Annotated in this window: 45 protein-coding genes, 3 pseudogenes and 1 riboswitch (1 of these 49 running past the window's edge); of the genes and pseudogenes, 22 read left to right on the forward strand and 26 right to left on the reverse strand. The window is 38.1% G+C overall.

Translation table 11 applies throughout. The features are described 5' to 3' along the window. The first annotated feature begins 46 nt into the window (after positions 1–46). Entirely contained in the window at positions 47–3133 is a 3087-nt protein-coding gene (locus tag EAF07_RS01295; RefSeq protein ID WP_121834487.1) for an EndoS/ChiA family endoglycosidase, read from the forward strand. Between the two features lie 97 nt (positions 3134–3230). Here EAF07_RS01295 and EAF07_RS01300 read toward each other — a convergent pair whose 3' ends face one another. Further along, the gene (locus EAF07_RS01300; protein WP_121834488.1) at positions 3231–3770 is read right to left on the reverse strand and encodes a Gx transporter family protein; all 540 of its coding nucleotides are present in this window, start codon (positions 3768–3770) and stop codon (positions 3231–3233) included. Positions 3771–3899: 129 nt separating this feature from the next. On the opposite strand from EAF07_RS01300, the gene EAF07_RS01305 reads away from it, so the two are divergent. From EAF07_RS01305 to EAF07_RS01325, 5 genes are all read left to right on the forward strand, one after another. Next, positions 3900–5801, forward strand: coding sequence for an NAD(P)/FAD-dependent oxidoreductase (locus tag EAF07_RS01305; protein WP_121834489.1), 1902 nt, complete (start codon positions 3900–3902; stop codon positions 5799–5801). Positions 5802–5895: 94 nt separating this feature from the next. Continuing rightward, on the forward strand, positions 5896–6888 hold the full coding sequence (locus EAF07_RS01310; RefSeq protein ID WP_121834490.1) for a polyprenyl synthetase family protein: 993 nt from the start codon (positions 5896–5898) through the stop codon (positions 6886–6888). Positions 6889–7001: 113 nt separating this feature from the next. After that, positions 7002–7490 (forward strand): FMN-binding protein, encoded by a 489-nt coding sequence (locus EAF07_RS01315; protein ID WP_121834491.1) that lies wholly within the window; start codon positions 7002–7004, stop codon positions 7488–7490. A 68-nt stretch (positions 7491–7558) separates the two neighbouring features. Then, positions 7559–8614 (forward strand): FAD:protein FMN transferase, encoded by a 1056-nt coding sequence (locus tag EAF07_RS01320; protein ID WP_121834492.1) that lies wholly within the window; start codon positions 7559–7561, stop codon positions 8612–8614. Then, on the forward strand, positions 8604–9560 hold the full coding sequence (locus EAF07_RS01325) for a 1,4-dihydroxy-2-naphthoate polyprenyltransferase (protein ID WP_121834493.1): 957 nt from the start codon (positions 8604–8606) through the stop codon (positions 9558–9560). Before EAF07_RS01320 ends, EAF07_RS01325 begins: the two co-directional genes overlap by 11 nt. Positions 9561–9595: 35 nt before the next feature. Here the strand turns inward: EAF07_RS01325 and EAF07_RS01330 are convergent, their stop codons facing one another. Further along, entirely contained in the window at positions 9596–10030 is a 435-nt protein-coding gene (locus tag EAF07_RS01330) for a NusG domain II-containing protein (RefSeq protein ID WP_121834494.1), read from the reverse strand. A 306-nt stretch (positions 10031–10336) separates the two neighbouring features. Between EAF07_RS01330 and EAF07_RS01335 the strand changes: the two genes are divergently transcribed. After that, a complete protein-coding gene (locus tag EAF07_RS01335; RefSeq protein ID WP_142925582.1) occupies positions 10337–15820 on the forward strand; it encodes a ZmpA/ZmpB/ZmpC family metallo-endopeptidase in 5484 nt (1827 codons plus the stop codon). Positions 15821–16388: 568 nt separating this feature from the next. Further along, positions 16389–18155, forward strand: a complete 1767-nt coding sequence (locus tag EAF07_RS01340; protein WP_121834496.1) for a DUF4365 domain-containing protein — start codon at positions 16389–16391, stop codon at positions 18153–18155. 212 nt (positions 18156–18367) lie between these two features. On the opposite strand, the gene EAF07_RS01345 is transcribed toward EAF07_RS01340, so the two are convergent. Together EAF07_RS01345 and EAF07_RS01350 are read right to left on the reverse strand one after the other, a co-directional pair. After that, on the reverse strand, positions 18368–19405 hold the full coding sequence (locus EAF07_RS01345; RefSeq protein WP_121834497.1) for an AlwI family type II restriction endonuclease: 1038 nt from the start codon (positions 19403–19405) through the stop codon (positions 18368–18370). 133 nt (positions 19406–19538) lie between these two features. Then, positions 19539–21683, reverse strand: a complete 2145-nt coding sequence (locus tag EAF07_RS01350) for a Dam family site-specific DNA-(adenine-N6)-methyltransferase (RefSeq protein WP_425452072.1) — start codon at positions 21681–21683, stop codon at positions 19539–19541. Positions 21684–22145: 462 nt separating this feature from the next. On the opposite strand from EAF07_RS01350, the gene EAF07_RS01355 reads away from it, so the two are divergent. The 7 genes from EAF07_RS01355 (at position 22146) to xerS (ending at position 31131) form a co-directional block, all read left to right on the forward strand. Then, on the forward strand, positions 22146–23411 hold the full coding sequence (locus EAF07_RS01355) for a site-specific integrase (RefSeq protein WP_121834499.1): 1266 nt from the start codon (positions 22146–22148) through the stop codon (positions 23409–23411). Then, a complete protein-coding gene (locus EAF07_RS01360) occupies positions 23411–25261 on the forward strand; it encodes a hypothetical protein (RefSeq protein ID WP_121834500.1) in 1851 nt (616 codons plus the stop codon). The genes EAF07_RS01355 and EAF07_RS01360 overlap by 1 nt, the downstream gene beginning before the upstream one ends. Next, a complete protein-coding gene (locus EAF07_RS01365) occupies positions 25258–26511 on the forward strand; it encodes a hypothetical protein (RefSeq protein WP_245962663.1) in 1254 nt (417 codons plus the stop codon). The genes EAF07_RS01360 and EAF07_RS01365 overlap by 4 nt, the downstream gene beginning before the upstream one ends. A gap of 407 nt (positions 26512–26918) precedes the next feature. Further along, positions 26919–27647: a hypothetical protein gene (locus tag EAF07_RS01370; RefSeq protein WP_121834501.1), complete on the forward strand. Its 729-nt coding sequence runs from the start codon at positions 26919–26921 to the stop codon at positions 27645–27647. An 11-nt stretch (positions 27648–27658) separates the two neighbouring features. Then, positions 27659–29236: a zinc-ribbon domain-containing protein gene (locus EAF07_RS01375; protein ID WP_121834502.1), complete on the forward strand. Its 1578-nt coding sequence runs from the start codon at positions 27659–27661 to the stop codon at positions 29234–29236. Positions 29237–29250: 14 nt separating this feature from the next. Beyond that, a complete protein-coding gene (locus EAF07_RS01380; RefSeq protein WP_245962664.1) occupies positions 29251–29700 on the forward strand; it encodes a zinc-ribbon domain-containing protein in 450 nt (149 codons plus the stop codon). Between the two features lie 360 nt (positions 29701–30060). Then, the gene (gene xerS, locus EAF07_RS01385; RefSeq protein ID WP_121834504.1) at positions 30061–31131 is read left to right on the forward strand and encodes a tyrosine recombinase XerS; all 1071 of its coding nucleotides are present in this window, start codon (positions 30061–30063) and stop codon (positions 31129–31131) included. A 65-nt stretch (positions 31132–31196) separates the two neighbouring features. On the opposite strand, the pseudogene EAF07_RS01390 reads toward xerS, so the two are convergent. From EAF07_RS01390 to EAF07_RS01400, 3 genes and pseudogenes are all read right to left on the reverse strand, one after another. Then, a pseudogene (locus tag EAF07_RS01390) lies at positions 31197–32126 on the reverse strand (sodium ion-translocating decarboxylase subunit beta); the annotation flags it as partial. A 42-nt stretch (positions 32127–32168) separates the two neighbouring features. Next, positions 32169–32534 carry an acetyl-CoA carboxylase biotin carboxyl carrier protein subunit gene (locus EAF07_RS01395; RefSeq protein ID WP_121834505.1) on the reverse strand — a complete coding sequence of 122 codons (366 nt, stop codon included), beginning with the start codon at positions 32532–32534 and terminating at the stop codon, positions 32169–32171. Positions 32535–32548: 14 nt separating this feature from the next. Continuing rightward, positions 32549–32872, reverse strand: coding sequence for a hypothetical protein (locus EAF07_RS01400; protein ID WP_121834506.1), 324 nt, complete (start codon positions 32870–32872; stop codon positions 32549–32551). A 438-nt stretch (positions 32873–33310) separates the two neighbouring features. Here EAF07_RS01400 and EAF07_RS01405 point away from each other — a divergent pair, with 438 nt between their 5' ends. From EAF07_RS01405 to EAF07_RS01420, 4 genes are all read left to right on the forward strand, one after another. Next, entirely contained in the window at positions 33311–34453 is a 1143-nt protein-coding gene (locus EAF07_RS01405) for an SLC13 family permease (protein WP_121834507.1), read from the forward strand. A gap of 146 nt (positions 34454–34599) precedes the next feature. After that, positions 34600–35298 (forward strand): GntR family transcriptional regulator, encoded by a 699-nt coding sequence (locus tag EAF07_RS01410; protein WP_121834508.1) that lies wholly within the window; start codon positions 34600–34602, stop codon positions 35296–35298. Next, positions 35291–36175, forward strand: coding sequence for a triphosphoribosyl-dephospho-CoA synthase CitG (gene citG, locus EAF07_RS01415; RefSeq protein WP_121834509.1), 885 nt, complete (start codon positions 35291–35293; stop codon positions 36173–36175). Before EAF07_RS01410 ends, citG begins: the two co-directional genes overlap by 8 nt. Before the next feature lie 757 nt (positions 36176–36932). Next, positions 36933–37139, forward strand: a complete 207-nt coding sequence (locus tag EAF07_RS01420) for a hypothetical protein (RefSeq protein ID WP_245962665.1) — start codon at positions 36933–36935, stop codon at positions 37137–37139. Between the two features lie 80 nt (positions 37140–37219). Here EAF07_RS01420 and EAF07_RS01425 read toward each other — a convergent pair whose 3' ends face one another. Next, a complete protein-coding gene (locus tag EAF07_RS01425) occupies positions 37220–38278 on the reverse strand; it encodes an AbrB family transcriptional regulator (RefSeq protein ID WP_121834511.1) in 1059 nt (352 codons plus the stop codon). A 143-nt stretch (positions 38279–38421) separates the two neighbouring features. Between EAF07_RS01425 and citC the strand changes: the two are divergent. Then, positions 38422–39336, forward strand: a pseudogene (gene citC, locus EAF07_RS01430) ([citrate (pro-3S)-lyase] ligase); the annotation flags it as partial. Here citC and EAF07_RS01435 read toward each other — a convergent pair. From EAF07_RS01435 to gloA, 3 genes are all read right to left on the reverse strand, one after another. Next, entirely contained in the window at positions 39281–39592 is a 312-nt protein-coding gene (locus tag EAF07_RS01435; protein ID WP_121834513.1) for a GNAT family N-acetyltransferase, read from the reverse strand. The pseudogene citC and the gene EAF07_RS01435 sit on opposite strands and share 56 nt — an antisense overlap. A 109-nt stretch (positions 39593–39701) precedes the next feature. Further along, positions 39702–41054 (reverse strand): NADP-specific glutamate dehydrogenase, encoded by a 1353-nt coding sequence (gene gdhA / locus EAF07_RS01440; RefSeq protein ID WP_121834514.1) that lies wholly within the window; start codon positions 41052–41054, stop codon positions 39702–39704. A 201-nt stretch (positions 41055–41255) separates the two neighbouring features. Next, positions 41256–41627: a lactoylglutathione lyase gene (gene gloA / locus EAF07_RS01445; RefSeq protein WP_121834515.1), complete on the reverse strand. Its 372-nt coding sequence runs from the start codon at positions 41625–41627 to the stop codon at positions 41256–41258. 103 nt (positions 41628–41730) lie between these two features. Between gloA and EAF07_RS01450 the strand changes: the two genes are divergently transcribed. Then, complete coding sequence (locus tag EAF07_RS01450; protein WP_183121634.1) at positions 41731–42219, forward strand: DUF308 domain-containing protein; 489 nt, start codon at positions 41731–41733, stop codon at positions 42217–42219. A 62-nt stretch (positions 42220–42281) separates the two neighbouring features. On the opposite strand, the gene EAF07_RS01455 is transcribed toward EAF07_RS01450, so the two are convergent. The 11 genes from EAF07_RS01455 to EAF07_RS01505 all read right to left on the reverse strand — a co-directional run bounded on the left by EAF07_RS01455 (position 42282) and on the right by EAF07_RS01505 (position 53680). Further along, the gene (locus tag EAF07_RS01455) at positions 42282–43514 is read right to left on the reverse strand and encodes a glycosyltransferase (RefSeq protein WP_183121635.1); all 1233 of its coding nucleotides are present in this window, start codon (positions 43512–43514) and stop codon (positions 42282–42284) included. A 13-nt stretch (positions 43515–43527) separates the two neighbouring features. Continuing rightward, positions 43528–44460 carry a 3-oxoacyl-[acyl-carrier-protein] synthase III C-terminal domain-containing protein gene (locus EAF07_RS01460; RefSeq protein ID WP_121834518.1) on the reverse strand — a complete coding sequence of 311 codons (933 nt, stop codon included), beginning with the start codon at positions 44458–44460 and terminating at the stop codon, positions 43528–43530. Then, positions 44441–45751, reverse strand: a complete 1311-nt coding sequence (locus tag EAF07_RS01465; protein ID WP_121834519.1) for a F390 synthetase-related protein — start codon at positions 45749–45751, stop codon at positions 44441–44443. The genes EAF07_RS01460 and EAF07_RS01465 overlap by 20 nt, the downstream gene beginning before the upstream one ends. Then, positions 45748–46548: an MBL fold metallo-hydrolase gene (locus EAF07_RS01470; RefSeq protein WP_121834520.1), complete on the reverse strand. Its 801-nt coding sequence runs from the start codon at positions 46546–46548 to the stop codon at positions 45748–45750. Before EAF07_RS01470 ends, EAF07_RS01465 begins: the two co-directional genes overlap by 4 nt. Further along, on the reverse strand, positions 46523–47497 hold the full coding sequence (locus EAF07_RS01475) for an NAD-dependent epimerase/dehydratase family protein (protein WP_121834521.1): 975 nt from the start codon (positions 47495–47497) through the stop codon (positions 46523–46525). Before EAF07_RS01475 ends, EAF07_RS01470 begins: the two co-directional genes overlap by 26 nt. Before the next feature lie 231 nt (positions 47498–47728). Then, positions 47729–48379: a PAQR family membrane homeostasis protein TrhA gene (gene trhA / locus EAF07_RS01480; protein WP_121834522.1), complete on the reverse strand. Its 651-nt coding sequence runs from the start codon at positions 48377–48379 to the stop codon at positions 47729–47731. Next, positions 48354–48809 carry a DUF1836 domain-containing protein gene (locus EAF07_RS01485; RefSeq protein ID WP_121834523.1) on the reverse strand — a complete coding sequence of 152 codons (456 nt, stop codon included), beginning with the start codon at positions 48807–48809 and terminating at the stop codon, positions 48354–48356. Before EAF07_RS01485 ends, trhA begins: the two co-directional genes overlap by 26 nt. A 131-nt stretch (positions 48810–48940) precedes the next feature. After that, on the reverse strand, positions 48941–50137 hold the full coding sequence (locus EAF07_RS01490) for an MFS transporter (protein WP_121834524.1): 1197 nt from the start codon (positions 50135–50137) through the stop codon (positions 48941–48943). A gap of 58 nt (positions 50138–50195) precedes the next feature. Then, the gene (locus EAF07_RS01495; RefSeq protein ID WP_121834525.1) at positions 50196–51074 is read right to left on the reverse strand and encodes an Rgg/GadR/MutR family transcriptional regulator; all 879 of its coding nucleotides are present in this window, start codon (positions 51072–51074) and stop codon (positions 50196–50198) included. A gap of 27 nt (positions 51075–51101) precedes the next feature. Then, positions 51102–53012: an ABC transporter ATP-binding protein gene (locus EAF07_RS01500; protein ID WP_121834526.1), complete on the reverse strand. Its 1911-nt coding sequence runs from the start codon at positions 53010–53012 to the stop codon at positions 51102–51104. Between the two features lie 101 nt (positions 53013–53113). Beyond that, positions 53114–53680, reverse strand: a complete 567-nt coding sequence (locus tag EAF07_RS01505; RefSeq protein WP_121834527.1) for a GNAT family N-acetyltransferase — start codon at positions 53678–53680, stop codon at positions 53114–53116. 158 nt (positions 53681–53838) lie between these two features. Then, positions 53839–53930, forward strand: a riboswitch (THF riboswitch). A gap of 50 nt (positions 53931–53980) precedes the next feature. On the opposite strand from EAF07_RS01505, the gene EAF07_RS01510 reads away from it, so the two are divergent. Continuing rightward, on the forward strand, positions 53981–54544 hold the full coding sequence (locus EAF07_RS01510) for a folate family ECF transporter S component (protein WP_121834528.1): 564 nt from the start codon (positions 53981–53983) through the stop codon (positions 54542–54544). A 47-nt stretch (positions 54545–54591) separates the two neighbouring features. On the opposite strand, the gene pyrE is transcribed toward EAF07_RS01510, so the two are convergent. From pyrE to smc, 4 genes and pseudogenes are all read right to left on the reverse strand, one after another. Then, positions 54592–55221, reverse strand: coding sequence for an orotate phosphoribosyltransferase (pyrE, locus tag EAF07_RS01515; protein WP_121834547.1), 630 nt, complete (start codon positions 55219–55221; stop codon positions 54592–54594). Continuing rightward, positions 55221–55560: pseudogene (locus EAF07_RS01520) on the reverse strand (inorganic diphosphatase). The gene pyrE and the pseudogene EAF07_RS01520 overlap by 1 nt, the downstream one beginning before the upstream one ends. Beyond that, positions 55553–56245, reverse strand: a complete 693-nt coding sequence (gene pyrF / locus EAF07_RS01525; RefSeq protein ID WP_121834529.1) for an orotidine-5'-phosphate decarboxylase — start codon at positions 56243–56245, stop codon at positions 55553–55555. The pseudogene EAF07_RS01520 and the gene pyrF overlap by 8 nt, the downstream one beginning before the upstream one ends. Positions 56246–56517: 272 nt before the next feature. Beyond that, on the reverse strand, positions 56518–57671 hold the end of the coding sequence (gene smc / locus EAF07_RS01530) for a chromosome segregation protein SMC (protein ID WP_121834530.1). It continues 2386 nt past the right edge of the window; the window shows 1154 of its 3540 coding nt (coding positions 2387–3540); its start codon lies off the right edge, out of view — the gene reads right to left on this strand; its stop codon occupies positions 56518–56520.

The following is a 57671-nucleotide window of genomic DNA, read 5'->3' on the forward strand; positions in this document are numbered from 1 at the left end:
TACAAAAATGGTTTTTAATTTTTTTAATTATCCAAAGGAGGAAAAAATGGATAAACGTCAATTTACAAAATGTGCAGTAGGTTTAGTCTGTGCAGCAGTCTTAGCAAGTGCAACATTACAGGCAAATGAAAGTTTTAGACTTCATGGTTTCCAACCAATGGTGGTTCAGGCACAAGAAAACACCAATCGTGCAACTGATAGTGTTGGAATCGTCAACGAAATTCGTTCAGGTATCAGAGGACCGCTTTATGGTGGATACTTCCGTACATGGCATGATAGCGCTGCGACAAAGAATAAGGATGCAGCCACCGATTCACAAGGGTACCATGAAGAACAGTTAAACACGTCATTTAATCGTCCTAATTCAATTGCAGAAGTCCCAGAAGAGGTTGATATCTTATTTGTTTTTGATAACTATGTTTATGAAAAGAGTCCGTTTTGGGAAACATTAAAAACAGAATATATTCCAAAAATGCATAAACAAGGTACTGCTGTTGTTCAGACAATTGGTGTGAAGGAGTTAAGTGGTAAATACGGTCTTTCAAAAGATAAATATCCAAATGATGACGAGATTAGCAATAAAGCTCTTGCAGCTGAAATTGTTCAAAAATATGTTTATGATCGTGGTGTAGATGGACTTGATATTGACGTTGAGCTTCATGATTATAATGTAAGGACTGATGCTACAGATGTGCAAAAGGCTGAAATTGTTCGTGCCAACAAGGTATTTAAGGAGATTGCGAGATTAATTGGTAAGACTGGTAAAGATACCAATAAAATGTTAATTCTTGATACTACACTTGGAGTGGAACACCATACTATTTTAAAAGAAAATGCTGAATCTTTAGATTTTGTACTTCGTCAGTATTATGGTGCACAGGGACCAACGTCAGATATGCACCGTAAAATCAATGAAGATTGGAAAGGATACAGTAACTATCTGACTCCTCGCCAATTTATGATTGGATTTACGTTTTATGAGGAAAATGCAGATACTAAAAGTAACTTCTGGAATGACATCAAGGACTATGACGCCTCTAATCTAGAAATTGGTAAAGATATTTCTGGAACTCGAGCAGAATCATATACAAAATGGCAACCAACGGGTGGTCTCAAAGGAGGTATGTTTGCTTATGCGATTGATCGGGATGGGGTAGCCCATGCTCCAAAAACGGAAGGGGTAAAAGACCCTTCTGATGAAATCGTCAAAACAGACTATACTGTTTCTAAAAAGCTGAAAAAAGAAATGTTGAAAAATGAGAATTATAAACTCATTGATGCCACTGACTTCCCAGATCCAGCACTTTTACAAGCGGTTAAAGAGCAAGTAAGTCCTTATCGTGGTGATTTAGCACTTTATGAAAAAGGCTTGAAATTGGAAAATCTTCCAATTAAAGATTTGACAGGTTTGAATAAGCTTACTAAATTGTCTTCATTAGAGATGGCTAATTTGACAGAACTAAAAGAGCTTAAAGAAACTGATTTGCCAGAAAGTTTACGTAAAACAGGTGACATCAAATTAACAGGTATGTCTGCTTTGGAAAACTTGCACCTTCCTAATTCTCAATTACAATCTCTAGCTGATTTTGATGTGGTATCTATGACAAGTCTGAAGAACTTTGACTTGTCTAACAACAAGTTTGATTTTGAAGGTGATAAAGAACGTTTAGAACACTTGATAGCTGTAGTTAAAAAGAACAACCCATCAGCAAGCAACAGCGATATCGTTTTTGAAGGGCAAAAACCAAGTGGTTATCTTCCAGAGATTTATGAAACAGCAGAAGTAACAGTTCCAGCTGACGGTACGCCTTATAATATTTTTGAGGACGCAATATTCGGTAGTGTGACAAGAGCTAATTTCTTTATTGGAAACTCTGATGAGTTTGAAGTTTACAAAACTAAAACAGTTGATGATCGCACATTTGTTGATCCTAATTGGACGTATGATAAATTTAAGGCGGATTATAGCAAGCACACTATAACAAGCTTTACTTCTACTTTGAAAGAAGCTAACAATCACGTACTTGAGACAACTGAAAATGAGTCTTATATTGTCCATGTTTATGATAAACATGGTAAAGAAGTTCATGCGATGACCGTTACTGTTGGAGAAGGAAAACAGATTTTAGAAAATCTCTCTTTAAATGCGCAACCAGTCAATACCTATTGGGATATGAAGGAAGTTATTAAGAGAGCCATAGACAACAATAAGTCAACACATTATATTTCTTATCGTCAAGATAGTGAATTTACGTTGGATTTGGGTAGTTTATCGCACATTAATTATCTCAGACTGATAAATGCAGAAGAAGTTGGTGGCTTAAAACGTCCAAACAGTGTGATTACCTCAGCAACTATCTGGATTCCAAAAAATCCTCTAGTGACAAATGTATCTCAATTGAAACCAGAAGACTGGGTACAGATTGCTGAAATAACAGATGGAAAACTGATTGAAGAACAACAGATTCGTGGAGGGGGAGTCGCTCGATTCTGTAAACTTATCATTAAATCTACAAAAGGCGAAGATACTCCATACCTCTCTGAATTCCAAATTCTTGGTTGGAAAGTTAATGGCGAACAATATCTTTCAGCATTGAAAGAAGTGAATGAATCTAAAAAGGCAGCAACTACAGAACTTTCAGAAGCTACCATTAAAGCATTTGATAAAGATGTCGAAGAAGCTAAAAAAGGCTTGGAAGCAGAAGAGTTAGGTCAAGCGGGTATTGATGCTGTCGCAACTAAGTTGTCAGAGCTTGCCAAAGGGTTAAAAGCACAAGTTGAAAATAAAAAAGCTGCTTACGATATTCAAGCAAATTATCGTACATTGATGAATACGGTTAAAACCTTGGAGCGTGACAATGAGCTTTTCAAAACAGTTGAACCTCTTCATCAAGAAATGATGACATTGGATTCACAAATTGATGAAAAATTAGGTGAGTTAGTTTGTGACGACACACTTGCTAGCTTAGTTGCTGAAATGAAAGTTAAAATGACAGCAGTTGCAGAGCTTCTAGGTTTGACGTTAAACGACAAATTTGAAGTGGCAACAATTGCAGAACCTATGACTGACAAGGTTGAAGTGACTGAAACTTTGGAAACAATCCCAGTAGAGACAGTTACTGAAACTGAGTAATTTTTATAACAGTTATCTTATTACCTCTCCTAAAGACACAAAAGGTCCGAGAATTACCTCTCAGACCTTTTGTTTGTTCTGTTTAGAAAGTAATGCTTTAAATGGTCCAGCCGTCAGGCAGGGTGCGTTGAAATTCTTGCAAGGGTTTTAATTTTGTTAGCAGATAATTGCCTGTTAGCCCCACTAAAAATCCAGATAAGATGCCACTGAATGACAGTATAGGGAGGTAATTTAAAACGAGCCATGATTGTCCGATGAGGGCAAAAACAACGAGTTGTCCAACATTATGCATAACTCCGCCCATGACAGAGATTCCGATAACACTGACACGCTTTGGTCCTAATTGTTTTAAAACTAACATAATACCGTAGCTCAGCCATGTTCCCGCAAAACCATAAAGAAAGGTAGAAAAAGAACCTGCTAAAAAGGTAGAAATGCCTAATCTAAGTAGGACGACTTTTAAGCTATCTTTAGGTGGGAGGGTGAAAATAGCAATGATGCTAACAAGATTTCCAAGTCCTAATTTTGCTCCTGGAGCAAATGTAAAAGGAGTTGGTAAAAAACGTTCAAAAAATGAAATAATGACAGCTTGTGCAGCTAACATAGTAATGAAAACGAGTTTACGATGTGAAAACATACCATTATTTTATCACAAATTAGTGAAAAATTTCCAAATGAGATTGAAAAAAAGAGCTTATTTTGTTAGAATATTAACGATTATGAATAATTTAAATCTATTTGTAACTATCTTAAAGGAGAGGTCAAAATGACGAAAAATATCGTTATCGTCGGAGCTGGTTATGCTGGTGTTACAGCGGCTCGTTCATTGGCGAAAACATTTAAGAAAAACGATGAGGTGACCATCACTCTTATCGATAAAAATTCATTCCATACTTACATGACTGAACTGCATGAAGTGGCAGCTGGTCGTGTAGAGCCTGAGGCTATTAAATACGACCTTCAACGTATTTTCAAAAAATATCCTAAGGTTGACTTGGTAACAGACAAGGTTGTTAGCATTGATTATGACAAGAAAGTTGTTGTAGCAGAGCACCAAAACTTGCCATTTGATTACCTCTTGCTCGCTATGGGTGGTGAGGCAAATGACTTTGGTATTCAAGGTGTTAAAGAACATGGCTTTACTCTTTGGTCTATTGAAGCAGCTGAACAACTTCATGATCATATTGTTGATGCTTGCTACCGAGCGATGCGTGAACATGATGAAGCCAAACGCCGTGCTCTTTTGACCTTTACAGTCATTGGTGCTGGATTTACTGGTATTGAAATGGTCGGAGAACTTATTGATTGGGTTCCAATCTTGGCTAAACAATTCAAACTTGATCCAAAAGAATTCTCACTTAAAGTTGTTGAAGCAATGCCTAAAATCCTTAACATGGTGACGGATAAAGAGCAAGTTAAAGCAACTAAATATCTTGAGAAAAATGGTGTTGAACTTGTCCTTAATGATGGCGTGACAAGTGTTACAGAGGATGCTTTGCATTTGTCATCAGGTCGGACCATTCCAACCTATACTTCAATTTGGACAGCTGGTGTACAAGCTACTACGGATGCTGCAAACTTTGATATTGAAAAAGCGCGTGCAGGTCGCTTGGTTGCTAACGAATTCATGGAAGCTAAAGGCAAAGAAAATGTCTACGTAGCTGGTGACTTGGTTTACTTTGAAGAATCAGAAGGTCGTCCAACACCACAAATTGTTCAAGCAGCTGAACAAACCGGTCATACAGCAGCCAAAAACATTGCGGCAGCTATTACCAGTAGTGAAAAACATGCCTACAAAGGTAAGTATGACGGTTTCATGGTTTCAATTGGTGCTAAATACACAGTTGCTTACGTTTATGACAAATACCACGTTTCTGGATTTATCGCAAGTGCTATGAAGCACTTTACAAACTTGCTTTACTTCTTCACAATTAGTTCATTCTATAACATTTTTGCTTATCTTCGTCACGAATTCTTTGACATCAAAGATGGTCGTAACATGTTTGGTAGCCATACCTCAAGCAAGGGAAATCGTATGTGGTTGGTTCCACTTCGTGTTTTCTATGGATCAGTTTGGTTGTTTGAAGGTGTGAAGAAAGCATTTGGTCTTTTTGGAACAAATTCATGGTTTGGTGACAAGGTTGTCTTCCCATTCCCATGGTTGCAAGAAGTCGCAGAGGCAACGTCAGGTGCTTCTGAAGCAGCAACCGAAACAGTTTCTGCAGCATCAGGCGCTGCAGAAGCAACTACAGAAGCTGCTCATCAAATCTTCAGCTTGAGCTACGCTTATGGTGAAGAGCCAATGCAAGTTTTGAAAGAGATGCCAGATTGGTTTGCGGCCATCATGAAATTTATGATTCCTAACCAAGACGTTGCGCTCTTTATGCAAAAATTCATGACAGTTGTTGAAATTGCAATCGGTCTTGCCCTCATTGCAGGTGCCTTTGTTTGGCTTGTTAGCGCGGTCACAGCATCGTTTGTTGTTATGTTTAGTTTGTCTGGAATGTTCTACTGGGTAAACATCTGGTTCATCCCAGTTGCTATCGCTCTTATGGGTGGTGCAGGACGTAGCTTTGGTTTGGACTATTGGATTATGCCATGGTTAGGTCAGTTCTTGGATAAATGGATTTACGGCACTCCAAGACATATCTATCGTAAAAAATCCTAGGAAACTACACAATTAAAAATATTCGTGTTATAATGTATAGAGTTACTTCTCACTATGTAGAGGTAACTCTATTTTCTTGAGATAAGGAGTTCTAGTGGTACATCACATTTGGGATGCTTATCCCCATATTCAAAAAAATCTTTACCGTGTCAAAGAAATTATGATTTCTGAAATGACTGTTATTCATCCCAGTGTGAAAGTCAAAATTCTGGATTATATTAATGCGCCAGGTAAGTATGTCAGAGCCGGACTTTGCTTGCTTTTCTCTGCTGATGAACAAGGGAACATCCCAGAAGGAAAATTGTATCTTGCGGCTTATATTGAATTGCTGCATTTAGCGACACTTATTCATGATGATGTGATTGATGAGGCTGACAATCGCCGTGGAATCACCGCAATTCATAAAACCTATTCTAATCGTATTGCCATTTATGCAGGTGATTATCTTCTTGCGTATGCCAATCGCTTAGCGCTTAAAGGCATTGAGTTGTTAGACATCACAAAGGAAGATGCCACAATAACCAATCTCAATCTTCTTGAACGTCTATTAGCAGGTGAGTTAGCTCAGCTGATGAATCAATTTCGCCCAGAAATGACCATGAAAGATTACCTTAAGCAAATCAAGGGTAAGACAGCCTTTCTGTTTGCCATAGCTTGTCAAATAGGAGCTTGGCGTCCGAAGGCAAGTAAAAAAATGGGGCGCATTGCATTTAATCTTGGTCAGCAGGTTGGGATGGCTTTTCAAATCTCTGATGATTTAATTGATTATCGTCTGTCTCAAGAAAAATCAGGAAAACCACATATGCAAGATATCCAAAATGGCATTTACACCGCGCCTTACCTTTTTGCGAAATCCCTCTCTAATGACTTTAAAGATTATCTGGAAACGATTGATATTAAAGATTTGAATGATGATCAGCTAATGGCTATTTATCATCTGATTGAGGAGTCTGGAGCTTTTAAAAAGACAGAGGAGTTAATTGATAAATTCCTCAATAAAGCATTTATTAACTTAGAAAAATTAAAAATATCTGATACTAATCAGATGAAACTTTTCCTGGCACAATTAATGAATCGACAATTTTAAAGGAATTGTTTGAACAATTAAAATAGTTTGTGGAAGGTCAGGTTTTATATAGACAGTGTTTACGTTTTGTGCTAAAATTAACCTATAAATTAAGGAAGGAATTTTTTCAAGAAATGAAAAAGAAAATCGTTCTAGCATCATTGCTATTTGCATCAGTACTAACATTAACTGCTTGTGGCAGTTCTTCAACTAAAGAAACAGCTAAAGAGACAACTACAGAAGCCGCTAAAGTTGAGAAAAAAGCAGAGCTTAAAGACGGTACTTACAAAGCTGAGACTGGATTTGACGATCGTGGTTGGAAAGCTGTACACACAATCACTGTTTCAGGTGGTAAAGTAACTGAGTCTACTTTTGATTATGAAAACAAAGAAGGTGCTTTGAAATCAGAAGATGCTGAGTACAACAAAAACATGGAAGCTAAATCTGGTGTTTCTTCAAAAGATGCAACAGACAAATTAGATGAAGAATTCCTTAAAGCTCAATCAGCAGACGTTGAAGTTGTAACAGGTGCAACACACACAACTGAAAACTTCAAAGCTACCGCAGCAGCTCTTTTAGAAGCAGCAGCAGAAGGTAACACTGAAACAATCGTATTGAAATAAGTCGATACGGATACATTTTATCAAGTACCTCTTGCCAATGAGGTACTTTTTGCATTAAAGGAAAATACATGAAAAATAAGGTTTTAAAACTCATTGTTGTGGTTTTTCTCAGTCTCTTTTATTTATCGGCTTGTTCTTCTAAGGAAAAAGCGGGGCTAAAAATTACTGATAAGCCTGAAACACGAACGGAGTCTTTGCTTCACACGGTGGTTCAGCTCAGCATTTACCATGAACATCAAGAAAAAGCAATGGAAGATGCTTTGGACTATATCAAAGACATGGAAGCACTTTTGTCTACCAATCTTGAAGGTTCTGATGTTTATAAAATTAACCACGCAGCAGGTAAAGAGGCAGTTAAAGTTCAAAAAGAAACGTTTGATATCATAGAGGCTGCGCTTACCATGTCAGAACGTAGTCAGGGCAAATTTGATGTTTCTATTGGTGCTGTCAGCAACCTCTGGAAGATTGGCGATACCGACGCTAGAATTCCAGAACCTCAGGAGATTACAAGCGCTCTTAACAATATCGATTATCGTCGTATTAAATTAGATGACAAAAATCAGACTGTTTTTATTGAAGATGGGATGACTTTGGAGCTTGGTGCCATTTCAAAAGGTTATATTGCTGATGGGGTAAAAAAAGTATTTGAAAAGCACGGCATTACAACGGCTATCATTAATTTAGGTGGTAATGTTCTAGTGATGGGAACGTCTCCAAAATCTAAGGATGGTTGGACTGTTGGCGTTCAGAATCCTGATGCTGTTCGTGGAGAAACGGTTGGTTCCGTTAAGGTGATTGATAGCTCTGTTGTGACCTCTGGTATTTATGAGCGTTATCTAAAAGGACCTGATGGTGAGATTTATCACCATATCTTGGATCCAAAGACAGGTTATCCAGTTGAAAATAACATTTCTGGCGTTACTGTTTACACCAAAACATCTATTCAAGGTGATGAATTTTCAACGAGTCTCTTTTTACTAGGAATTGATGAAGGGCTTAAATTGGTCAATGAGACTGAAGGAGTAGAAGCTGTTTTCATTGATAAAGATGGTGGCATTCATCTCAGTGAAGGCCTCAAAGATAGATTTGAATTAAGAAACGAGGATTACCACATTGTCGACTAAACACAATGCTTTAACACTACCAATCTTTTTAGAATTTGTTGAATTACGAACAAAGGTTGCCAGTGTTTTTCCGATGTTCATAGGAATTTTTTGGGCAGTCTATCATTATAAGACCTTTAATCTGGTGAATACCCTTCTCTTTATCTTAGCTGCTATCACTTTTGATATGTGTACAACGGCCATTAATAATACGATGGATTATAAAAAAGCTCTTGATACCGATTATAAAGAGCAGGAAAATGTGATTGGCGCCAATAAGCTTAATTTTCAGCAAATGGTACACATTATTTTTGCTCTCTTAGGATTTTCAGTGCTGATATCGCTGATATTAGTATGGCGAACAGACATCATCTTATTGCCAATCGGTATCCTGTGCTTTTTAATCGGTATTTTCTATACCTTTGGTCCTATGCCTTTATCACGTTTACCACTTGGCGAGTTATTTTCAGGTGTTACCATGGGATTTGGCATTTTTTTCCTTGCCATCTTTATTCAAAAGCCGGATTTATTGGTATCAAGCCTACTAACTGCAAGTGCCTATCAGATTAACCTGGCTTGGCTTGAAATCATCCAAATAGCAGTTCTAAGCCTGCCACTGATTTGCTTGATTGCTAATATCATGTTGGCAAATAACCTCTGTGACTATGAACAAGATATCAAAAATGGTCGTTATACTTTGGTTCATTACATTGGAAAAGCCAGAGGCGTCACCTTATATACGGTGTTAAATCTCATGCCATGGATGTTATGGGTAATTTATCCCCTAGCAGGGCTTTTGCCTAAATGGACGTGGTTAGGGCTAGTATTAGTCATCATCAATGTGACGTTTTTGAAAGCTTTTCGAAAAGAACAAGTGAAACGATTGACCTTTATCAATGCCATCAAGAGTTTTGTTCTCTTTTCTGGACTATATCTGATAAGTTTAGTTATCGCAACAATAATATAAAAAAGCTGAGACGTTCTCAGCTTTTTTAAGTGGCTCTATAAGGGTAAAATTAATTCTTCTTCGTCAGACTCAGAATCTTCAGGAGCAACAATTTCAATAATCAACTGGTGGGGAAGGCAGATAGAGAATTGCCCGGCTCTCTGTATCCAACCCGTGTTAACAGCGATCTGGTCAGGACTATTATCTTCTCTGACACGGATACGTGAGCCATCAACCTCTACAATATTATATTGCCCCTCAGCAGGATAGTAGGTCTTTTCAAAATGCTCACCACCCTCAGATAAAGGAAATTCATCAACAATCTCACCCTGAATCTTAACAATCGCTATTAAATGGGGTTGAGACTCCTGATGAGCAGTGCGATACCAAGTCACACCAAGAGGAAGAAAGGATAAGATAATCGCTAAGCTAATAAAAAGGTAGTCAAAAGGTTTAAAGTACTCTAATAAAGTTATTCTTGATTTTTTCACAGTAACTATTGTATAGAAAAATAGGGGTATTGTAAAGGAAGAAAATGTTTACGTAAATAAAATTATGTAAAACATATATTTATGAACACTAAACAAAATTTTAATTACTTACTGCAAAGTTTCTATAGATAGAGTGGGACGGACGATTTAATTATAGGGCAATGCAATGGATAAAAAATCATTTAATGTAGCAACATAGAAATCTACGAATTAAATGTAAGTTTCGGTTTAGTTTTGTTTACAGATATACGATATTATGATACAGTGAATGTATAATTTATATAATAATTATAAGAGGAATTTAATGTGAAGAAAGTACTGTTGGGAGCTGGATTGTTAGCGTCGATAATGGGGGCACAATCGGTTCATGCACAAATGAATACAAAGTCGATTACTTATAAGTATGTGACTGAATCAGAATTGACCTTGGAAGAGCGTTCACGAATTAAGACGCATTTATCAAGCGATGAGGTTAACCACAATGATGAATACATTATGGTGTTTAAGCCTAATGAATTGCCTAAGACAGGGGATGCAACCTCGCTCTTAGCACCAGCTTTAGGGATTGGCCTAGGATTAATTCTTATTCGTTTACGTAAAAAACGTATCGCATCAATTGTGATTCTAACTGCTATGGGACCTATGTTTGTTAGCTCCGTTAGTGCAACTAATTCTTTAGGATCTGAACGTCATATTGTTCAAATTGGAGACAAACTTCCAGACATGAGGACTTCTATTCCTAATTATACCTTTGTTGGTTATATCGAAAATGATATTGAGGATGATTTATTTGAAACGAATGCTTCTGATGATTCCTTTGTAGATGGTAGTGTTGCACCTGATGCATCCCTACCGACAGTAGAAACTCCTAAAGCTGAAGTTTCTGAGATTACCGAAATTCCAAGTGATTACCCAACGGTAGAATTGCCAGAGGCAGAGCTTCCAGAAATCACTGAAGTTCCAACGGAATATCCGACAGTAGAATTACCAGAAGCAGAAATTACGGAAGTTCCAAGTGATTATCCGACTGTAGAGCTACCACAAGCCGAAGTTCCAGAAATTACTGAGGTCCCAATTGACTATCCAACAGTAGAACTACCAGAAGCAGAGCTTCAAGAAATTACCGAAGACACTGAAATTAGTGAAATCCCATCTGATTACCCAACGGTCGATCTTCCAGAAGCTAAAATTACAGAGACGACTCACCCTATTGAAAGCAAACGCGTTGAAGACAGTACCGTTTTTGTTGGCGATGATGCCACGCTACCTGGGACGCCATCGGTAACTTTCCACATTGAAATTGATGGCGAAGCGACAGACGTCACAAGGCCTGGTACCCCTGAGACGACTATTGTCGGAACTAGACCTGTAACTGTTATTAGAAAAGAAACTAAGGTTTTACCTTTTGAGACCGAGGAAACCATAAATCCAGAGGCTTACACTGATGAAGTTGTAGAAACGCCAGGTGTTAACGGCGAGCGAGTAGAAGTGATTACGACTAATGAAAAAACAGGTGAAGTGACAACGACTGTTGAATCAGAAACACCTGCTAAACCTCACACGATTGTTAGAGGTAGCAAAGAAATTAAAAGTCGTATTGCAGAAATCAATGTAACTTCTATTCCATTTACGGAAACCATTGTTGAGGATTCAGCTCTACCTGTGGGTCAAAGTGTTATTGATACACCAGGTGTGGATGGTGAACTTGAAACCACTGTTGTCTATGAAACGATTAAAGGTGTTAAAACTGATACTGTTATTTCTACAGAGAGCAAGCGATTAAAAGAGCCTGTTACACAAGTCAAACGTGTTGGTAAGAAAGTGGCAAAAGATGAGCCGACTGTAACATTTAAAACACTGTCAGAAGACGATCTCAATAAAGACATTTCAGTAACGCACACGATTAACGATCCTGATAAGGCGTTAACTGCAACAACTTTTACCATTTATAATAAGCAAACCGGTCAAGCTGTTAAGACTGTGACGATTACTGATCAAGCTGTCAATGTGACGGATGGTTTAGACTATGACACGCCGTATGAAATTGAAACGTCATACACATACGATATCGGTGCAGGTTCGGTGACTAAAACACTCCCTGATCGCGTTCCGTTTGAACTTGAAATCAAGAAAATTGAAATGCGTAATATCGTTTCAACCAAGTTGTTTGAAATGGTTGACAACACACCAGCTGAACGTAGTTCGCTTACCAGTCAACCAACAGATATGTCTAAGTTCTACATTCAGATTGATACGACAGACAAGCGAGATGCTTACATTCCAGTTCATGCGATTGAAGAAGCAGTCGTAGATGGTGAAGCGGCTTACAAAGTAACCGTCAAAATGGATGAATTGGTTCAAGACCGACAAGGCTATAAAGAAGACTACACTTTCTATGTGCGTAAGTCTAAGGTGAGCGCTAATAATACTTACTACAATTTTGGTGATTTGGTGACAGCTATTAAGGCTAATCCGCTCGGCCATTTTACATTAGGAAGTGACTTGTTCGCTCCTGAGGCTAAAGACGCTTACGTCAAAGAATTCTCTGGTATATTAACGGGTGGCAACTTCGCTATCTATAACCTGACAGCGCCACTGATTGCGAAGGCGAGTGGAAAAATTTCTGACCTTGACCTTAAAAACGTTAAGATTAATTCAGACCAGTCCTTTGTCGGTGCCCTTGCAGGGGAACTTACCACAGGTGCTCGGCTTGAAAATGTTGCCGTTACAGGCAATATCACTGGTAAAACCATGGTAGGTGGTATTGTAGGTAAAGCGACAGAGTCACATATGGAAAATGTTCTCTTTAAGGGAACAGTAATCTCAACAAATACTGATCAAAATAATGCTAACTTTGTTGGTGGTTTAGTTGGTCGTATTGAACATGGCGGTATCAATCGTGGCTATGTCGATGCAACAATCGAATCATCGTCTTGGAATAATAATCAACGCGTTGGTGCTGTTGCTGGATCGCTTTATACCACTAAGGGAACCGGAATTGAAAATGTTTTTGCGACTGGTTCAGTTATCAACCACAACGCAGGCGTTCCCAAAGGTGCTTCAGGTATTGTCGCTTCGATTTGGCAAAATGGTTTCTTGCGCAACGCTGTAACAGATGTTAAGGTGACAAATGGTGTCCATGTTAATAGTGATGTAAATCATGGCTGGGCCAATGTTAATCGCCAGACTGTTCTTGTGACACCAAATGCTTCTGCAACCGATAAGGATTTGTGGAGCAAGGTTGATGAGAAGGCGATGGAAAAAGTAGCAGGATTTGGCATTAATGTGGCTATTAATCCTGATGGTAATTTGAAACTTTATGACACAAGTTACACGGTGGATTATACAGACCTTCCAAACTATTCTGCGACAAAAGCCATTGCTTATAAGAATGTTGAGAAGTTGTTACCTTTCTTCAATAAAGAAACCATCGTTAAATACGGTAACCGATTGACTGGTGATTTAGCGACTAAAACAATACGTTCAGTAACGCCAATGAAAACTGGCAAGGTGGTAACCCATGTCGATGATAATACTGACATTGACAGTATTCTAATCCACTTTGAAGATGATACGGTTCTTACGCAAAATGTAACTTTCAAAGAAACCTTTAAAAATTCTGGCGTCCTAGAATATGATCTAGCAGGTTCGCTTTACACACCAGAAATGCTAGTTGGTAACTATGATAGTATCATTGCTCGTGTGTCGCCAGCAATTCAGCAAATTGACTATCATTCACAAGCAACAGCTGAAATGCTTGGAAAAACAGCCACTGAAAAACAAATTCAAGACCATGCCAAGAGTGAGAAGCTTAACATCGAAGACGGTCGTACCCATTGGTACCGTACGCGCATGGATGAGTTGTATCTAAAACCAACGATTGATCATATCAAGGCAAACTTGACCGATTATTTGCGTAACCTTCTAACAGCAGATGCGTCAGTTAATACGCTAGGGAAGGCTGTTGAAGATGCGATGGTTCACAAAATCACAAGCAATAAGGAAAAACTGATTTTCGGTTTAGCTTATATGCAGCGTTGGTATGATATCGACTTTGCTAAGATGAATGTCCGTGACTTGATGACCTATCATCAAGATTTTAATGGGTCACCAATTAGTGCTATTGATTTCTTGATTGCGCTAGGTAGCAACTATGAGAACGTTAAGTTATCTAACAACTTGGCAACGTATCGAAATAATATTAAAACTGGTGATGAGAATACTATTTTAGACTTTTACACGGATTTCCGCGAGAAGTTTACGGATTATGCTGATGATCAAGAATGGTTCAAAAACACTTCTGAAATTATTGTCAGTGAAAATCCGTCTCTCTTAAGACCTGATTTTGATGTGAGCATCTGGCAACGACTTACTGCTAGTGATTATGAGCGTAAGCATATTTTACCGCTTTTAACAGCTGATCGTGGTGTTTATGCCATTACAAGTACCCACGGTATTATGTTTGGTGGTATTGATACCTACAAAAAACGTGCCGAGTTAACTGAGGAAGAATTTGTTAAATTTGAAGAGACTGTTAAGAAAATTGGTGAATGGCACCGTGCCTACTTTGATTTCTGGTATCGTGTAGCTAATGCTGATGTTAAGGACCGCCTTCTCCGTATTGAGCCATTGCATACTTGGGATGCTAAAGGAAATTCTCCATGGACTGGAGACACCATTACAGAGTATGTCAATGACTTTGTAGGACCAATCGGCGTTCGCTGGGCAATGAATGGCTCTGCAGCTTACGCAACTGGTTATGCAACCTACTTTGTTGCTTATCAAGCGCTAAACCAAGCAGGCCATACGACCTATACCCATGAAGCAACTCACAATTTAGATGGTCAGGTTTATCTTGGTAAATATGGCCGTCGTACGCCATCGGGTGCTGAGATGTATGCCCGCGGTCTCTTAGAAACCGCAGGTTCATCAAGTCATGGTATTATTGGACTTAATATGACCTATGATTGGACAGCCGACCGAAACAACGCTGTCAAATCACAAACTATGGTACATAATGCCTCTCCAGACCGTTTCCAAAATGAACAAGATACTAATGATTACTTACGCCGTGCCTTTGATGTTATCTACTCACTGGATATTTTAGAAGCGGAATACGCACTTAAAAACAACAAGGTAGGAGTGCTCTTCAATAAAATGGATAGTTCTCACCCAGGTTGGTTAGCTCAGATGACTCGTGCAGAAATCACTGATCCATCAAGGATTAAGACACTCGGTGACTTTGTCGATAATGAGCTTATTTCATACCGTTATGGTCGTGGTAGTGCAGATGGTTACGGATTGCGTGAAAATGGTTATTGGTTTGTCTCTTTAAGTGCTCCGATTTTCGGTACAGGTACTGGCCCTAAAGGTATCGCAAGCGATCTTCCGTATAGACGTATGGCTTGGGAAACTTGGGGGAATGCTGGCTATACCGATGGCTTCCTAAACTATGCTTCCAATAAACTTAAGGTCAAAGATGGCCCGAATGTTACAGATAGCATGATTGCTAAGGAAATTTCAAATGGTCAAACCGATGATCTCAAACAGCTCAAGAAGCAGTGGTTAACGGAACGTCAAAACAAGCTAAATAAACTCAAATCCATTACCTTCACAATGAATAACAAGGTTTATACGCTTAATGGCGTAGAGGATATCCGCAAACTTATTGATGACACATTAGCAAGCGATTTGGCAAACAACAAACGTGATATCGAAAAAGTTAAAAACCACATCTTTGCAGCTTATCTACGTGATACAAATGAATTCCGTACAGACATCTATAATTAAACCTTGAAACGTCGTTTTATCGACTAAAAATAGTATCAGAAAATAAATCTGGTAAGATAACTAAAAACCCTTCTTGGAAACATGGCTATTTCTAAGAAGGGTTTTATTTTTGCAGGTATCCGTAAAAGAGATAGTGTTTAGAGGAGCGCCATAACCTCAAGACGTTCGTTAGTCTAGTAATGAAGATATTAGTCCCAATTTTGTTGTTGAATGAGTCTTTATCAAAACTAAAAATTTATGAACAATTGAGACAATGAGGTCTGAACCCTTGTTAATACTGAATTAGAATCATAAAGTACATTCTCTAAAAAATGTACTTTATTTTTGTTTTGTACATTATTTTAGACACTAATAAAGTACAGTATTGGGTATAGATTTTGTAGTTATGGTGGAAATTCAATTGTACAAAATGAAGTAGAAAATAGCGGTGAGATAATAGGCCCAATTGTACATTTTTTGAAGATAATATAGTGCATATTAAGTGCAATAGTATTGGCTACATACCGTATTATTTATATTGTTAGTGGTATAATAAATGGTAAATAGTGTTATGTAGTGAGGTGAGTGTTTGGCAAACAATAGACAGATTGAAACATTGGGTGTTGAATACCTAACAACATTTATCAATAAGCATAAGTTGCTTCAGACATATTTTGATAATAATGATAAAACTCCATCGTGGGACGGAGAAGTCCATGTGCTTAGAACTTCTAGCGAGAAGAAGAGCGAAATATTTGGTAAAGTACCTGTTCAAATTAAAGCTACAAAACAAAAGAAAAATATGCTTAAATATTTTTCATTAGCCATGAATGATTTAGAACTATATTCAAAAAATGGTGGAGTAGTCTTATTCGTTGTTTGGTTGAATGAGAACGGTGATTTAAGAGATATATATTATAAGTCACTGCCTCCTCTTTCTATAAAGAAGCTGATTAAAAAAAGTAAATTAAAAACTAAGTCTGCAACCCCAAAAACGGTTTCGATACAGATTCATAAATTAAATGAAGAAAAACTGTATCCGATGTTAGTTGATTTTATTTCCAATAGTCGCAAGCAATATAGTTTTATAGACGCTGATGGAATCTCAATCGAAAATATTGCAGATGATAAAGATATAACGTTCTATTTTTATGGTCAAGATAAAGGAGATATTTTTAATTATCAAGAGGAACATGATCTCTTTGTATATGTTAAAGATCCAAAAACTGGTGTTGAAATTCCTCTTGATAATACAATAAGAGTTGTTGAAACTTACGAAGAAACAGATTTAATTATTGGAGTTGGTAGTCATATATTTAAAGATGTAAAGAGGCATCATTTCCCTGATGGGAGTGTACAACTTCATTTTGGCGGAGCCTTTAAAATGTTTGTTGATGTTAATAAAAAGCTATTCAAATTAAATTTTGTAAGATCTAATATGCTATCAAAAGCAATAGAGTGTACTCAAGCTCTTCAAGAATTAGGAAAAACAGGATATTTCACTCTCAATGATAATGAAATAGAGCTAGATGAACAGTCCTTATTAGATATTACTTCTCGTGATTTAGACGATCAGATAAAAGAATTATTACAGATTTCAAACTTCATGATCAATATGGGTATAAAAAAAGAGGTTGATCTATCTTTATTTGATAATCAATCTCAAAGAAACCTAAATGTTCTTAATTCAGGTCTATTTTTAAAAGAGAAAGTTACCCCAGAGTATGATGAGTCGAAATTACTTCATCTTAAGATTGCAAATATCCACATTATCACATTATATGAATTTGAAGATGATAAGAACGGAACCATGATAGACATCTTTAATGAAACTCCTTGGTGTCGAAGAGGAGAAGATGAAGATTATTCAGATATTTCTATTTTTGAAGTTTTTGAACCGAATGAATGGTTAAAGATAGATAATTGTAACTTTGATTCAGTAATAGCCTCCTATCAACGACTAGTTGATAATAACTTGAAATATGACGGAGCTGACAACACAATAATCAAAATAGTTGCTGCTGCCGACATGGCAGAAGACATTTCAAGAAGAGAATTGTTACTAGATTGGGCTCAGAGACTTTCTGACTGGAACTTAAATTATTTTAAAAATAGTGAGATATCTATCATAAATGACTTTCAGATTAAGTCAAGAAATCGTGAATTGAGTAATATTGAGCTGGAAATTCTTAGTGAGATATTAATCAATAATTATGGTAAAAATGAAATTTGTTTTGGTGCGTCCGTGTTATTAAAATCAAAACCTCAAGCTTCCTTATTTTGGAATAAGCTAGATAAAGAGACACAAGAGCATTATTTGGATTACCCTATTTTTAACTTATACAAGAGATTGTAACTATAGGCAGTAGTAAGTGATTAATTTATATTAGTTTAAGGGTGTTTGTAATACCATTAAATGAGTCTTTAAAAGAAGTCTATCTTCTCATAAATACATTCAGGAGAAAATGAATAGCCCAATTCATCGGCATTGAGAATTTGGGCTATATTTATGTGATTATTTACTTATTGACAATCTGATGTAGAGCCTATAGTGAATTTACGAAAGTTTTACATTTCCGTCATTGATAAGACCCTCTTATTCAAATCAAGATAATCATCTAAAGTACTTTTAGTTTTTATGAAATGCCAATTGTACAAAAACCATTGCCTAAACTCTTGACCTGTCATTGAAGATATTTTCTTCAGAAGTTCTTCGAGGAATATGGCTTTCTTGTTTTTTTGATTGCTCTCACCTAACATAAGCTTTTTCCAGAAAGACTTTTTGCCTGAAGAAATCCTGCTTAAAATATCAGTAATATTATCTAGAGACGGGCTTACTTTACCTTCATTACAATCTCGTAGTAAGAGATAAAGTTTTTCTTGAGAAATTTCGTACTGAGAACCGTTCATATTGATGCCTAAGTTACGAATTTCGCAATCTTTGACAGAGTTGTTTACAACAAAATCTTTATACAGCTCTTTGTAATTGTCCATAGAAAACAATAATTTGATTATATAGTCAAATAGGAATTTTTGTTTATTATCGGATTCTCTATAATCTTTGATAGCTTGTGAAGCCTCAAAAATCTTATTATTATCAGTAGTGGTCATAACGAAGAATTGGAATTCTTCATCCGTTAGATATTCATTTTCGATTATTGTTACCACTGTAGCTATAAAAGGATTGATTGAGGTAGTGCTAGTAAATGAATATGATTTTTTTAAAAGTTGTAAAAAATATAAGTTCCCATAGTCTGAAAGAAGGAACTCGTTTTTTTGAATTTCTTTCTTTGAAGATAACTCAATAACTTTTTCACCCACATTTGTTAGGTATCTTTCAGAATTGCAAAGACCAAGCTGCTCTAAAAAAGAGGTGATTGCTCGTGCATCTTTATCTGGCAAAGAACCTGCATAATTGATAATGTCAAAAGAATTCAATTCCTTTAAGAACTCTGAATATAAAGTATTCCATTTCTCTGTTGGATATTTCTGCCTTACGTTTTGTAGTGCGCGACAACCAATCTCTAACTTTAGTGGTAAAGTGCTTTGTCTAAAAGTTGTAGTACCAAGTGACCAAATAAAACTGCGGTAATTATAATTGCTCATTTTGTAACTCCGTTTCTATAGTTATATTATACCAAAAAGTAATGTTGACGGATACATGACATTTGAATTACCGATTTATATTTTGATAATATTATAAAAGGCTAAGATATTTTTTATCTTAGCCTTTTATTAATTAGTAATTTGTTATCAATATCTCGATCGTTTCCTTCGCTTTTGCATTTGACTGATAATTTGAGTTGTTATAGTTGTAATTCAAAGTGTGTACATTGTATTTTCTAGACCAATCTATCAGAATGTCGTTTCGTTTTCCTTTATGAATAGTAACGTTGGAAAGTGCAAATTTGATATTTTGGTTATCTAGTTCATCAAGTAAGGCTAGTAAATCCAGTTCATCTTTCTCTGTCCATCCACCATTCTCATTATAAGCAGCAGTTGAAATAAGGTAGGGTGGATCCAAATAAATAAAATCATCTCTCTCAAAGTTATTGTTTTGAAGCACTGAGCGAAAATCAGTGGAACTATAGATAATATCTCTATTCTGTATCTGAGTTAAGAAGTTTTTTAATTTCAAAACCATCTTTTGGTTAAAATCTCGTTTACCAGGAGGCATATTAAATTGATTCTTACGATTGAAACGGATTTGATTATTAAAACCATAAACAATTAGTAGATAGAAAACAAGAGGTTCGATTGTGCTATCAAAAATACCGTGGTTAAAGTCATTTCTTAACCTTATATAGCTTTCTTTGTTAACATCTTTTAGCCCCTGTGAAGAATTGACGTTGTAGTATTCATACCCCAATTTTTTGGTATTTGATAGACCATACTCTTTAATTAGATTTTCTATCACATTAATAATCTCGGCATAGTCATTTTTGGAAAAATAATCATAGAGCTTAACGACCTCTTTGTTAATATCGTTTAAAAAATACTGCTCAGCCTCAACATTGATAGTGACATTTGCCCCTCCTGCAAATACATCGAAAAATCTATTGATGTTTTTAGGGAAGAGTGGAAGTAGTTGGGGCAGGAGTTTAAATTTTCCACCTGTGTAATTTATTGCTGATTGACTAATTTCAGTCGCTTTGTTTTTTTTACTTTGAAGTTTTGAATTAAACACTTCACATAAATAGAGTAATTCTTTATGGTCTTCTATATTTGTTTTACCGGTTGTAAACACCTTGAATGGGGTTTCGAAAACCTTAACACTTCCTTTCTTACTTAAAATTTCAATGATTTCTTCATTGGAAATCTTAGCATTGGAACGACCATTGCCTTTTTTAGCCATATTATTGTAGGAGACAAGAATGTATTTTGCATTGATGTTTTCAATTAAATCTTGAAAGGCTTCAGGTGCTTTTGAAGTTGAATAGTTGGACTTAATATGTGCACGATCCACCATCTTACAGGCTACACCAGTTACCTCTGGTTTTTTCCAATCAATAACATTCTCCAATAGATGATAAGCGTCCCCATATTGCCGAGAATTATAAGGGGTGTCAATATAGACCAAATCAGCTTTTATTTTTTTAACCAGTTCATTCGCGTCTTCACAGTAGATCTGGTTATTATTATTTTCGTTGTATTGTGGTACTTTTAAATGAATCGGTGTGAATGAATCAAGCTTTTTACGATAGGCGTCATAGTGCCCTACCGTATTTGCTACTTTATCCATAGCATAAATAAGAGAGGTCAAAAGAAAAGATTTTTCCCTTTTGTTTATGTCGTAAGATTCAATTTTTTCACGAATAGCTCCGATTTTTCTGGCATTTTCAAGTGAAAAATATTTGTCACCAAAGTTTTTAGAGAAATAGTTATCAGTAAAAGAGTTAATATTGTTGAGTTCAGCAATCAAATCACAAACCTTAGAGTAATCTATTTTATCATTTCCAAACCAGGTATTATAGCTAATTGTGTTGGAGTGCAGGATGTCATTTATAATAACCTTCGCTCCTTTACGTCTGAACATATCTGAAACAATCCCAGTTCCACCGAAGATGTCCGCAACTGATTTTACTCCTTCAGTGTTCTCAGTAACAACTCTATCGAGAAAATCAAGCATTTTTTGTTTTGACCCTAAGTATCTTCGATTGCCAATATTTAAAGGAGTTTCGTCAATTTTTTTAAGATTGTTATACTTCGTCTTCATGTCAATGATTTCTTTTATGCCTTGCTCATCAGTTTCTGTCCAAATATACCAGTTTCTAAAGTCTTTTTTAGGAGCTGGTAGAAGACCTTCAGAAATCCAGTTATGTAAAGTCTGACGTGTCACATTGTATTCTTTTTCAATTTGTTTAGTTGATTTCAATAATCTCACCTTTTATAGCAACTATGCATCTATATATTTTTACAAATAAGTATAACATAATTCTGCTGAAATTGAAAATAGTAATTCTCAGAATTTCAAATCAAGTTAATGTTAGTAACGTTCTAAGATGACAATTCAATCAAAATATGATATAATGCAAAAAAAGTAAAAATAACAAAAGTAACTTACAAAAGTAAAAGAAAAAGCGTAAATAGATAGCCACGGTAGGTATTCTCTACATCGTTAGAGGGAACCTACTGTGGTTGTCAATGTTGCTGAGCTAGTGAAAAGCTCTCATTACTAAGATGAAGTTACTTTTGTTATTGAATCAATTTAAATAATAAAACGATCAATGAAAGTACTCATCGATTTTCCCTTTTAAGGGAGATGATACTGATTTGGTCGTTTTTTTCGTTTCTTAGAGGTAAAAATCCACGTCAGTACATTCAATCAAAGTAAAAAGGAGGTGCTATGAAGTTCGTGGTTTACAAGCATTCGTTAATAATTGGCGATAATAATATTGTGACCAAGCAATTCATAGTTCTAAAGCAAGATGACGGTACGTTACAATTTACCAATTTTCATCGATACGTCAAATCTGCTAACAAAGTAAAGTCAGTATCTGATGATGGCAACAAGAGGTTTTCCTATGTTGTTAAGTTTCTGAACTATGTCTTTGAGGAAATGAGAATTACTTCTCTTGACCGTCTTACGATTGATATGGTTAAGGATTTTCTCATGAATTATGGTTTAGGGACACTACCCGGGGACACTAGAAAGCGCAAGAAGACAACTATTTGGACCTGTCTTAATACTGTCCTTGATTTTCTGACCGAATACCTAAAAGATAGAAAAAAGAAGGCTATTCTACACCCTAGTGATCTATATGAAACAACGACCTACACTAACAAGAAAGGTAGGCTGATCAAGAAGAAGGAGACTACTTTTGAAGTCTTTGTAGATGATAGCCTGACTGACCAGATGATATTCAGGGACATGCCTAATGTCGCATTTGAAATGCTGTTTGCTCATATTGCGCATCATCACCGAGATTTGCTTATGGTAGTAGCACTAGGAGCATTTGTTGGCCTACGCCCATCGGAGGCTTGTAATGTCAGGCGAGAAGATAGTCCGCTTGGTCCTGGCATCCTCTTTCATCAATCCTATGATGAAGTCTTTAAAATTGAGATTGATCTTAGAAAAGAAATACCACTTAGAAGTGATCTCAAACCCACAGGAAAAATCAAAAAGGAGAGGTTGCAATCTGTTCCTTATATCTTTCTGGAAATATTTCTAGATACCTACAACGACTACATGACATACTTGGAAGGGAAGAAGTATGAAAAGGACTACGGGCCGCTTAGTCTCAACAAGCAAGGAAAAGCATTGACCTATGATGTCTACTATCAACGGTTCCGTAAGATAATCAGGGAGGAGATGATACCTCTTTACCTAAAGTCTGATGACGCAGAAGTAGTATTCTTTGGCCATCTGTTGCAGGAGCATAATATATCCCCTCATATCTTTAGACACTGGTATACAACGCAGCTTGTACTATCTGGCGTGAATGAGATTAGCGAGCTTATGTCAGCTAGGGGAGATAAGTCTCCAGAGAGCGCTTGGGTTTATCTACAAAACAAGGGAGAAATTGCTAAGCAATATGGTCAGGTCAATGATGGCGTATTTGATTACATGAAATGGCGGGCCAATAATTTATACAGTCAGGAGGAAGAATAATGGCGGTATTATTAAAAGGCTTTTTGGAGAATATTCTCTTAGAGTTAGATCAAAATAATCCAAACATTAGATACAAAGTGAGTCAGTTTTTACTGGACAACAACTGGTTTAATATTAAAATTAACCATGATAATTTTAGCATAAGTGAGATTGACGCTCTCACCTTAAAAGAGCGTATTGTTGATTTCCTTACGGAAGAAAGTGGATTAGAGCGACTAAAGGAAATTTTCTACTACAGATTCCCCGAAACATTCAATACGTTTCAGAAATTCATAATTGAAAGTAAGATTGACGAAGCAAGTCAGTTTTACCTTCAGGATTTCTTAGCCTATCATCTAACAAAAGATCTCTTTCTCTATAGTGATTTTGAAGTTGAAAATTTGATGGAGAATGCTACTGAGGTGTTAACCAAAACGCATGGTATGAAGTTAACACAATTCATCAAGTGGCTATTAGAGAAAGGTATAACGAAATATCGTAAATCCTATGAGATGACACAACGCTACACTCTTGAAGATAAGAATGGAGCTTACAAATTAGATGAGTACTTGGAGCTGATGTACTATCTGTTCAATGACGACTACATCGAGAAAAACGATATGTATTATCAGGCAGCAGTCTCTAAAGATTACGCGGATACCTGGTTGTACTTGGCATTGCATTTTATTTGTGCCCTTAGAACAACGGATTTAGAACAACTCGGACACCCTAAGCTACCCGACACCCCAGAAGTTGTTTTAGAGACTATTAAAAATGGTAAATGGAGATCAGTAGATGCTAGAAAAACCCTTTTAAGTATTACAACCAGGTTAACCTATCTCAATATCACACCCAACAAAACAAAGAGGTCAGCAAATGTAGGACAGTTAAAATTTCACGTTCCTGAGAGTTGTCAAGTTCTCATTGGAACACTCTTAGCTATCGCTGAGTCACATTATCAGCTAGATAAATCTACTACAGAAGCACCTTTAATCCGAAAAATAGCTGATTATGAGCGCATTTCTAAGTATATGGGTGAAGAAATTGGTGAGCTGTTCTTAGAACGGGATTTTAGCAGTAGGTCTGCAAACAAATCCTATCTGCAAACCATTGCTATGTTGGCCAATGATGTGCTGGAGGAAAAGTCGGAGTTAAATATCAAGGGATACTTCTTGGCGTCGTTGGCTAGGAGCCACAAAGGATCCTACGATGAGTTTGCCCAAACAACTACAGTCTATCTGAAAGACGCTCAACTAGGGCAGTTGCGGCCAGAAATGGTGGCTAAAGAACTCTTCGAGCGAGGTGTATTGTCAATGGTACCATCAATGCTGCTGACAATTGTGACGAGAGGACAATACAAAGAACTGAGTCCCAGTCAACAAACTCAAATGATAAAAGAGCTAGATTTAACACCTGCAGAGATTGAGAAAACTTTAGAATTGAGTGTAAGAGCAGATAGTCGCTCAAAAAAAGCATTACAGACAGTAGTAGAAGAAGGACTTCAGCCTAATCAGATTCTGACCGTCTGTCATCGTATTGGTAACGGAGAGGCATTCTCAAAACAAGCTGAGAGTATGTGTTTGCTCTCTGCACTCGGACAGCTATGTCCCTATGATGACCGACAACACTGCGTAGGCTGTAACTATGAGTTGCAAACAAAATCAACCTTGTTATTGCTCATAGGAGAGTTTAACAGGCTTAATCGAAAATATACGAAGGTGAAAAGTGACTTAGAGAAAGGAAAAATCAGAGCTATTTTGGAACATCAAATCAAGCCCTGTCTTGAAGATATGCTACAAGCGCTTTCTGACCAATATGGAGAAGAAGTGCTAAATGACTACGAAGAAATCATAAGGGAGTTAGTAAGTTGAGTAATCAAGCTAAATTATTTCGTTCCATAACGGATGTTACGATATTCGATGACGGTTTCATCAAGCAAGCTAGGGAACAGTTCGAAGATTATGTATCAAAAGGCATAATTTTAACTACCAATTTCGATGAATACAAGTGGCAAACCACAAACGAATATCAAAATATTGGGTTTCTATTCAATGTGAATAGCTTTCAGTACAAACGCTATTTCGAACCCTTATTAGGGTTAACTCACGCTGAGTTTATTGACTATTTAAAGAGTTTCATCGTTCTCTCAATGGATAAGCATGTCTTACAATCCTTACAACACTTCTTACGTGACATCAAACGGGTTATTAAGGAAGTAAAGCAAGATGTGGTTGAAGATGTTGAGAGTATTAGGATAACTTCACCAACACTTTGCATAAACTTCTTATCAAGTTTACCTTCACCGGATGATAGTGAATTAGGACTAGTACTGGAACAACTGGACAACGTGCTTAATGTCAGCTATCAAACCAAGCCTAAGCAACAGAGGCAACTTGCCCAGTTTCAATCCTACTTCGTTTTTAACGATATTTTGACGGACTATTGGTCGAGGCAACTAACCATTGAAGAACGCTTATTCTACTATCCTCTTTATCTCTGGTGGCAGATTACAGCAGTAGTGCCACTTAGACCAAGGGAATTTCTCCTTACTCAAAGAAATTGCTTAACAGAGAAAGATGGGAAGTACTTTTTAACATTGAGGAGGAATAATTTGAAAGGCTCTGATAAGGGTGTATCCCATAAAATCTCTGAGGATTATTACCTGACTACCTATGAAATCCCTTCAACGTTGGCAAATGAGATTTCTTATTACCTAGATAAGACAAAAACACATACTTCCACTCAACTAGACACTTTATTCCTAACGGATAGCCATTACAAACGGTGGGCAAGAAAGGCAGGCATCAAAAATAGGTTCCTAACTTACACCAACCTCAACACGATACTGAGGTATTTCTTCAACGAGGTGATCAGAAAAGATTATGGCTACCAGGTTTATCACATCAATCCACCTGCACGCCTAGAAGATAATGAAATCAATTTTATCCATATCGGTGATACCAGACACATCGCTATGATAAACCTTATTGCGGAAGGGGCTAACCCAGTTACAGCCATGCTTTTAGCCGGTCATGACAACGTGACGACCTCATCGCATTACTTTTCAAATCTCAGCAACTTCATTGAGTGCCGAAGCTATCACAAGTGTATCGTAAGTTAACGAGTTCTCAAGTCACTTATGAAATAAGCAAAAGCAAAGCAAAATATACTATCGGAAAAGCTTACACTATGTTGGAAAATAATGCCCGGTGTTACTCACCACGGTTTGCAGCAGGTGATTATTCCGACTGTCTCAAAGTCATTAGTAAACACGCTGAGTTAGGAGCTTGTACAAGCTGCCCATTTTACAGAAAAGCAGGAAGAGATTATTTTTCGATGGACCAGTCTTATAAAAAAAGCGTGGATGAAGAAGCAATGATTGTAGATTAGGCAGTAAAACGTGTGAGGGAAGGAAAAGGTAACATTGAAGATATAGGTGAAGCTTTACTAAAACTGAAAACCGTAAGTCACTCCTATCAAGAGTACCTGGCTTCAAAGCAACTTTCTCAACCTAAGATGGAGGGCTAAATGGCAAGGAAAAAACTCATCGAAGATGAAGTCTTAATTACTATACTAGAGGATTACCTTATTGAAGAGTGTCAAGCAAACTATAAACTTTTTAAGTTACCAAGATTTGGTGATTATCTAAGAAATAATGGTTATCCAGCGGTTGCTGACACAACTCTACGTAGGAACACAGTATTTAGAGAATATATTGAAACTCTTAAGCACAAATATGAGGACGAAGGCGTGCTAGCTGTCTTAACTTATAAGACACTTGACGTGGATAATTTCCTTAGAATCCACTCTTCTTTACCAGCACTTAAACAAGGATTGGTTAAATTGAACGACCATCACAAACGCATCACAGAAGCAGCGATAGAGTTTAAAAAAGAAGTAGAAGTACTAAAAAAAGAAAAGAGCAGTCTTCAGGATCAGCTTGAAATAATGAAGCAGGAGCTAAGTGATAATAAAGAGAAACTGATAGCTGATAAAAGGCTTGAAAAAGAAAACCAGAAACTTAGAAATTTAATTAAGTCGAGTGTGTATCCAGAGGAGATAGCTAATGAACTCCTAAAGGCTGATGGTTTGCTGAAATTGGATTCCGATGTTATTCAGGTAAGTTATCTTCAAAATGAAATACTAACCGCTGATTCCGAGATAAATTTTCATCAAAAAGATACATCTCAGACTTCAAGCAAGCAAAGCAAAGTCGTTAACATCAAAAACTTACTAGATAGCAAAACCAAATATTAAGGAGGTATCGTATGAGGTTACTAAAAGATTTTCCAGAGGTTTTGAAGTGTTGGGATTATGAAAAGAATAATCAAAAAGGAATGACGCCTGAAAGATATAGTGCATGTTCAAATAAGAAGTTTTTCTGGAAATGTCTCACCTGTAATTTTGAGTGGATGGGAACCATAAAGAAAACTGTTGAACACTATAAAAAACACAATAGCCCCTGTATGGAATGTATAAAGACTGAACAGAGTATCTATACCAAGTTCCCTCAAATTGTAAATTATCTTAACTTTAATTACGAAGACATATATACTATAATTGAGACGTTACAAAACACTTTAGTCATAAGCAAAAATATATTTCTTTTTAAGTGCCCAACGTGTAGAAAAAATTGGAGAGATTATGCAGACAATCTACGATTAGTGCAACTTGAAGATGGTACCTTATGTCATAAAAACTGTAATGAAACGACACATAACTATAATTATAGTGACATTTACCCAAACCTGGAAGCCATATATGTCGGTGACTTCAGCAAACTGAATTTAACGACTAATATCTCTACGGTGCAAAATTGGTGTTGTAACAAGTGTGGTGTAAACTTTAAGTTGACTATTGATAAAATACTGAATCGAATATCAAGGACGGGCGGATACTGTAGTAATTGCGACGCTTCCTTTGACACTTCTTTACCCATTAGTTCTAAAGCCTGTCCACTTACATTTCTAACAAATGAGCATTTTCTTGATTGGTCTCCATTGAACACTCTCCAAAGTAATCAGGTAGATGCTTTGAGTAACATAGAGCTACTTTGGAACTGTGTAAAATGTAGTGGCACTTATAGTTGTACTCCTATAGATAAAATAACTTTCACATGTCCCTATTGCGATAATAAAGAAATGCTAAAAGGATTTAATACCTTAGAAGTGAAGTATCCACAATTAAAAGTGTTTTGGAACAGCTCTAATCCAAAAACTTTTGCTGATTACTGGGAATTTTCTAAAGAACAACTAAGATGGAATTGCCCATGTTGTTCAATTCAATTTTCATGTAGTCCAGCCGAGTTAGTAGCAAAAATTAGCAAAATTAGTTTTGATTCCATGACTTGTCCCAATTTTTGTGATTGGAGCACGAAGGTGTTAGTATATAGAACATTTGCCGACAAACCAATACTGTTACATGAATGGAGTAAAAAGAATAATGTGCTGCCTCAAAATGCCCTACATCACATTGATACCAAAAAGTATTGGTGGGACTGTTCAATATGTCATGGGGAATATCTTTGCTCTATTCCAATCCGTAGAGAGGTAGATAATACTTGTCCTTACTGTAACATGGAAGTGTTAAAGCCTGATTTTAACAGCATAGGATGCAACTACCCAGATCTCAATCAGTACTGGAGTTACAAAAATCAAAAAACAACAGACGAGATGATGCCTTGTAGAGCTAGAAATGTTAATTGTTACCTATTTTGCCCCGAGTGTGACCAAGAATTTCGCACGACAATGATGAATTTATTCGAGAAATATGACAAAAAGGGTATACATAGCGCCTCTGTGAGCTCTGTCCGTATTGTACAAAACAACTTCCTATACCAGGTGTGAACTCACTGGACTTTGTGAAACCTTATTTAGTAAAAGAGTGGAGCGTATACAATAATAAGAAAGTGACAGAAGTATTTCCAAACAGTAATAAAAAGGCCTATTGGGACTGCAGAAAATGTAAAAGATATTTTAAAGCATCACCAAATGAAAGATTTAAGGGTGACAGCTGCTGCCCTTACTGTTCAGGAAGAAAATGCCTTGCGGGATTTAATACAATAGATACGACTCATCCAGAACTTATTAAAGAATGGGATTACTTAAACAACATGCTTCTTGCTGACCCGACGCAACTCATGGAGACTTCGAGAATTAAGGTTTGGTGGATTTGTCAAAACAATCCCGAACATAGATATAAATTACCAATAAACAAGAGGATATTGTTCGAGAAAAGAGGAAGAGTGCCATGTTCAATCTGTAAAGGATTAAGGCGGAAAAGAGAGCACTATGCTCAATATAAAAAATAAAGTAAGCTAGTAATTCAGCTTACTTTTTGTATGCAAGAATTTTGTAAGGGGCAACAAGTGAAAATCACTATAAAATTCAAATGTACATTTTTCAAAAATCAACTTTAAAAAAACTTTTAGTTTTCCGTTTGATTATGTACATTTTACTCGAAATGGGGAATATTGAGAAATCCGGTTTCCCGTCATTATAAGTCCTAGTTTTGTACATTTTTAGTCAAAGTTGTAAAAAAAATTTTTTTGGTTATCTAAAATATGAAGTAAAAACTCCATTAACATCTTTCTGAAAAACTATAATTTTCTTGAAACAAATATATAGGCGTGGTATAATACTACTATAGAATATTTGAAGGAAAAATGATTATGAAACGTGAGTTGTTATTAGAAAAAATTGAGGAATACAAAGCTTTGATGCCCTGGTATGTATTAGACTACTATCAATCTAAATTGGCGGTTCCTTATAGTTTTACAACCTTGTATGAGTATTTAAAGGAATACAAACGTTTTTTTGATTGGCTAATTGAATCTGGAATTGCTGAGGCATCTCAGATTTCACTGATTGAGTTATCGACATTGGAACATCTCACCAAAAAAGATATGGAGGCTTTTGTCCTGTATTTGAGGGAACGTCCTTTGCTGAACGCCAATACAACGCAACAAGGTCTCTCTCAGACGACCATCAATCGTACGTTGTCGGCCTTGTCCAGTCTCTATAAATACTTGACTGAGGAGGTTGAAAATGAGCATGGTGAGCCATATTTTTACCGTAATGTGATGAAAAAGGTATCAACTAAGAAGAAAAAAGAAACTTTAGCAGCTCGTGCGGAAAATATTAAACAAAAACTCTTCTTGGGTGACGAAACCATGGCATTCTTAGAGTATGTAGATTGTGAATATGAGAACAAACTGTCTAATCGTGCGAAATCATCTTTCCGGAAAAATAAAGAACGGGATCTCGCTATTTTAGCTTTGCTATTGGCTTCAGGTGTACGGTTGTCTGAGGCTGTGAATCTGGATTTAAAAGATGTTAACCTCAACATGATGATCATTGAGGTTACGCGTAAAGGTGGTAAGCGTGACTCTGTGAATGTGGCTGGGTTTGCTAAACCATATTTAGAAGCCTACTTGGCTATTCGACAAACACGTTATAAGGCTGAAAAAACAGATGTTGCTTTCTTTTTGACAGAATATCGAGGGGTGCCAAATCGCATTGACGCTTCTTCTATCGAAAAAATGGTTGGAAAATACTCAGCAGACTTCAAAATTCGTGTCACACCCCATAAACTACGTCACACCTTGGCAACTCGTCTGTATGATGCGACAAAATCACAGGTTCTTGTGAGTCATCAACTTGGCCATGCCAATACTCAGGTAACAGACCTCTATACCCATATTGTCAATGATGAACAAAAAAATGCTTTGGATCAATTGTAGTTTAACGTAAAATAAATTATGTAAAGTATGTAAGAGCCTAATCATTTGACCAATAATAGAACAATGCGGAAAAGGTTAAGAATTTTAGCGAACATAACCCCACCAATTGAGTCCATGATGAAAGCTAAAAGACCAAAGAGGATAATCAATAGTGTTTGAACATTCAAGAATTGATCAGCCTGCATTTTCACAGAAATGGTCAAACCAAGCAAGATGGAAACGATATTAACCAATTCATTTTGTGCCGTTTGAGATAAGCGGTCAAGTACCCCACACTCACGAAGAAGGTTACCAAACATCAAGAAACCAACAAGTGGCAATGAGATTGGTGAGATAAATCCTGCTACCAATGTAATCACAATTGGGAAGAGAATCTTAGTCAACTGAGACACATTTTCAGACTTGTAAGTCATGCGGATGCGACGTTCTTTTTTAGTTGTAACCAATTTAATCGCAAAAGGTTGGATAATTGGAACTAAGGCCATGTATGAGTAAGCAGCTACCGTAATAGGACCAAGTAAGTTCGGCGCTAATTGGTTGGCAACGAAGATTGAGGTTGGTCCATCTGCGGCACCAATGATACCAATAGAGGCTGCTTCTTTAATATCAAATCCTGCAAGGACTGCAACAACGACTACAAAGAAGATACCGAATTGTGCTGCTGCACCAAAGAGCATCATAAATGGGTTTTGTAGGAGCGGTCCAAAGTCAATCATTGCTCCGATACCAATGAAAATAAGCAATGGGAACAATTCTGTCCCGATACCAAATTCAAACAATTCTTCAAATACCCCAGCTTGCTGAATACCGTTAACGGTCTGGTCTAAAACGCCTGAATTTGGGAAGTTTACTAAGATCGTTCCAAGTCCCATCGGAACAAGTAGGGTTGGTTCATACTCTTTTTTTATCCCTAGATACATCAAGAGAGCTCCAATAAGCATCATGATGACTTGAGGGAGGGTAATGGATGTTATTCCTTGAATTAAAATGTCCACAAAGTCACTTCCTTCTATAATATGATAGTAATAGTATTGGTCTTAGCCAATTGTAATCAAGCCGTCACCAGGGTTTACGACTTGGCCTGGTGTGACATGGATACCAGTAACAGTACCTGCAGAAGCTGCAACAATCTCATTTTCCATTTTCATGGCTTCAAGAATCATCAATGGTTGGTTTTCAGTAACAGTATCGCCAACATTAACGAGAATACGCAAGATCGTACCAGGCATTGGTGCAGAAAGCGCATCTGCTCCTGCTGCTGAAGATGGTGCTGCTGGGGCAGGGGCTGGTGTTTCTTCAACTACTGGAGTTGGTGCTGGGGCAGGGGCTGGAACACCACCGATTTCTTCCATTTCAACGAGGTATTCTTTACCATCAATAGAGATTTTAAATTTACGTAACATGTGTTAAGTCTCCTTTAGACATTAGTTTTAGTATAAATTGATTTGACAGTCAGTTGGCTGTCAGGATAATCGCCTGCAGCGATACTTGATGCAATCAGAGACACTGTTAATGCTTCTGGATTGCGTTGCATGATTCTCGTTACCTTAAATTGACTATCTGGATAGTCACCAGCCGCGATGGCTGTTGCAATGACACTGACCAATTCATAATCTTCTTTATCAGCTGGTATGAAGCCTGGAACAGGTTCCCAGCCATCAAGCTCATTAGGTACTGGTTCAGCAGTCTGTCTTACTTCTGGCTCACGAGATTTTCCAAATAAACGTTGAAAGAATCCCATAATTTCCTCCTCTCTGTTGTATAAATATAGAAAGTAAGTAACCGTTTTTTTATTGTGTTACCGTCTCAACGTTTCTAAGACTATTATATAATAAGCTGACTGTTAGTAGTTGATTTTTTTGTGTTTTTTTGCAACGCTTTCATCACGGTTATTAAAGTCCTTTAGTCCCTATTTTTAATTTTGAAAATGGTTTCTACAAATAAGACTATTACATAATAGAACAAGAGGTTATATAGTAGAAAATGAAAATATTTCTTCTGCTTGTCAAACATAATGCTCATAGCTGTGTTTTTTTTGTGTCTTTTATGAAAAAACATCTTTATATTTCAAACGCTTTCAATTATACTTATGTCATAAGGTCTAGCACACCTTCATATTTTATTCAAGTTCAATAGACCATATTGAATTTACAAAATTAACTAAAGGGGAGAATAACATATGTTATTGACTGTTTTGGCTTATGCTATGATTATCGTCTTCATGTATGTCGTGATGACGAAGAAAATGTCGCCATTTACGTCACTTGTATTAGTACCGCTTGTATTTGCAGCTGTGCTTATTATTACAGGTTCCGCAGACTTGGCTTCTGATGCTAAATTTGTTAGCTTCGTTGGTGAAGAAGGAAGTGTCAATGGTTTAACTGCCATTGGTGACATGGTACTCTATGGGGTAAATACAACTGCAAAAACTGGTATCATGTTGCTTTTTGCCATCCTTTACTTCTCAATAGCGCGCGCTATGTCAGTTCTTGGTGTAGGTGCTGAAATTCTTGGTTACCTTGCTCCTGGTATGATCCTATCACTCCTCTATGTAACCCTTTGGGTAGCTCCTAGCATGGGACGTAAAGAACGTGCTCGTCTCGGTGTTGTGGAATTTACAGAAGCAGAATTGAAAGAATTAACTGATATTACTGATCCTGACACTCTTGCCATTCGTCGTCCTAAGAATTTCGTCTTCAATGCTATTTTGACCATCGTCCTTATCGGTTGGTTAGTTGCTGGTTCATTTATCGAAACCATTGAACTTGCACCACTTCTTCTCTTTGCGGTTGGTACAGTTATCGCTCTTATGGTTAACTACCCTGTTCTTAAAGACCAATCTAAACGTATCGGTGATAATGCTGGTGATGCTGTTCAAGTTGTTATCTTGGTATTTGCGGCTGGTATCTTTATGGGTCTTTTCCAAGGATCAGGTATGGCGACTGCTCTTGCTAACAGCTTTGCAACAATCATTCCTAAACAATTGGCTGGTTTCTGGGGACTTATTATTGCTCTTGTTTCTGCACCAGGTACCTTCTTCATCTCAAATGATGGTTTCTACTATGGTATCCTTCCTGTTATGGCAGAAGCTGGTGCTTCTTACGGTTTCACACCTGAAGCTATGGCTCTTGCATCACTTATGGGACAAGCGTTCCACTTGCTCAGCCCACTTGTAGCCTTCATTTACCTTCTCCTTCGCTTGACAGGACTTGATATGGGTGAATGGCAAAAAGAATCAGCTAAGTATGCTGCTGTAATCTTTATCATCTTTGTTATAACAATCATTGCAACTGGACACATGCCATTGTATATACCACAGTAAGACTAATAAACTTGAATAATAAAAAATATGAAGTGACCTCTCAGAAAAAATGCTGAGAGGTTTGTTGTGGTTTCGTTAAAAAATGCTAACAACTTCTATCAAAATTAGGTATAATATTAGTGATACTTGAAAGGAAAATGTGAATTATGAATCCAATCATTGAAGCGGTTAAGGCTAACCTTGATCTTTCAAAAAATATTCCCCTTAAACAGGCCTTCTATGAGGCGCTTAGAAAGACCATTATTTTAAGTCAAATTCCAGCAGGAAGCCGTATAAATGAAAAAGAATTTTCAACAGAACTCAATATTAGTCGTACTCCGATTCGTCATGCCATCAGCTTGTTAATTGAGGAAAAATTAGTCGAACACACTCCTAAAAAAGGGATTGTTGCTAAAGGGATCAGCGCCAAAGATGCCGTTGAAATTTTTGACATTCGAAAAGCACTGGATACTCTTGCGACAACAAAAGCCATGTATAAAATGACTGAAGCTGACTTTGAAGAAATGAGAGCTGTTTTGACGGAGTGTGAAGGCATGATTTCCGATGACAAAAATATTGACAAAATCTTAGCTAACTTTAATCAATTCAATAATCTTATTTATGAGAAAAGCCAGATGCTACGCCTACGTGAAATCGTGACAGAATTGCAGACTTACTTGGTTTATTTCCGTGAAATTTCGATTTCTTCCCTAGAACGTCGCACCAAGGCTTTAGAAGAACACTGGATTATCTATCGTGGCATGAAAAATCAAGACATTGAGCAAGTAACATTGATTACCCATGAGCATCTCAATCGTTCATTAGATTTTATTCTCAAGGAAATGGAAGCTATTTCTCATGCCTGATACACCATTTCAGTATTTTAGCAACTTAGCCACCAAGGCCCTCTTATACGAGGTTTCTCTAAGTCCTAAACCTGGTCTCGTTGACCGATTTGATGATGGGGCTCATAGGGATATGACCTTTTCAACCTTTATTGATAGCACGATGGCTTTGGCGCCGTTCTTTGAAAAATATATCAGCTTAGGCTATCAAATGGCTGATGAGCCACCACTTGCCCTCTTTAATGCTTTACGGGATTTAGGGATAAAGGCAGAGCAGGCGATGTTTGAAGCAACAGGTGGGATTAACACCCACAAAGGAGTCAATTTTTCTCTAGCAGTTCTCCTCGGAGCAACAGGTGCTTATTTGAAAAAACATCTTAAACTCTTAAAAAATCCAAAACGTTTTTCCGAAGATGACACTAAAGTGATTTGTCAAATCAGTTCGTCTCTTTGTTGCCATCTCATTGAAACGGATTTAAGCCATTTGAGCGAGAAAAAAGAATTAACCTACGGTGAAAAACTGTATCTCGATTACGGTATCAAGGGACCACGCGGCGAAGCAAGTGAGGGCTTTCCAACGCTAACTGAAAAAGCTCTGCCATTTTTCCGAAAAAAACTAGAACGAAGTGATAAGGAATTAGCGCAACTCCAACTGCTTCTTTATCTCATGACCTTTGTGGAAGATGGCAACATCATCCATCGTGGGGGGATTGAAGCTTGGCGGCAAGTCAAAGTAGAGTGTCAAAAAATGTACGGAGCCTATCTGACAAAATCTGAATTAGTACACCAACTAAGTATATACAATGATATTTTGATTTCGCGTAATTTAAGTCCCGGTGGAACAGCTGATTTATTAGCTTTAACTTTTTATTTTGCTATGTTAGAAGGCATTCTTTGAATAAAAAAATCCCTCCAGAGTAGCATTCTGGAGGGATTTTTAAGATTAAATATTCAGACTCCTAAGATCTTTAATAATCGTTCATTTTACTTTGTTTAACTATAGTTGTTTGATACAACATAAGTCAGAAAATATTATGATATTACATGTTCCTGATTCGTTGGCGTCCTAATTTTATTTCATTCTACTATAAATCAAAAATGATAAATAGTAGAATTGAGGTTATCATTTTATTTTTTAGCTCTTCATTATCATAAATAGTAATAAATAAAGTTGAGATATCATTATAACAATCAAAATAGCATCTAAGGAATCAAAGTTTTTTCTCAAAAGAAGCATAGAAACACAAAACATGATTATTATAAAACATTGGGCTATACTTATTATTTTTAACATATTATCCCTTACCTGTAACTAAAGCATAGTATCTATTTTCAAATCCGAGCATAACTGTCGCACCTAGTGCACCAAATGCTACTATCATTGCTCCTCATGAATACTAAACGATTTCATTCATAGAATTCCAATCAATTAATCGGCTTTCCCAATATCAAGACCAGAATTGTTATTGGTTGCTCTCTCAAAATAACCTCTTTTCTTTCTGTTCTTTTTATATGGAAATAATATCATATAAAAATGAAAGCATCAACAATTTTATGTATTTCATTATATATTTTTTTATATTATAGTTTTTAGAGAATGTCAATTTTGTTATTTACTTGCCAAAGACAAGGCATTAGAAGCTATACAAATTGCAATGGAAACCATTGAAGTCTGTAAAGAGTATCAGACGAGTTACCAATTAGCTCCTCTGTTAATTATAGTTGGCAATGGTAGTAAAGAATTTTTAGATAGCGATAAAGTAATGGAGTATTACTCAGAAGCGCGTGATTTATCTAAAATCTATGGTAATAAATTGATGTCTCTTCAAATTGAAAAATATATGAATGATTTATTAAAGTAAAACTTTAAAATACTTTTTATCTAAAAATTATTCTTAAAAGACTGAAAACTCCAGATTGAACCTCTGGAGTTTTGGCTATCTTAAAAGAATGTCAGCAGAGCTTTTACTAAAAGTGGCATGATAACGACTGTGTAGAGAATGCGACTAATTTGAATGCCTGCGATCTTAGGCATGTCACCACCTAGGTCTCCTGCCATCAAGGTTAAATCTGTTGCTCCTGCTGGTGATGAGGCAAATAGGGCTGACTGTAAATCGAGGATACCAGTACGCGCCATCCAGAATCCGAATGCGACATTGATGAGTAAATAGCTGGCTAACAAAAGGATGACAGGTACAATCAGGTGCAACATTTGTCTCAAACTGTCTTGAGTAAAGCTGGTTCCGATAATAGAGCCTGCAAAAATTTGTGCGGTGTAACGTATGCCACTTGTTAACTGAACGGTATTGAACTTTATTTTCAGAGTGGAAGAAAAAATGAGTGCAAAAATCAAGGCACCAACAGGGATGTCTAGCCATAAGCCAATAAAACCACCGATGGTCGCTACTGCTAAAATGAACAGATTGTTCATCCATTGCTGCTTAGCAGGTAATTTAAGGCTGGCTTTTTTGAGGCTACTTTTAGGTGTTTCAGAGGTTTTGGGAATGCCTGCGAAGCGTTTGACCCAAAAAGAAATCCAAAGGGGTAAAATAAGTAAAATTCCCATCAGTCGAGCGGTTTGTATCGTTGCAACAATATCAGACTGGGCTCCCATATCGACTGCCATTAGAGATACATCCATGATACCACCAGGTAAGCAACTTAAAAAGGCAGTGACTGGGGTCATGTCGAAGAAAGTCATAAAAATAATCCCCATGATGACCATGTTAATAGTGAAAATCCCCATCAAAATAGCAATGACTTTACCCAATTTAGGGAGGTTAGACAAATCTTCTTTTTTGATATTTTGACCAATATAGGCACCGCTCACAATCTGAGCAAAAATTTTCATAGCCTTGGTCGTTTCCATACTACCTGTGGCGATTGAAACGATGGCTACAGCAATCATGCTCCCAATCATAAATGGAGCAGGGAACTTCAATTTTTTAGCCACAAAGCCGCCCAAAGTTCCTACTAAAACAGTTATCAGAAGCGCCTGCATGTTTCTCTCCTTGGTTAAAAGTCAATGTTATTATAGCACACTTTCAAGATAAATAGCGGAGCTTTTTAGCCTAAAAACCAGCGAAAAGACATGAGAAACGCTCGAAAATTGATATAATAGTTTAAAAAGGAGAAAGGTGAGTTATGTCTGAGTACACCGTTTCAAAAATTTTCCCATTTGATAAAAAAGCGCACCTAAAAATTGACACTCTACTTCATGAAGAAGGGATCCGTCGCGATGCGCATCTTGACTATACGTGTGCTATTTATGACGGCGACCGAGTGATTGCTACGGGTTCTACTTTTGGCAATACGCTACGTTGCCTTGCGGTTTCAAAAGATTATCAGGGTGAGGGCTTGATGAATCTCCTTATCAGCCATTTGGTTGATTATCAATTTGAGCAAGGAAATACGCATCTTTTTCTCTACACTAAGACCTGCACAGCTAGATTTTTTGCTGATTTAGGTTTTAATGAAATTGCACGTATTGATAGGCTTATCAGCTTTATGGAAAATAAAAAAACTGGATTTCAAGACTATCTCAAGCGGTTGGAACGCTCGCAAAAAAATCCAGCTAAGGTTGCTGCTATCGTCATGAATGCCAATCCGTTTACCCTAGGTCATCAGTATCTCGTTGAAAAAGCATGCGCAGAAAATGACTTAGTTCATCTATTTATGGTAAGTGAGGATGCCAGTTTAGTCCCTTTTAAAATTAGGAAAGATTTGATTAAAAAAGGGACAGCTCATCTGGATAATATCGTTTATCATGACAGTGATGCCTATATCATTAGTCAGTCGACCTTTCCTGCTTATTTCCAAAAGGATGAGACGGCAGTGATTGAAAGTCAAGCAAGACTGGATTTAGCAATTTTTACAAAGATTGCTAAAGAATTAGGCATTACGAGACGTTATGTTGGTGAAGAACCGACAAGCTTGGTCACTAATCTTTATAATCAAGTCATGATTAAAAAACTCCCAGAGCAAGGAATTGACTGCGTCGTGGTCAAGCGTAAAGAATTTTCAGAGAACCAGCCAATCTCTGCTTCGACAACACGAAGGTAGTTCCAATCCCTTGACGTTGATAAGCAGTAGCAACAATAAGATCTTGTACCAATAAGATATGTTCTCCATCTCCGACACAACGAACAAATCCGATTAATTGACCATTATCAAAGGCCCCTAACATCCATAGAGAATGTTCAAAAGCACGCGCTAACTTCTCATCATCAGAAAGGTAACTCGTCCAGTTTGCCTCTTTGTAAAGCCCTTTGACAGTTTCTAATTTATCTACACCGAAAGTCTTAAAGGTAATCATAACTCTCCCCTTCAATGGTTGTTTCTTACTGTCATTCTACCACAAAAAGGAGGAACTGCAAGTATAAACAAAAAAGAAGCCATTACGACTTCTTTATTATTAATCTTAATTAGATAACACCTTGTGCTGACATTGCTTCTGCGACTTTTAGGAATCCTGCGATGTTGGCACCTACAACCAAGTTGCCTGGAGCGTCGAATTCTTCTGCTGCTGCTGCTGCATTTTCATAAATGTCTTTCATGATGTTATAAAGTTTGGCATCCACTTCTTCGAATGACCAAGCAGTACGTCCACTGTTTTGAGCCATTTCAAGAGCTGATACGGCAACACCACCAGCGTTTGCAGCTTTCGCTGGACCAAATGATACGCCTGCCGCGTGGAAGACATCAATCGCTTCAAGGGTTGATGGCATGTTAGCACCTTCTGCAACTGCGATAACACCATTGCGTACCAAAGCGCGTGCGTCAGCGTCATTTAGTTCGTTTTGAGTTGCACATGGGAATGCAAGGTCAGCTTTAACTGTCCAAATATTATTATCAGATGACGATGGTGTGAAATGAGCGTTTGGATAGTGTTCAATGTATTGAACGATACGAGCACGCTCTACTTCTTTAAGTTGTTTCAATGTTTCAACGTTAATACCATTTTCATCGTAAATGTAACCAGATGAGTCAGAACAAGCTACTACTTTAGCGCCGAGCTCATGCAATTTTTGGATTGCGTAGATAGCCACGTTACCAGAACCTGAGACGATGGCTGTTTTACCAGCAAAGTCTTCGCCACGCGCTTTAAGCATTTGTTCAGCAAAGTAAACCACTCCGTAACCAGTTGCTTCTGTACGAGCCAATGACCCACCGTAAGTTAACCCTTTACCAGTCAAGACCCCATTTTCGTAACCGTTGAGGCGTTTGTATTGACCAAACATGTAACCAATTTCACGTCCACCAACACCGATATCTCCAGCAGGAACGTCCACATCTGGACCAATGTATTTTTGAAGTTCAGTCATGAAGCTTTGTGTAAAGCGCATCACTTCAAGGTCTGATTTTCCTTTAGGATCAAAGTTTGAACCACCTTTACCACCGCCGATTGGTTGACCAGTCAATGAGTTCTTAAAAATTTGCTCGAAACCAAGGAATTTAATGATGGATTGGTTTACAGATGGGTGGAAACGAAGTCCGCCTTTGTAAGGTCCGATTGCTGATGAGAACTGCACACGGAAACCGCGGTTAACTTGAACTTGACCTTTGTCATCAACCCATGGCACACGGAAAGAAACGATGCGCTCTGGTTCAACTAATCGTTCCAAGATGTTTTCGTCGATATATTTAGGGTATTTATCAAAAACTGGCACCAATGAATCAAAGACTTCTTCAACAGCTTGTAGGAATTCAGCTTCATGTCCATTTTGTGCTTTTACTTTTTCAAAAACGCTAGCAACGTATTCTTGACCTCTTGTCATAATTTGCCTCCATTATCTAAATAATACGAAATCTCACGCTTTTCAAAGCCTATTGCCTCACGTTTTATAGCAATAAACGAGGTGAGAAAAAATAACTACAGTAAATAGTATAAATTTTCAGAATATTTTTGTCAAGTATTTTTGAAAATTTAGCGGAAAAAATCAAAAAGTATGTCAGATTTTCTGATATACCTATGCAAATTATAGACGGATTACTTCGACTTTGTAACCATCTGGATCGGTAATGAAGTAATACTGAACATCTTTACCTGGTAATCCTTTAAGCTCTGTGACGTCGTAGCCAGCAGCTTTGTGGGCTGCATGTGACGCTTCAAGGTCTTCGACACCAACAGCCAAGTGACCATAACCGTTGCCAAGATCATAACCTGGGTGGTCATAGTTGTAAGTCAATTCAAGCTCAAATTCTTCACCTTCTGTTTGCATGTAAACGATGGTAAACTTGTGTTCTGGGAAATCCATGCGACGTGCTTCAAAGAATGGGAAAGCTGTCGAATAGAATTTTAGGGACTCTTCAAGATTTTTAACACGGATACAAGTGTGTAATAATTTCATATTGTTCTCCTTTTTTATGATACCATTATTGTAAATGATTGCCATTTTTTTGACAAGTTTTTAGCATTCACTTATAATGGAGAAAACTTATCAAGGAGTTCGTATGAAAACACTTCCCTTATTACTTGGTGGTATTAGTCTTATGTTAGGACTTTACCTGTTTAACCATCCATTTGCGGCTGTTGGCACAATCGCTTCGGTGATTGCCTTTGTTATTTTTGTAACTGGGCTTAATCAGTTGCGGCTTTATTTTTATTTACCAGAAATGCATCGTTCGCTTCGTTTACTCGTAAAAGCTAGCCTTTCTACACTTGTTGGATTTTTATTGATGACCAGCTCTGCCTTTTTCCGAAGCAGCTTGGTACTTTCTATTGTCGCCTTTTGGCTTTTGGTGATTGGTATCTCACGATTGCTTGTGCAACCTGCCTTTCCTCAGTCTCCTGTTAAGAAACAGCACACTTGGGGTATTCTTGCTGTCGGCTTGCTACTCTTTATAGCGCCAGTGTTTTCAGCGGTTTTTATCGGTAAATTCTTTTCTTTGATTTTTATCATGATTGGTGTTTCGACCATGTTATTGGGTAAACGATTCTAAGTGATAAGAATTATATCATCATGTTCTCGCCAAAGTATCTTTTGTGGCGAGAATTTTTGTTGTTATTGGATTAAACGGTCGATTTCCTTTGCCAAGAGTAGGCTACTAGGAGTACTGTTAACCTCTTTAGCATATTCTGGTAAATTAGGCCAATTAGCTGTAATCAGATTTTGGAAAGCATCTAAGACTGTTTTTAGCTTCCTATTTTTAACGTATATTCCTACTTGGAAATAATCAGCTCGCTTGGCAAAGTCATATTGGTCGAAATCCATTGGGATAATGAGTGAGGGGATGGCGTTAGCAATAGCTTTATAAAAAATACCTGCTGCCCCATGGTGAACCACATAGTCTATATTGGGCAGATAAGTGTCGTAAGGGATAAAAGAGCACGTATAGAGGTTTCCGTCAAGGATGGGCTTTTTCCCGACGGTTCCTTCTGTAAAAATAACTAAGAAATTTGGGTACTGTGTTGCAATAGCCTTTGCCATATTTCGAAAATAGTCTTTGGACCATTTAACAAGAGTCCCTGAGGTCACTAAAATGACTTTCTTATAATCTGAAAAAGTTACTATATTTCCAATGGAATGGTAAGTATGCTCAGGTATTATTAAGGGGTAGCCAATAAATTTGAGATGTTTTGGTAAATCAGTTCGAAATTCTAGTGACTTTATCCCATAGGCTACAATGGATTCTTTGGAATAAAAATATTCTAAGAGGGGCTGTTTTTGATTCACATGCCAAAGGTGAAAATCTTTAGGCAAATACGGTTTGCATCCCAAAAATATGAGGTCTTTGCCCCATTTTAGACCTTGATTTGCCAGTTTATTAATGACTTTATTTTCAAAATAAGGCATTCTGAGAAAGGTTGGCGTGTCATCGTAACCTTGACTGACAAATGGGATAGGAAAGGCTGAAATGAGAGGGATACCCGTTTTATCTGAAAGGTACTGAGCTGTAAATAGCATCATATCTGCAATAATGAGGTCTGCCTCTATTCGCTCAATCAATTCAAAGGTAATATTTGTCACCATTTTAGCCACTTGCTGAAAGGTTTTAAACGCCGATAATAAGGTTAATTGGCTGCTGGAATAGGCTAATGTGTTGATGTCTTCATCATCATAGTGCATTGATAACGGTTGAAATTGGAATCCCTTGGAAATCACTTCTTGGCGACGACTAGAAGTGGTGTAAATGGTAAAGGTGTAATCCTGTTCTAATGGCGTCAATAAATCCATTAAGGGTAAAAAATGACCTGCCATGGGGATTACAATTACCGCTACTGCTTTCTTGTTCATTGGCATTCCCCAATCATAGTTGCATCAGCAAGATATTTGTTGTCAAACCAGCAGCCGTTCCAACTAAAATGATTTTATCCCCTGTTGCTACTAATCCTTTATCTAGTGCATAGGCAAAGGCAAAGGGAACAGAGGCTGAAACCATGTTACCGTAGTCTGAGACGATATTGATGTATTGATGTTTTTTTACCCCTAACTTCTCCATGACTAAAGGCAGAGCTTTACTAGCTTGGTGCGGAATAAAGAACTGAACATCGCTGGTGTAAAGTTGATTACTAGCTAAGAATTCCTGAACCATTTGAGGAACCTTCTTAACGCTAAGACCTAAAATCCGACGACCTTTCATATCGAACATAAAGTCTTCTTTGGTTTCCTCCGAATAAGTACTTGGGTGTACGGCAGATAGTCCCGCACGAATTTCAGTATCGTGCGCTCCTTCAGACCAGGTGCATTGCTTGGCGTCAATGATGCCGATTTCTTTTTCTGTCTGGTGACCAAAAATAAAAGCTGCTGCGCCATCGCTGAACAATTCAAAACTTTCTTTTTGTTTGGGATTAAGTGCCAATGACCCTACCTCGCTAGACACAATAAGCACATTTTGATAGCGCCCCGCTGAGATGAGGTAAGACATGGTATCTAGAGCGGTGATAAAACTGGTACAGGTGGTATTGATATCCATAGCTGGAATGGCTGTACCTTTGGCAATTTTCTCATGAATCAAAGCTGCTGTGCAAGGAATCGGCTGAACATCAACGGCACTAGCTGAGACGATACAGTCAATATCAGAGATTGTTAGATTAGCCCTTGTGAGGGCTTTTTCAATCGCTTCAACGGCTAAACTTAATTGATTTTCGGCACCAGAAATACGATAACGGGTCTGGTCACCAAAGTGAATTGTCTTTTGGGGTAAAGCTGTTCCGTAACCTTTAATCATTAATTTTCTCATAGTAATCTCCTAAATGTTGTTCCGAGATTGGCATTTTTTGACAAATACGCTTTAATTTTTGATCCTTTTGCAATTGGTAAGGCGTAAAGGTAAGGGTGACTGGCTTGATGTGGTAGGTTTTGAAAAGGTTTTGAAATTCAGAGATAATCTCTGCTTGCTGCTTTTCGGTAAGCTCATTAGTCGCAATTTCAAGGACTTGTTTTGACAGTTGAGAAACCTGATATTCTCTGACGCCATCAATAAATAGTAGGCAACGTCTGATAAAGTCTGGATAAATGCTGATTGTCTCATCTTGCTCGGTTTCAAAGTAAAAAATATCATCCGAACGCCCCTCGATTTTTTCAATAACTTGTAACACAGAACCACAAGGACATTCTTCCTGACTATCCACTAGAATATCATTGAGACGGTAGCGTAAAAAAGGCTGAGATTTGCGTTTGAAATCCGTAATAATGGGATAAAACCGCTTGTCGTCAATGTATTCTTTCTCAAAACGGATGCCATCTTCATTCAGGTGAATTCTCCCCTGATCACAAGTATAGCCCAAAAATCCTTCTGTCGCTTGGTAAATCTGATGAATGATATCCTGCTTAAAAACAGAAGCAATATAATCGCGGTCTTTAACTTCTAATACTTCAGCAACTGAAATGATTTTTTGAGGAGCAATGGTCAAGTCACCAGTTTCTTGAAAGCTCGCTAGTTGGCATAAAACAGAGGCTGGAGCCACCAAAATACTGGGTTGTAACTGATTTAAGCTATCTAGGTGTGATGTTATTGCTTGGCTCATGTCATAATAATGAAGAGTTAAAAAGGGAGAATTGACTTGCTCGTACAGGTTATTGTTAGCCCTTAAAAAGAAGGCGAGCTGATGACCTAGAAGAGGTTTTCGAGGGAGAAGTTTGGCTAAAATTGTTCCCGCCCAAGTCGCCTGTTCTTCTGGACTAGTCAGAAAAATCCCTCGATGACCAGATGTGCCAGAGGAAAGTCCGACAGAAATGGAATTAATAGTTGGTGAAAAGTGACGACTTCGTTCACTGTCAATTGCCAGATTAAACGCGTCAGCCTTTTTAATCCCAACAGTATTTAAAGCATCAAAATGAGCCATCATAAAGGATTTATCCATTGAGACTTGAGTGAGATCAATCCCCTGTTTAAAAAATGGCGAAAAGCGTTCAACATAGGTAAGGTGTTTTTTAATGTATCGCTCTTGGTAAGCTAAAAGAGCTTCTCTCGTCTGAAAGCGCCTGTATCTAGTCGTCATAAAGGCTGATAGATAGGCTAACCATTTCATCTTAATACCCTCTCAATTCTCTCTTTTTGGTCATGACTGACGATAATCTTAATACCATCTTGTTGTAGGTGTTCTAAAACTTGGATACTCCTTTGGTATTGTTTGATGTTATTTTGGAGCAATCGTGGGATTAGTCGCATTCTCTTTGTCAGCGGAATTAAAGGAACGCCCCAGGCAACATCTGCTGCTAAAAAGAGGCGTTTTTCTGGAAAGAAAAGACAACATTGCCCATCTGAATGACCGGATAATTCTGTCATTAGGATACTTTGGTCTCCGAAGAAATCATAGCTTGGAAGATGGGGGAAATCCCTGTTATCCTGATAAGTTTCAATCGTTATCACACGCTTTTCAAAATCAAGTGGCAAAAACTCCTTAAAAATCAGAGAACTAAAGCGATTAGCACGGTATTCTTGCAAACAGGTCTTTGTTAAAATAATGTTAGCTTTTGGAAATGCTTTAACTTGACCGATATGGTCTGGGTGTAAATGAGATAAGATGAGGTAGCGGATAGCGTCAGGACTAATTCCTCTCTTTTTGAGTTGTTCACTAATGCTATCAGCTGGGGTCATCACGATAGGATTTGGGAGACGATACAGAGCATATTTCCATGTTTTAGCCATGATTTCTGGCGCGTAGCCTGTGTCATATAGGATGTAGCCATGTTCACGGTGTTTAATGAGAAAGACACCAGCTGGAAAATGTAAGCTTCCCTTTGGAACTCCCTTAAATAGGTTTTTCTTATTATTAATACAATAACCACAGGCAAAGTACTCAATGCTTTCGATGGTAGTCGACATATTTTTGCACTCCTTCTTCAATGGTTAATTTTGGGTGATATCCCAGTTCACGTTTGATTTTAGCGATAGATAAGGTCTGACTATAAGCCAGTAAATAGAAGGTATATCGTGTTAGCGGCGGCTCTTTTTTAAAACGGCATTTAAGAAAAATACTTTCGATAAGTGAGACGAGAACTTCTAATGGTTTTGCTGGAAGTTTGCGATAATGAGGACGATTTCCAGAGGCTTTAAAGAATAAATCTAGCAAGTCTTTAAATGGCATGGGTTCGTCGTTGGTCAGATTATAAATTTGCCCGAGCGCCTTATCGTGTTCAAGACATAGTCGGATAGCGTAAGCAACGTTCTCAACACAGGTCATATCAACTAATTGCTGCCCGCCATTGAGAAGTGGGATACCTATGGTATCATTGGTCCGTAACAGTCTTGGTACAATGCTGACGTCTCCGACGCCAAATAACCCACGAGGGCGTAAGATGACATATGGCACAGTAGATTGGGTTACGAGATGTTCGGCCATTAGCTTACTTTTGATGTAGTAGTTGAGATTGTTTTCAAGAGGCGCTCCGTCTTCTGTCACGTTAAACTGATGGCTAGCTTTGGCATAGATACTGGGAGATGAGATGTGAACAAGGCGTTTAATCTCAAACTCATCGCAAACTGTTAGAATGTTTTGCGTTCCAAGAACATTGCTCTCATAAAACTGTTGCCATGGTCCCCAAACATCAGATAGGGCACCCGCATGCACAATCATCTCAACACCTTGCGCTGCTTTTCGGACATTTTCAAGATTTGCTAAGTCCCCTTTCACAAAGGTCACCTGAGGGCTTACCAGAGAACGACCGATAGTCTCGTTGCGACCAAATGCAACAAGCTGATATCCTGCACTCACTAATTCTTCAATGATATATTTTCCTAAAAAACCTGTCGCTCCAGTAACCAAGACTTTCATTCAATCACCACCTTATACAATGTTGTTAACGTTTAAATTGAGCATGTTTTTATAAAATTCTCCCACAACTCACTACTTGTTCAGAGTGCTATTAATCAAGGGAAATTTGCATGTGCATAATGAAATCGCTCCCTTTATTTGTAACATTATAACACGATATTTTCTTTTTTGGAAAATTAAACATGATACTCAGGCAAGAAAAAACCAAGCAAGAAAATGCTTGGCTTTAATTTATAGCATATAAAAAACGATGGCAATGTATTGTAATGCAGAAGCTAGTAAGATAAAAAGGTGCCAAATCATGTGAAAATATGGCTTTTTCTTGGCATAAAAGAAAGCTCCTACGGTATAAGATAAACCACCAGATAACATGAGGCTCCAAAAAACAGGGCCTGTTTGTCTGAGGATTGCTGGTAGGATAAAGACAGCAAGCCATCCCATGATGAGATATAAGGTCAGACTGAATTTTTCGTTGATTGATTTCGCAAAAATCTTATACAAAATCCCGAAAAGTGTTGTTCCCCATTGAAGGATAATAATAAGATATCCCAACCAGCCATTTAATAGTGAAAGAGCGATGGGGGTATAAGAACCAGCAATGGCAATGTAAATCATGCTGTGGTCAATGATACGCAGGACATATTTGTGCGTTGAACCATATGACATAGAATGGTAAATGGCAGACGATAAGAACATGAGAAATAAACTAATCACAAAAATAGACATTCCTACCGCTGCTCTCATATGGTAAGCATTATAGGCATGCGTTGCGGTGACAGGTAGAAGAAAGAGCATGGCCAAGGCACCAACAGCGTGGGTGACACTATTAGCCACTTCTTCTCCAAATGACAGTTGTTTACTGAGTTTTAGCGTTTTTGCCATAGGTTTCTTCCTCCAGTTTTAGGGTTAATAGCCGAGCGTTATAGTAGAGTTTGAGTGCCTCGCAGGCTGTTGCAATGAGCTCCGGAACCTCTTTTTCACTACCGTTCATATAAGAAGCAAAGTCATCATATAACTCTTGAGATGAATAGCTTTGCTGAAGAAGGTTCAATGCTTGCGCAATCTCTTGAATAGAAAAAACATGCTTTAAAAAGGTGATGGCAATCAAACGCGCAAATTGTTTTTTCTCATATTTCTTTTTGGTGGGTTTGTCCACGTATCCGTGTTTGACATAGTTATTGACCATAGAAGCAGTCAATCCTTTATCGTCAGGATTGGTTTTTATCTGTGCCAAATCGTTAACCATTAATAATACTTGGTCTAAGTAGAGCGCAATGTCTGGAAGCTCACTCCAATATGGAATTTGTTTCATTGATTATCCTATCTAGTTTTTATAACCAGATTATAGCGTTTCTTTAAAATTATAGCAAGAAAAAAGATTAAAAGGCATAAACTTATAAGAAGTTCATACCTTTTAATCCAGTACATTTGAGTGTTATTGACTTACTGTTTGCCATTTTTATTAGAAGCATAATAGCTAGTGGCTAGACCGATGACAATGAAACCTAGTCCTATCCAAATAAAGCTCCATAGGGAAATACTAGACGTCCAAAGGGTCATGCTCAAGGTTCCCAAAGGCATGAGCAAAATGGCTACAGTATAAATGGTTGAAATCACACGCCCCATGTATCTTTTATCGACACGGCTTTGCACTTGACTGAAAAAATGGATGTTAAAGATGGCCATGCTGGCTTCTGATAGCAAATTCCCTGCATAAGAAACGTAAACAGGTAAGCCGATGATCGCTGCAAGCCCGATAATGACAATCCCTAGTCCACTTAAGATTAGAAAGAGGAGCATGGCACTCATATGGTTAGCTACCTGACGTGCTAAAAAGGCTCCAATCAATGCTCCTACAGCTGCCATTGTCAGTAAGGTGGCGTAGGCAGTATCTTGGTGCAATAATCGACCACTGAAAGGCAAGAGATAGGCTAACATAGCAGCAAAAATATTGACCAGAGAGGCGATAATAAGAAGAAAGAAAATATCACGCTTGTTGCGGATATAGGTAAACCCTTCCCAAATATCGCTCAAAATCCCTTTGAAATCAATGTCAGTAGCTCTGCTATTTTCCTCCAAAGCCTCAGGCTGACGAATGAGATAAAGGGCTAGAAAGGACAGCAAGAAGGTTAGGCTATCAATGACAAGAGTCATACGGATCCCGACGAGCTGCAAAATCCAGTAAGCTAGCAAAGGGGCAGAGACCTTAATGATCTGAACGACGGTTTCTAAGTCAGAGTTATAACGCACCAGATCATCTTTGCCAACAACCTCAGGAACATAGGCTTTATAAGAGGGACTAGAAAAGGCTGATGAAATGGCTAGAGCCATGTTTACGCCAATCAGGCCATAAATCATCATGGTCTGACTAGGGAAAAAAGCCACAAGCAAACAGACAAGCGCTCCTATTCCATCCGTCCAGAGAAGAATTTTTCGTCTGGTAAAGCGGTCGGAAATGGCGCCACCAAAAGGATTGAGTAGTATGGAAATGACTAATTCGGCGATTTGGTAGATCCCTAGAAATTGCTGACCAACGGCTCCCATTGTCGCGATAAAAGTTGTGTTGCCGTAGTCATAAAGGACATCACCTAGCTTATTGATGGCACGGCTGAGTAAGAGTTTCACAGCATTTTGATTCATAAAAAGACCTCCTAAAAATGATAGTCCTAGTCTATCGTATTTTCAGGAAGAACTTTTATTATTTGTAAATATGGGAATACTTTGCAATCTGATGATTGAAATTTTCTTGATAGGTTTGATGATGGTAATGAGAACCTATCCAGTGAAAGATCTGCACAGCTTGTGCCATTTGTTTCTCCCCATCTTTATCACCCGAAGCGTATGCCAACAAACCTTTGAAATAGAGGTGAAGAATCCGATGATAAGCATTCCTCTCATTATCCAACATGGGAATGAGCTTTTGATGGTAACGTTTGGCAGCGGTCAATTCACCTCTATCAATACAAATTTCGATAACATTAAGCAGCATCGCTTCAACCAGATTGCGGTGAGTCGCAATATCTTGATAGAGTTCTTTGCGGTTTAAAACCTCATCAATAATCCGATACATGTAGCTGGTCTCATAATAGCGAAAGAGATTGCCAATCAAAATGAGTTCAAAAATGGTCCAATTCTCTGTGCAAAAGAGATGATCACTGACTTGGTCAAGGTCATCTTGTGCCATCTGACGACTGGGTTCCAAATCACAAATCATGCCACGAAACAAAATCGCATTGAGACATGCCACTTCATTCTCCTGATTGGCTAAGACTTTTTCTTCCTCAGTCGCAACCATCTGTTCCAACCGCTCAATATCTTTACGGTAATGAGCGCGTGCCATTTGTGACATGAGTTTAATCTGCTCAGTCCGTTCATAATGATTTACTCGCCCCATAAATTCATCAGGGGTCACGTTGATTTTTTCTAAGGCATAGAAAAATCTGGTCACAGATAAATCTGACTCCCCACGCTCAAAGCGGGATAATTGTGAAACCGATAAATCGTCTCCAGCAACTTGCGAGAGTTTCATGTGCCTGTCTAGACGAAATTCTCTGAAAATGTCTCCGTAATATTTCATCTTACTCTCCCTTTTACGATACTGCCCCTACTCCACCTGCTCGCTCAGGTTTTCCCATTCTTCCATGAGGGTGAATTGTTCTTCTTGGATGGCGTCTAATTCTTTTTGGAGGTCGGCGAGTTGTCCGATATCATTGGTCGCAAGCATGGCTTCATTGATTTCAGATTCTCGTTGTTCAATGGTTTCGAGGCGTTCTTCAATTTCAGCGATGCGTCTTGTGAGTTTGCGGAGTTCTTTTTGGTTGGCTTTTTGGGATTGATAATCGCTAGCGCCAGCTGATGGGGTGTCTGTTTTGACAATGGTTTCTTCTGACGCCAGTCTCGCTAGTTCTTCCTGCTCTGCTTTTTTCTCCAAATAATAATCGTAATCGCCTAGGTAGAGAGTTGAACCTTCTTCTGAAATTTCAAGGACCTTGCTGGCGATACGGTTGATGAAATAGCGGTCGTGGCTGACAAAGAGGAGGGTTCCGTCAAAGTCAATGAGGGCATTTTCCAGAACTTCCTTGCTGTCGATGTCGAGGTGGTTAGTCGGCTCATCAAGAATGAGGAAGTTATTGTTCTGCATGGAGAGTTTTGCCAACAGCAAGCGAGCTTTTTCACCACCTGAAAGCATGCTGACGGCTTTTTTGACATCATCGCCAGAGAAAAGGAAGGCACCTAGACGGTTTCTAATATCCAGTTCTGGTGTAGTTGGAAAATCATTCCAGAGTTCGTCAAGAACGGTATTTGTTGGCGTTAAGGCAGACTGGGTCTGGTCATAATAACCTGTCTCAACATTAGCTCCGTAGACAGCCTCTCCCTTGATAAATGGGAGTTTGCCGATAACTGACTTGATAAAGGTTGTTTTTCCGATACCGTTTGGACCAACGACAGCGATAGCATCCATTTTTTTGACGTCAAGTGAAATCGGCTCAGCTAAAATCTCTCCGTCATAGCCGATGGCTGTATCAGTCACAGTCAAGACGACATTTCCTGAAACCTTGTCCGAATGGAAGGTCATGTTAGCTGATTTTTGACTGGTAGACGGCTTGTCTAAGCGTGTCATTTTTTCAAGCTGTTTGCGTCGGGCTTGGGCACGTTTAGTGGTTGAGGCACGGACGATATTACGCTGAACAAAATCCTCAAGTTTTGCGATTTCTTTGGCTTGTTTTTCGTAATTTTTTTCTTCGGTCGCCAGTTTTTCCGCCTTCAAGTCCATAAAAGTCGAATAGTTACCAACGTACCTGTCCAAACTATGTGGGTTGAGGTCATAGGTGATCGTGGCAACTTTGTCCAAGAAATAACGGTCGTGACTGACGATGATGAGGGCTCCCTGATAATTGACCAGATAATTTTCCAACCATGCAATAGTGTCGATGTCTAAGTGGTTGGTCGGTTCGTCCAGAACGAGTAATTCTGGCTTTTCAAGTAGCATTTTAGCGAGGGCAAGGCGCGTGTTTTGACCACCAGATAGCTCTGAAATGGTCATGTGCCACATGCTCTCATCAAACTTAAAGCCGTTTAAAATCGCTCGGATGTCACTTTCATAGGTAAAACCACCACGCTGACGAAAATCCTCAGATAACTTATCGTAATCTATCATCAGTTTATCAAGGTCTGAACCGACAACCTCTGCCATTTGTTCTTCCATACGACGAAGACGTTTTTCATCTTGCCTAAGGTCGTCAAAAACGTGTAGCATTTCATCATAGATGGTATTTTCTGATACAAAGCGACTGTCTTGGGCAAGGTAAGATAAACTCAAGTCACGTTTGGTATTGATGTCACCAGACGTTGGCGTTTCTTCACCGACTAAGATTTTCAGTAGTGTCGATTTCCCAGCTCCATTTCGTCCAACAAGGGCAATGCGATCACGCTCGTCAACTTGAATGTTAATATTATTAAAGAGAACGTCTCCCGAGAAGGAACGTTCTAACTTGTTTCCACTTAAAATAATCATGCTTTTAGTTTACCAAAAAAGCGAGGAAAAATCATGTGTTATCAAGGAAAAAAGGCATTAAAAAACAAGTCCAGACTAGAGAGTCAGACTTGTTTACAGTGTTACTGTTTATGAGCGAGCCAGTCACTTTTCAAAAGACCGTAGCAAGTATAATCAAAAATCCTACCTTTTACTTTCATAGCTTGCCTAAAGGTGCCTTCGTAGCGCATGCCTGCTTTCTCAATCACATGACCAGATGCAAGATTTTCAGCTAGAAAACCTGCAACAATACGATTAAAACCAACTTCTCCAAAGAGAAAATCAATCACCTCACGTAAAACCTCTGTCATCAGTCCCTGATTCCAGTACTGTTTGCTCAGAATATAACCAATTTCTGCCTCGTCGACGTTTGGTCTAATGGCTACAACACTGATATCACCAATCACTTCATCAGGAGATCCCTTGAGCGTAATCGCCCACCGAAAGACTTGATTGTCTTGATAATCCTTGACACGTTCTGCCAAAAATTCCTCTGTTATTGCCACAGATTTGTGAGCTTCCCAAGGGACGTATTGCGTGTTTTCGACATCAGAGGCCCAGTTTTGAAACATGGCTGTCGCATCTTCTAGTCGCCACTGTCTCAATATGAGACGGTCGGTTTCAATTGTCTTAGTACCAATGGGGTTCATAAGGATTCCTCCAAGAAATTTTAGTCTATTTTACCATATAAATACTGTTTTTTTAATAAACACATATTAACAAAATGTGGTTTTAAATTATCATTTTCAAGCTTTTTGTATTGTTTACTCCCTCTTCCTATGTTACAATAATCTAGTAAGTTTACTTACACAGAGTAGATGATTCGCGTTAAGTGTGTGTGAATGGGATGTTGTCACACAACGAAGCCTTATGGCGCGGTGAATCATTGCATCCGCTGTTGATCAAGAACACTTGATGTAACAGCTCCAACAGAAAAGGAGCCTTTTTTAATGAAAACTTTTTTCAAAACCCCTAAACTGACTACTCAGCGCCTCGTCACGTTGGCGATGTTGGTAGCACTTGCCTTTATTATCGGAAAATTTTCTGTGACGATCATTCCTAAACAATTAGTAGTCAGTGTTGCTTTTGTTGTGAACACTGTCATTGGTATGATTGGTGGTCCTGTTTGGTCGTTTATTACCTTTGCGGTCTTTGATGTTGTTGATAATCTTTCTAGCGGTGCTGGAAATTTCATCATCTGGTGGACACTTATGGAAGCTGTTCAAGGATTTTTCTACGGATACTTCTTCTATGGAAAAGCTCTTCAATGGCAATCTAAAAAAGACTGGCTACACGTTACTCTAGCAACAGTTGTTATTATGCTTATTGGAACGTTCATCTTTACACCACTGCTTATTCAGATTTACTTTGGTACACCAATTGTTGCCCAATATATTGCTGGTCGTTGGTTGAAAATTTTTGAAATTCCAATTCGTATCATTGTAACGATGGCACTTCTCCCACAACTGCAACGTATTCCTGAATTACGTAAATTGATGGGACTTTCAAAATAATCTAAAAAACAAAAGAGCGTTCATCCCCGCTCTTTTTTAGTATTCTATTAATCTTGCCACGTTTCTTGGTTTTCTTTGAATTTTTTCAATAGGTTTAGCCCGTCCTCGTTGATATAGCCTTGGGCTTTTGCGACCTTGATGAGTTCGCTGTAGTTTGACAATGTCACCAATTTCATGTCAGCTTTTTCAAAGTTTTCGGTAGCTTTTGGCAATTCATAAGTGAAGATAGCTGCGACACCAAGCACATCTGCTCCTTCACGTTTAGCTGCGGCAACAGCATCTAGTACAGATCCCCCTGTTGAAATCAAATCCTCGATGATGACCATTTTTTGACCGTTAACCACGCGCCCTTCAATCTGATTTCCTGCTCCGTGATCTTTTGGCTTGCTACGGATATAGGCAAATGGCAAATTCATCTTATCAGCAATAATAGCGCCGTGTGGAATCCCTGCTGTCGCTGTCCCCGCAATCACTTCAACCTCTGGAAAATGTTCCTTGATTTGGTCAACAAAGCCATTTTCAATAAGTGTGCGTGTTTCGGGATAAGACAACGTCATACGATTGTCTGTATAAATGGGTGACTTGATACCAGAAGCCCAAGTAAACGGCTCCTCAGGTTTCAAATATACCGCCTTAATATCCAATAATTCTGATGCGATTTGCGTTGCTAATGTCATCATTTTTCCTCCTCTAGCATCTCAATGCTTGATGTAAAATATTGTTCGATAAAATAAGTCTGTGCCTGAATAGCTTCAAGCGTTAGATTTTCTCCTGGAGAGGTTAGTATCCATTTGTCTTCCACATCATCTTTGCGATGAATGATGGCAACCAATTCTCCGAAAAAAAGTCGTCAAAGGCTGTGAAACACGCTGAGAGATAATGTAAACATCTTGCTCCTCACCATCTCCTGCAAACAATTCAGGAATGTAGCCATAGTTAATCGGATAGGTATTCCCAAAATCATCTTGAAGCCCTATAGGTCTATCAATAATCACTTGATAACTCTTCCTAACCATTCCACTCTTCCTTAATCGCTTGATAAGCCTCGACAGGATTTTCAGCCTGTGTAATCGGTCGTCCAACGACGATATAGTCTGAGCCGATAGTTCTTGCTTCGCTTGGCGTCATGACACGTTTTTGATCGCCAATAGCAGAGCCACTAGGGCGAATTCCAGGTGTTAGGCAGACGAAGTTGCTTGATGTCGTTGATTTGATGGCTTCAACCTCATGAGCTGAGCAGACGACACCATCTAGACCTGCTTCTGCTGTTTTACGAGCGTAGTTGAGGACAGAATCTGTTAGACTGGTCTGAATATTTTGGTCAGCCTGCATTTGTGCTTCAGAAGTTGAGGTCAGTTGTGTGACCGCAATCAAGATTGGTCCTTCTCCCAACCCTTCACGCGCAGCCTGCATCATCTCAACGCCGCCAGCCGCATGAACATTGGTCATATCAACCCCCAATTTTGCCAGCACAGCCATTGCGGAACGCACCGTATTGGGAATATCGTGCAGTTTCAAATCAAGAAAGATGCTGTGACCAAGTGATTTGATATAGGTCACAATATCAGGACCACAGGCATAGTAGAGCTCCATCCCCACTTTGACAAAGAGCTTTTCCTCCTTAGGAAATTGGGCTAGAAATGCCTTAACCTCCTCAAACGTTGGGAAATCAAGGGCAATAACAGGACGATTTTCTCGCATGGAGTAGGTTTCCTTTCTACAATAAAAACCCTGTCCCAGAGAGACAAGGTTTACGCCATAATAGACCTAAAGCGACACTAGCTTTAGCTCTTTTTCTTTGTCGTACGACCAATCCGCAGAAAGGTCACCTTGCCAACCTCTCTGGATTGACTTAAAGGTTAATTTATTAAATTATAGGTTAGTTTTTGAGGAAAGTCAAGAGAAAATAAGTATTTTCACACGACGTACTCATGAAGAAAATACATGACAACCATGCATTTTCGTTTTAGAGTCTAATTAACCATTTTTTCAGCATCTTTGAGCTTAACAGAGACAATCTTAGAGACACCAGATTCCTGCATGGTAACACCGTAGATGCTATCGGCAGCTGCCATGGTTCCTTTGCGGTGAGTCACGACAATGAACTGGCTGTCCTTATCAAAACGATTGAGGTAATCTCCGAAGCGTTTCACATTTGCTTCATCCAAGGCTGCTTCAACCTCATCGAGGATGACGAATGGGATGGTTTTAATACGAATAATGGCAAATAGCAGAGCAAGAGCTGATAGTGCCTTTTCTCCACCAGACATGAGGTTTAATGATTGGATTTTCTTCCCTGGCGGTTGGACTGAAATCTCCACCCCTGATGTCAATAAATCTCCCTCAGTTAAGATCAGATCTGCTGAACCACCACCAAACATCTGGGTGAAGGTCTGCTTGAAGCTTTCACGAATGGCTTCGAAGGTCGATTTAAAGCGTAATTTAACTTCGTCATCCATATCGTTAATGGTATCAAGCAACAAGTTTTTAGCATGAACCAAGTCATCTCTTTGGGTGTTTAGGAAAATCAAGCGTTCAGAAACTTCATCATATTGGGCAATAGCATCCAAGTTGATTGGTCCTAAAGCCTTAATTTGACGATTGAGCTCTGAAAGGGATTGACGAGACAGGGCAAGATTTTCAAGTTGTCTAGCCTGTTCTTTAGCCTCTTCAAAACTCATCTGATAATCTTCTGTCAACTGACGAGCAAAGCTCTGCAATTTTTCACCGAGATTAGAAATCTCTGCCTCAAGTTGCGCTTGCTGGCGAATGAGACCTTCATTTTTATGACTGGCTTTTTGCAGTTGCTCCTCAATATCATCAAGGCTACCTTCACAATCTTCCACCTCAAATTTGAGACGAACAAGAGCCTGCTCTGTTTCTGTATGGCGTTTGGCAGTCTCTTCTAAACGGCCAGTCAAAATCGGTAATTGGTCAACATCAACTTCTGATGGGGCAGAGGTCAACCAGTTTTCCAAAGTGACAATTTCTTTGTTCAGACTAGCAATCTCAGCTAAGATACGATTAAGGTTAGCACGTTCAAAACGCTCTTCACTCATGCGTTCTCGTTCTTCAAGGCGATAGTGAGATAATTGCTGATTGAGTTCCGTAACCTTAGCGGTAATAC

Origin of the sequence: Streptococcus hillyeri (assembly GCF_003686955.1) — a bacterium.
Lineage (GTDB): Bacteria > Bacillota > Bacilli > Lactobacillales > Streptococcaceae > Streptococcus > Streptococcus hillyeri.

Coding starts and splice junctions, on each gene's coding strand:
- EAF07_RS01345 (WP_121834497.1), bottom strand. CDS start 19,405: ATGAGCAATTATAATTACCGCAGTTTTATTTGGTCACTTGGTACTACA.
- EAF07_RS01300 (WP_121834488.1), bottom strand. CDS start 3,770: ATGTTTTCACATCGTAAACTCGTTTTCATTACTATGTTAGCTGCACAA.
- EAF07_RS01450 (WP_183121634.1), top strand. CDS start 41,731: ATGAAAACACTTCCCTTATTACTTGGTGGTATTAGTCTTATGTTAGGA.
- EAF07_RS01470 (WP_121834520.1), bottom strand. CDS start 46,548: ATGTCGACTACCATCGAAAGCATTGAGTACTTTGCCTGTGGTTATTGT.
- xerS (WP_121834504.1), top strand. CDS start 30,061: ATGAAACGTGAGTTGTTATTAGAAAAAATTGAGGAATACAAAGCTTTG.
- EAF07_RS01455 (WP_183121635.1), bottom strand. CDS start 43,514: ATGAACAAGAAAGCAGTAGCGGTAATTGTAATCCCCATGGCAGGTCAT.
- EAF07_RS01485 (WP_121834523.1), bottom strand. CDS start 48,809: ATGAAACAAATTCCATATTGGAGTGAGCTTCCAGACATTGCGCTCTAC.
- EAF07_RS01355 (WP_121834499.1), top strand. CDS start 22,146: ATGAAGTTCGTGGTTTACAAGCATTCGTTAATAATTGGCGATAATAAT.
- pyrE (WP_121834547.1), bottom strand. CDS start 55,221: ATGACATTAGCAACGCAAATCGCATCAGAATTATTGGATATTAAGGCG.
- EAF07_RS01505 (WP_121834527.1), bottom strand. CDS start 53,680: ATGAACCCCATTGGTACTAAGACAATTGAAACCGACCGTCTCATATTG.
- trhA (WP_121834522.1), bottom strand. CDS start 48,379: ATGGCAAAAACGCTAAAACTCAGTAAACAACTGTCATTTGGAGAAGAA.
- EAF07_RS01490 (WP_121834524.1), bottom strand. CDS start 50,137: ATGAATCAAAATGCTGTGAAACTCTTACTCAGCCGTGCCATCAATAAG.
- EAF07_RS01475 (WP_121834521.1), bottom strand. CDS start 47,497: ATGAAAGTCTTGGTTACTGGAGCGACAGGTTTTTTAGGAAAATATATC.
- EAF07_RS01315 (WP_121834491.1), top strand. CDS start 7,002: ATGAAAAAGAAAATCGTTCTAGCATCATTGCTATTTGCATCAGTACTA.
- EAF07_RS01405 (WP_121834507.1), top strand. CDS start 33,311: ATGTTATTGACTGTTTTGGCTTATGCTATGATTATCGTCTTCATGTAT.
- EAF07_RS01410 (WP_121834508.1), top strand. CDS start 34,600: ATGAATCCAATCATTGAAGCGGTTAAGGCTAACCTTGATCTTTCAAAA.
- EAF07_RS01465 (WP_121834519.1), bottom strand. CDS start 45,751: ATGAAATGGTTAGCCTATCTATCAGCCTTTATGACGACTAGATACAGG.
- EAF07_RS01500 (WP_121834526.1), bottom strand. CDS start 53,012: ATGATTATTTTAAGTGGAAACAAGTTAGAACGTTCCTTCTCGGGAGAC.
- EAF07_RS01425 (WP_121834511.1), bottom strand. CDS start 38,278: ATGCAGGCGCTTCTGATAACTGTTTTAGTAGGAACTTTGGGCGGCTTT.
- EAF07_RS01375 (WP_121834502.1), top strand. CDS start 27,659: ATGAGGTTACTAAAAGATTTTCCAGAGGTTTTGAAGTGTTGGGATTAT.
- gloA (WP_121834515.1), bottom strand. CDS start 41,627: ATGAAATTATTACACACTTGTATCCGTGTTAAAAATCTTGAAGAGTCC.
- citG (WP_121834509.1), top strand. CDS start 35,291: ATGCCTGATACACCATTTCAGTATTTTAGCAACTTAGCCACCAAGGCC.
- EAF07_RS01400 (WP_121834506.1), bottom strand. CDS start 32,872: ATGGGATTCTTTCAACGTTTATTTGGAAAATCTCGTGAGCCAGAAGTA.
- EAF07_RS01510 (WP_121834528.1), top strand. CDS start 53,981: ATGAAAACTTTTTTCAAAACCCCTAAACTGACTACTCAGCGCCTCGTC.
- EAF07_RS01295 (WP_121834487.1), top strand. CDS start 47: ATGGATAAACGTCAATTTACAAAATGTGCAGTAGGTTTAGTCTGTGCA.
- EAF07_RS01320 (WP_121834492.1), top strand. CDS start 7,559: ATGAAAAATAAGGTTTTAAAACTCATTGTTGTGGTTTTTCTCAGTCTC.
- EAF07_RS01460 (WP_121834518.1), bottom strand. CDS start 44,460: ATGAGAAAATTAATGATTAAAGGTTACGGAACAGCTTTACCCCAAAAG.
- EAF07_RS01495 (WP_121834525.1), bottom strand. CDS start 51,074: ATGAAATATTACGGAGACATTTTCAGAGAATTTCGTCTAGACAGGCAC.
- EAF07_RS01435 (WP_121834513.1), bottom strand. CDS start 39,592: ATGATTACCTTTAAGACTTTCGGTGTAGATAAATTAGAAACTGTCAAA.
- pyrF (WP_121834529.1), bottom strand. CDS start 56,245: ATGCGAGAAAATCGTCCTGTTATTGCCCTTGATTTCCCAACGTTTGAG.
- EAF07_RS01305 (WP_121834489.1), top strand. CDS start 3,900: ATGACGAAAAATATCGTTATCGTCGGAGCTGGTTATGCTGGTGTTACA.
- EAF07_RS01395 (WP_121834505.1), bottom strand. CDS start 32,534: ATGTTACGTAAATTTAAAATCTCTATTGATGGTAAAGAATACCTCGTT.
- gdhA (WP_121834514.1), bottom strand. CDS start 41,054: ATGACAAGAGGTCAAGAATACGTTGCTAGCGTTTTTGAAAAAGTAAAA.
- EAF07_RS01370 (WP_121834501.1), top strand. CDS start 26,919: ATGGCAAGGAAAAAACTCATCGAAGATGAAGTCTTAATTACTATACTA.
- EAF07_RS01420 (WP_245962665.1), top strand. CDS start 36,933: ATGGAAACCATTGAAGTCTGTAAAGAGTATCAGACGAGTTACCAATTA.
- EAF07_RS01360 (WP_121834500.1), top strand. CDS start 23,411: ATGGCGGTATTATTAAAAGGCTTTTTGGAGAATATTCTCTTAGAGTTA.